Raw genomic sequence first — 57,671 nt, forward strand, 5'->3', positions numbered from 1 at the left:
TTGTGGCCGTGTCAATTATTCTCTGCGAAAAAAATCTTGGTGCTTTACTGCTCGCTCACCCGCTCTTTCGGCGTTGGCGGGCTCTCGTCGTATGTGGTCGTTTTCTCTACTAAAAATATGCCTTTTTCATCCACGACTATTGTTGAGCAATCAGCGAAGTATTTTGTTTTGAACCCCGGGGAGTCGTCACTCTCCCGAGGAGCGTCGCCAGTGCTGTTGACCGTCGGCTTCATTTAGTCCCTTTGCTTCTTGATGAGTTTTAAATCCGGCTCAGCCCGGCCAGTGGTGGGGTGGTCGGCGGTGGTGGTTGAAAGGGTCCTTCTGCGCTAACCATCCCACTAACCTAATAACGCTAACTCTTGTGGCGAGTGGAAATCGGCTACGAGAAGCACGGCTGGCCGACTAAGAGCTATCGCTTCGGAACAATTGGGAATCACCCAAGAGGTACGTGGACAGGTCCTTTTACTATCCGCATTACGCTTGCTCGGGAAATTTCATACGCCTTGGCCAGTGCGCTGATTGATTCCCCGTTCTGGTGCCGTTTCACCATCGCGGCGCGCTGTTCAGCGGTGGTACTGCTGGGGCGGCCGAGGGTTTTGCCTTCCGCCTTGGCTCGGGCCAAGCCTGATTGAGTCCGCTCTACCAGCAAGTCGCGCTCCATTTCGGCCACGGCGGCGAGCATGGTCAACATCAGTTTGCCGGCGGCGCTGGTGAGATCGAGTTTCCCAAGCTGAAGAACCGTGACCTCGATGCGGCGGGCGGCCAGCATTCTGATAGTTGCACCAACGTCTTGGGCATCCCGGCCAAGGCGGTCGAGCTTCGTCACCACGAGCACCTCCCCGTCGCGGATCTGGCTCAACATCTTGGCGAACTGCGGACGCTGCATGGCTGAGACCTTGCCGGAAACACCTTCATCCACGTACCAGTAGTCGACCGTGAACCCGGCGGCCTCGATCTCCCGGCGCTGATTTTCCGTCGTCTGCTCTTTAGTACTGACCCGACCGTATCCAAACGTTGCCATTTTTCCTCTTTTTATGATCAAGAAATGTTCAATAACGACAATTCTACTTTTGAACATGTTCAAAAGTCAAAATGGTATTTTGTGAACACTCAGTCGAGTGGGGGTGGAGGCCTGTTCATAAACGGTCGTTTTCGGTCACTTAGTAACAACCATGTCAGTCAAAAGGCACTAGTCGATTCCGGGGATGCACGGGTCGTCGTGCCAGCAAGCCAGGAGCTGTCCCAAGGTTAGCGTTTGAGGTGGTGGGCCAAGCCGAACGACATTTGATTCGCCGGCTTACTGGCTCAAGGTCACTGGTTGTCGAAGACGTGCGCGCCAGACGGGCAGGCGGGGCATTTAGGCTTGCAGAGGCATTAGCAGGATATAAGGCTGCACTCCCAATGCCCGAGCAATTTTTTCCAGATTGTCAATCGAGATGTTGCGCGCTCTACGTTCGACGTGTGCGATAAAAGTCCGATGCAGCCCAGATTCAAACGCCAACATCTCTTGTGACCAGCGCTTCTCTGTCCGCAAGCGCACGACATTCTGTGCGAGCACACTCCTTGCGGAATCGGCCTGTTGTTCGGAGCGTTGCGTTGGAGCGGGGGACATCAGTGCAGTTTTGCAAGATGTCGCTTTTACGTCAGCCGCGTTTACGTCACAATTGCGATTTTTGCGGCGGGCTGCAGCAAAGCAGAGCCGCCACACGGACAGTGTTCATTTTTTTTAGGAGATGTGGTGTGAATAAGCAGTACCTTGTGGTGTGGGAAGATCAACCGGCGACCGAAGTTCCCCCGGCGGTTGTCTCGGCAGTCGACGCGAACCAAGCGACTGATAAGTACCTGAGGCTCGTCTATTCAAAGGATGAGGTGTTCCGCGAGTCGGTATTGGATCGGTCGATCAATATGTCATTTGCCGAACGGTTCTTCATTGTCACGGACGAGGAAAGGCAGAAGTTCGATAGGACGGGCGCAGTCGACTATGACTTAGACGTAGTCGAGGCGCGAGTGAGGGTATACTTCGGGGCACGTCCAGATATCGCCGAGAAGTATGTGCAATACATCCGAACGGGCAAGCAAGACCTAATCGACGATGAGGCCTTTGAAGTGATTGCATCGTCGGATCCCGAAGGAGTAGCCGCGTTAGCGCTTGATGAGCTGCAACACCTCTGAATGCCTAAGTCGAGGTCGGGTCGCCAGCATCCTGAATTTGGCTGTTCATGCTGTGCTTCGGCCCATTCAACTTCTTGTTCTTCGTCTCGGAGAGTCGAGATCCCGCCACGCTGGCGCGGCTCGACGCATTGCTCGGCAACCCGCTCGCGCTGGCCATGCTCAGCGTCGGGCTGTTGCTGGCGCGCTGGGTTTGGCGCGATCCACCGGTCGTGCGCTGCTGCATGCAGTCCTAATTTTTTCCGCATCGAATGCGGAACGTTTGCGGAAGCTTGGCGGAGCTAAAGGTTTGACAACAACTTCTCTTTCGGTTGACCAGCCAAGTGCGACAAAATGTGGCCATGCCGGTCGCGATCGCTGCTAGCGCCAATGGTACGGTCGGCACCGTTAGGGGGCTCGTTAACCTGCAGTACTCCGCTGGGCCGTCGTGCCAAAGTTCCGCATCGAATGCGGAATTCTTGCGGAATTCTTGCGGAATGATTGCGGAAACCTAGCGGAGCTAGAGAGAGAGGTAGAAGTAGAGAAGAGATAGAAAAACGTACTTCACCTAACCCTGACGGGTTAGGTGTCTGCACACCGCTGCAAAGCTCACGGCAAAATCATATCAAACAAGACATTCGTTCTCCGGGGGGACGCGTGGTGTCAGCCCAATTTATCGCTGCGTTACTGGCTGATAGTGTGCCGCTGAATTTGTAGCCGCCAGGCCGGCAGTGACGGTTTGCGCGAGAAGGAGGTTGCCATGGTCCTTGGTCAAGCAGATGCTGTAGTCCTCCTTACAGCGGCTGACTGAGATGCACGTCGAAGTGCTGGCACTCCGCCTACGGCAAGCGCAGCTACGGGAGTGGCCGCACGTTCAAGGCTTGGATCCGCACGATCGAGCTGAAGGTGCCCGAGCTGCATGGGGGCAGGCACCTTGCAGGCTATTTGAAACCGGGGCACTGCGGAGAACGCGACGGCCGCCGTCATCCAGGACCCCCACATCCAAAGAGCTTCGATGCGTGTGCTCTGCCGACGCGCGCTGGTTAAAGGCAGTGGGCATGAGCGGCGTGCCCAAGAGTCAGGTCTCGCGCCTGTGCAAGCAGATTGACGAGCGCGCGCAAACCATCCTGAATCGGCCGATCGAGAGCGAACCTGGCAGCGCTTCCGTGAGCACTTCGTGCCAAGCGCTGGCGCAGGCGCAGGCGTCGATTGTGCGGTGTTGCCGTGCAGTATCCGTGCCGCGACATCCGAACAATGTGTTGTAAAATAACAACAAAGGACTAAAAACTAAGTTCTTCCGAATGTGGCCTTAGAGTTCGCGTTATGTCGCTACATGTACACCTCCGTGTATGTGTCGAAGCGGCTATAGATCTACACGGATCATGAAAAACGACGTGAATTTTAAGGCAGTGCCTTCCCAAGTTGGTGTTTCCAAGATGAACAGTTTTGGTGTTGGCACCTACGTACCTCAGTATCAGTATGCACTGGGGGCAGGTGCCTTCAGCCCCTGCTCGGGCGAAGCCTTTCAGCAAGCTGTACAGAAGCTTCAGGAGGAAGCATCCGTCAGCGCACAGACTCAAAGCGGCCAGGCGCCCCTTCCGGATGGTCCTGCAGCTTGCAAAATTGACCATGCTCAGCAAGGAAAGCGGCGGCCGGGATCTGGCGAGCGACACCGCTTCTTACGAATGAGCGAAGTCTGCCGGAAGGTGGGTCTTGCCCGAAGCACTATCTACAAGCTGCTGTCCGTGGGCGCGTTCCCTACACAAATCGCAATCGGCCCCAGGGCTGTCGCGTTCTTGGAGCAGGAGATCGACAATTGGATGGCTGCCCGGGTGGAGGCTGCAGCATGAAGCACGTCTTAGAATTCTTGCCCGCTTTCATTAAGGACATCTCAAACGAACTTACACAGGACGAACGGGGCGTACGTGCTGCATTGTTGGCAACTGAGAGTCTATCCGGCGGTGATGCCCCGCGAGTAAACGGCCTGCATGTCTCTGTGGTCGCGAGCGAGGTGCAGTGATGGGGGCTACGTGGATCAAGATGCGCACGAACTTGTGGGATGACCCCAGAATATCGCGGATATGCGATCAAACGGGGACGTCCGAAGCGACGGTTATCGGCGGCCTCTACTGGCTATGGTCGGTGGCAGACGAACACACTGAGTCTGGCTTCATGCGTGGCCTCAGCCGTTCGGCAATCGATCGAAAGACGAAAATTCCCAACTTTTCCTCCGCGCTCTCGGCAGTAGGGTGGATCAGTGAGGAGCCCGACGGAATCATGATCACGCGCTTCGACGAACACAATGGAACGTCAGCGAAGCGGCGTTCGTGCGACGCGCGCCGCAAAGCCGCCAGTAACGTGAAGGTTCCGCCATTGGGGGCGGAACGTTTTCGGCACGAATCCGGAAGCCCGTCGGATCTGGAGTTCGAGGAACATGCCGAAGTCGAAGAGGTGGTCTCCGCTGCTCCCGACGGGGCATGTGCTGCGGAGATCCGTCCACCATGTCCGCATCAAAAGATCATTGACCTTTACCACCGGATCTTACCTATGTGTCCGAAGGTACGTGCTTGGACGCCCGCAAGGCAAGCGCATCTGCGAGCCCGTTGGAACGAGGACAGGGACCGACAAAACTTGGAGTATTGGGAAAATTTCTTCAATTATGTTAAGTCATGTTCTTTCCTCGTCGGGAAGCAGTCTGATCCGAAAAAGCGGCCGTTTTTCGCGGATTTGGAGTGGCTAACCAAGTTAGCGAATTTTACAAAGATCAGGGAGCAGAAGTATGAGTAATGCTCTCGCTGTTTTACCGCACAGCATTGAGGCGGAACAGTCTGTGTTGGGCGCTCTCCTCACCGACTCGCAAGGTGTGGACAACATGGTGCCTCTGAAGCCAGAGCATTTCTATCTGGCTGACCATGCCATAATTTTCGAAGAGATACTTCGCCAAATTGACAGTGGCCCGTCGTGCGACGTCATTTCCATGATGGCTGCCTTGGACGGGAGAATCAAAGACTGCGGGAGCTACTTGATCTCGCTGGTGAACTCGACACCGTCGGCAGCGAACATCCGACGCTATAGCGAGATTGTGCGCGAGAAGGCCATCAAACGCGCCTTAGTTTTCTTCGGTCGCCAAATCGCGGAATCTGCTGGCGCATCGCGAGAAACCGCAGATGCAATGCTCGATCAGGCGTCATCTGAAATTGAACGGCTCAGCAGTGGACAGACCAAGTTCGTGCCAGTCCATGCCGGAGCCGACATGAGTGACTACTTCCGTGAGCTAGATCGGCGCTTGGAGGGGCTCGGAACAAGGATACCCACTGGTTTCGTCGAGATCGATGCGAAATTGAATGGGGGCGTTGCCCCTGGCGAGCTCATTGTTGTAGCAGCGCGGCCCAAAATGGGGAAAACAGGCTTCGCTCTCAACGTCGCCTGCAACGTCGCACGGCATTCGAGCGTACTGTTTTTGTCGATGGAGATGCCAAGACAACAACTACACGATCGCAATGTCGCATATTTAGGCCGCATTCCTCTGCCACACCTACTTCAGCCGTCGCGTTTAGACCAGCAAGAGTGGGAAAGGGTTACTGAAACCATTCAAGCTTTAAATTCGATGCGACTCTACCTGGATGATCAAGGTGGCTTGCGCCTGTTCGACATCAAGATGAAAGCGAAAGCAATGAAGCGTCGTCATGGCCTCGACCTATTGATCATCGATTATTTGCAACTCATGGATGGTGAGGGCGACACACGTAACGCGCAGATTGAGGGTATAACTCGCGGACTAAAATCGCTTGCAAAGGAGCTTGAGATCGGAATTATTCTGCTTTCGCAGCTTAATCGCGATCTCGAAAAACGTCCGAACAGGAGGCCCCAACCCTCGGACCTGCGGGATTCAGGGGCGATTGAGCAAGACGCAGACGCCGTAATCTTCTTGTACCGGGATGAGGTTTATGACCCGAACAGTATCGACCAAGGTATCTGCGAAGTCGATATTGCACTGTGCCGCCAGGGAGCCCCGGGCCGTGTCGGATTACGATACGTCGGTGAACAGACGCGTTTCGAGTCATTGCCACGTCCTTGGCGCCCACAGGAGCAAGCACAGATCAAAAAGGGGCTCGCTGCTCGACTTTAAGCTGAGTTGACACACATCCAACTACCGAGCAATATGCACCGCCCGGCTTCCCTGGAGGTCGGTCGGTGTGTCAGGCCTGGATGGCCATCTGCTTGCCGCCATTGCGCCATGCAGTCCGATCTTGAGCATCAGTCGCGGGCCACGACGGTGCCTTCGCGGCGCATTTGTCGCCATATCTTTTTGTCCACGCCCTAGACCTGCAGGCCCCTCGTCAGGTTCATCCCCGCAGTAGATGCGCTGAAGCTCATCGATTTGAGCTTGGCTTCGCTGCCATTAGCGTGGAGAATAGAGGTCATTGTTGAGCTCCTTTGATGAATGGCCAGGTTGGCCTGAGCCCAGTTAAGCGCTGTTCTTTATATGCGCACAATTTAGTTTCAATAATGACAACGAAACCCAAGAAGCCCGCCGCCGTCCCGCCAACCCCGTTTCCAGCAGACCCCGATACGTTGCACCAAATTGGCAACTGGCTATGGATTCCGCTGCGCAAAGAATGGCGCGACGTAAGTGCACAGCCTGAAGAGGTCGTACGGCAGAAGTTCATCCGCGTATTAGTCGAGCACTATGGCTACGACCTTGCGCAGATGGACCAGGAACGTCGCACGCAACATGGCCACAGGAGCCCCCGGGTGGACATCGGCGTGTGGAAGTCGGCCGCTGATAAGAACGCAAAGCCGGGCAGGTCGCCTGTTCTAGTAGTCGAGTGCAAGTCGGACAGCATCGAGATTCAAGAAAAGGACTACTACCAAGGCGAGTCTTACACTCGTGCATCGGGTTGCGAGTTCTTCGTCGCCACCAACAACCGCCACACCTCAGTATTCCGGGTGTTGCATGGCCTGCCGGGAGAGTTCGTCGCTATTAATGAGATACCCAAGGCTACCGATTGGGGCGATGCCAAGCGACTGAAGGAAATCAAGGAGTCTTTACGCACTTTCAACCGAAAGGAGTTCCAAGACCTCCTGTTTGTGTGTCACGGCATCTTACGCGACGTGCACAAGATGGACCCTGGGCGAGCCTTCGATACCATCTCGAAGATTCTCTTTATCAAAATGTATGTCGAGCGTTCTGGGTTACATGGGACGTTCACGACAGATTATCTGGACAAGCGCGCAGCATCGCGTATGCCCAATGACCCGCAAGTTCACGACGGTCTGTTCGAACTGACAAAGGACTTCTACAAGGCTGACGAGCTGTTCACCGCCAACGACAGACTTGACATCTCAGAAAGCACCTTCCGCCGCATCGTCAAAGAGTTGGAGCGTTTCGACCTTGCGAAGACTGGCGACGACATCAAGGGATTAGCTTTCGAGCGCTTCCTTGGCACCACATTTCGGGGTGAGCTCGGCCAGTACTTCACGCCGCGTCCCGTGGTCGAGTTCATGGTTGACCTCCTGAACCCGGTGGAAGGCGAACTTGTTTGCGACCCAGCATCCGGATCGGGAGGCTTCCTTATCCGCGCCTTCGAGCATGTCCGCGCGCTGATCATGCAAGACGTTCAAGCGAAGAAGGACGCGGAGCGTGACCGCATAGAAGGCCTCGACCTGCCTGAGGAAGAGAAAGAGCTGCAGATTGAGAAGGCTTTCGCCAAGCTCAATGTAGAACTGCTGCCCAGCGGGCCGGACAACAAACCAATCGATACCCGTGTGGGTCGGCTGGCTTGGAAGTGCATTTATGGCACGGACGCAGAACCTCGCGCGGCGCGTACGGCCAAAATGAATATGGTTATGCACGGCGACGGGCACGGCGGCATCCACTACCACGACGGCCTAGTGGACATCAATGGCATCTTCGATGGCCGATTCGACGTGGTACTCACAAACCCTCCCTTTGGTTCTAATGTTGGCAAAGACCAAAAGCTGGGAGGCAGCGAAGAGACGCGTATCCCGACCGACCCTGTCTACATTGCCGCTTGCAAAGAGCGCTACGGCGAGGCATGGGAAAAGAATCACAATCGTCTGTTGCAACTGGAAATCGAAGACACGCCCATCCTCGACCTATTCGACATAGGCTTCGGTAAAGCGAACCGTCCTACCGAGCTGATATTCGTTGAACGCTGCCTGAATCTGCTTAGGCCGGGTGGACGCATGGGCATTGTGTTGCCAGATGGTAACCTGAACAACCCTTCGCTGGCTTGGTTGCGCCGTTATGCAGAGGGCCGGGCGAAACTATTGGCCGTGGTCAGCCTGCCTGAAGAAGCCTTCCGCTCTAGTGATGCGACGGTCAAGACCTCGCTAGTGTTCATGACTAAGTTCACTGAGGCGGAAACGGCGGCTTGGGAATCCGCATGGGAGCAAGCTGAGGAGGAGCTTAACCCGACATTCGACACGCAGCGCGACACGCTCCATGCTACTTACGCGACTCGTATCACAACCTGTGACGACAAGCCTGCCGAGGAGATACTAGACAAACTGACCAGCTTGGGTATTACCCGAGTGCTGCCTGCCTGGACACGGGGCGAGGCTCCTGCCTACCCTCGTAGCATAGGATCTACCTTGCAGGCCAAGCCACTCTGGGAGGGAACAGTCGCTGCCGAACACAAGGACACCGCCGCGCAACTCAAGCGTGACGCTCAAGCTGCTTTGGCCGTTGCCGCTAAGGCCGGTGACACACTGCTGTCCCAGCTAAAGGCCAAGTATCGAGAGGTCGATTCCGCCCACACTGCGGCGCTGTGGGCCCGCGTGCGTGAGCTATTCGACTATCCAGTGTTCGTTGCGGCCCCGAAGTCAGTCGGCATTAAGTCCACCGGCGAGACCGGCGATGGGGTGACAAACGACCTACCGCAAGTCTTAATGCAGTTCCGAGCCTTCCAAGCATGGATCACGCAAGGGGCTGATGAAGGAGCCCAGCCAAATTTTCCGGAGCCCTCCGCTGCGTAATCCGGCGGTGGAGGGACATCGAACGTTGGATTGAGGACGGTGAAGGCTCCCACAAGAGCACTTTTGACGAACACCCACTAAGCGACTTCATCAGCCGTAAGATTGCTCCGGTTGACCGAGGAGCCAAACCACTGGATGAGTTAAATGTTATCTCTAAGATAACGTTTGGCGGTGTTTTGCACGTCCGCTCAGCGGAAGAGAAGATGGGCTACAAAGGCCCACTGTTCTACGCGCATCCCGGCGACCTAGTCATTTCGAAAATCCGGGTCGCTCAAGGGTCGCTATGCGTCGTGCCTGACGATCTCGACCACTTAGCTGTCAGTGCAGAATATCCGGTGTACACCGTCGATCCAGCCAAGGTTTCAGCTGAATTTATCCGGATGGTCATTCGGACTTCGGCCTTTAAGCATCGCGTTGGACGACTACGGTCAGGCAATACGACAAAGGCTCGTGTTCGACCAGTCGAATTCGAGGCACTTACCATCCCGTTGCCGGACTTGGCCGAGCAAAAGGTCCTACTCGACGCATACCATACCGCTCTGGGCGACGCGGAGAAACTGGAGGCCGAAGCCGTGCAGATCGCGCAAGCGAGCCAGCGCGTCTTCGAGGACGCGCTTGGAGTCGCGTCGCCACCGCCACTGCCGAACCGCCCAGCCTTTATCGCCCGGTTCAAGGACGTTGAGCGATGGAGTCATGAAGGGGTATTGAGAGCAATGACGCAGTCGGAGCAGCCGATTGCAAAATGGCCGCTTATGGCACTAGGGGATTTCGCCGACCTGGAAAACGGATGGAGCCCGAAATGTCTCGACCATCCGGCTTCGCCGAGCCACTGGGGAGTGTTAAAGGTTGGCGCAGTATCTTTCGGCCAGTACGACGAAACGGAGAATAAAGAGCTCCCGGCCAAATTGAAGCCGCTGCCTCATTTCGAGGTCAAGTCAGGGGATGTAATCATCAGTCGTGCCAACGTGACGAGGTATGTCGGTGCATGTGCATATGTCGAGAAAACACGTCCCCAGCTGATGCTGTGCGATAAGCTCTTTCGGGTGATATTCAAGGACGATGGCAAATTGGACGGCAGATTCCTCGCCGCGGTCATGAAGCTGCCCACTGTGCGGGAACAAATTGAAACGCAGCTGACCGGTACCTCGCCCACCATGAAGAACATATCCAAGCCAGCCTTACTTGGCCTACGATTCCCGGTTCCAGAAGATATTGACACACAGCGAGCCCTCATTAAAAAGCTCAACGAAGGCGCACAAGCAGCTAAGGCGAAGAATCTAGAAGCGGTTGAGTTGCGCCGCGTAGCTTGGGCCAAGTTTGAGGCGGCCCTCTTCGTAGCAGCAGCCTGAGTCCGCATCTAGGACGTGCTTACGGTTTGGCGTACTCAGGAAGGCCTGGGCGAGCTCGTCGATCTGCTCGCACAGGCGCTAGACGCCTCCAACAACCGCCGTAGCCCTTCCTGGGAGCTGCACTGCTAGGAGCCCAAGATCCGGCTGCGAGCGGTTGGGGAAAAGGGCGCCAGCTACCCGAAGGCCTAAGCATTAGCCCAAATGCGGTTAGGCAAGATGGCGCTGGGTCCTAGTTGGATTGGCGGTCGGCTTGTTAGCGCTGCCAGGTACTGCCCCAACTGACGCCATGCGTCCCTTTTCTCATCAGCATAGTCATGATGGAGATAATGTCTGCGAACTTTGCTTCCGGGAAGCACGTGGTTCTGGCAGCGGTCGATGATCTCCAGAGGGATCCCCAACTTTTGCATGATCGTCGCGCCGGTCCTACGCAGGTCATGCGGTGTCCACGCACCGTTTTTCCCGCCGGCCAATACTAAAGAGTTATCGCTTCGGCGGTTCTTCAGAGGCGAACTTTGATCGTTGGCCTTCCTCCTATAGATCGCCTGTCGATCAGCAATTTGCTTGCTGATAGCCTTTGTGTTGAGGTGGGTGACCTTATCCCGCGACGGAAAGCACCATTCGGTGTGCCCTGATATCTTGTGGAGTTGCCGGAACAGCTCTAGCGAAAATTCGGACAGGTAGACTCTGTGATCAGCGAGGTTTCCCTTCACATTCTGTCGCGGAATGAACCACTCCCCAAGTGCCCAATCGACATGTTCCCACCTCGCCATTGATAGTTCTCCAACACGGCACATGGTGGACAGCATGATGCCGACGGCTAGTTCGCTGTGTCGCTCGATCGGTTGCACTGCTACACGCTTGTTGGGGGATGCTTCGTAGCAGGCGCGTGACTCGTGGAAGATGGAGTACAGCTCGCGGATTTCGTCGGTCTGGAGCACGCGGTTGCGCTGGTTTTGCAGGTCGTACTCAGGGCTGACAATCTTCTCGATCTCGATGAGGCACATCGGATCGCCCTCCACCAAAAGCTTGCGCCAAGGCTGGCGCTTGCCTGCCCAGGCAAACATTTGAGTCAAGTTGTTCTTCGCCATCACGGCTGTCCGGTTCACTCCACGTTCAACCATGGAGCGCAGGATCGTGCGTACGTCGTGCTCGGTGACATTCCTTACTGGGATCTGCCCAATCGCGGGCAAGATGTCGAGGTTAAACGTCCTGCGAAGTTCTGCATTGCCATCCTTGCGCCGCACACCATCCTTAAGCCACGCCTCGAACAAGTCGCTAACATTCAGCAGCTCAGCTTGCGCCAAGGATTTCGCTCGTTCCGCCTCAGCGATTTCCATCACCGCTTGTGTGGCAATCCGATCTAACTCTGCCTGAATATGTTCCTTGGGATCTAGGCCTCGCTTCCTCCAGTCAGTGGCCTCGGTTGCCATCCTGCGGGCGATCTCAAGGGTCAGACGCGCCCCGGCTGGGAGACGGTACAGTATGAGGTCGAAGTCCGACAAGCTCGCCTGATGCTCTCCGAATCTGAGGTAGACCGATTTCGTACCGACCTTGTAGGTGTACATCCAGGTTTTTGAGATCGTTCCCGAGGTCCCGCGCCTGAAGCGCAGGTATAGCCCATTGCCATCTGCCAGTGTCTCGTCATCGCGAGTCAGCTTGTGTTTCTCAATCTTAGTTGCTGTGAGTCGTTGTGCTGCCATCGTTGCCGCGTCGCCCTATAGAGTCGGTTTCTCGGTAAGAAAATGGTGAGAAAAAAACCTCGGCTTTTAGTGTATAGGAATATACGTTAGCGGACAATAAATGGTATCTAAGTCTTTGAATTTTAGTGAGAAAATCTGACGACGTGGACAATTTTGGACGTCTGTGGACAATGTAAGAATATAGATGGGGTGCAGGTGGTCGGAGGTTCGAATCCTCTCGCCCCGACCAATCGAATCAAGGGGTTAGCGAGAGCTAGCCCTTTTTCGTTTCTGGCCTCTGCGCTCAATGGGTACACCCATGGGTACACCCGCAGTGGACTTGCCCGGTTCCCACCAGCACGCCTAAGACTCAAATTCTTCGAGTCGAATTATTTTTGGCCTACTAATCTGGACACCTCTTAAGTCAACAAGGAGTGTATCCAAAGTATGGCCACCATTTTGCGCATCAAAGCTGTCAAAGAGCTGACTGGCCTTGGCCGCAGCAGCATCTACGACAAGATCAAACGCAACGAATTCCCGCCGCCGATCTCCCTCGGCCCCCGCGCTGTTGGCTGGCTCGTCAGCGACTTGGATTCCTGGATCAAGGCTCAGGCTGCCTCGTCGCCTCGCCACGTCGCATGGCATGCAGATCAGTCGGGCGACTTTGAAACCAAGGGCTCGAAAACCGGCCGCAAGGGCCCGGCATGCAGGTGATACCGGGCTCTGTTCATATCCCTAACGCTTCGCAAGTGTTGGCACATCTGACTTCGAAACAAATTGACCTCGGAAGTATCTGGGGGCAGGGGATGTCGAAGAAGTCGGATGCATCCGACGTGCTGGGCAATAGCCCATCGCACGGTGTGATTGCGCGTGAACAGGCCCCAAGGTACCAGTTCCTTGCCCCCCAATTTGATAACCTGCCGGAGGAACTTAAGAAGCAGCCTCGCTGGGTTGTATGGCGTGCCGAAGGTGGGGCTGGTTTGAAGCCAACTAAGGTGCCCTACGATCCGACTCTGTCGACCTACCGCCGCGCAAGTTCGATCGACCCGCAGACCTGGGGCACGTACGAGCAGGCCGTTGCAGCGTACATGGAAGGGGGCTACACGGGCGTTGCCATTGTCCTGGACGGCGACGGCATCGTCGGCATCGATATCGATCACTGCATGATCGATGACGAACCGTCCCTGCCCGCGATGAGCCTTATGCATAAGCTCGGCGTTGAATACATCGAAGTCTCGCCGTCAGGGACCGGCCTCCGCGGATTCGGCTACGCGGAACAATTGCAGAAAGGAGTAAGCGGAAATCTCGACGGGCTGAAGGTTGAGCTGTATTCCAATAAGCGCTACCTCACCATTACTGGCCGTGTGCTGAAATCCGGTCCGTTCGCTCGCCTTAACGGATTCACCGACCTGGCGAATACGATCAACGCCAACAAAGTCAGCAAGCCGGCAGGCGTGACGGCGACCGGAACGCAGGAGGAACGCCTCGCCGACTGGATGGGGCAGGTGTTCAGTGGCGATTTCTACCACGACAGCCTGCGTAACTTGGCCGGCTCGTTTATTGCGTCCGGCATGCAACCTGGTGCGGTCGTGTCATCCCTGCGTGGCCTCATGCATTCTTCTCGGGGACGGCACGATGATCGCTGGAAAGCGCGCATGAGTGAGATCCCGAAACTGGTGGACAGCGCCGTGAAGAAGTTCTCGCCGGAGGTAGTGGACCACAGCCGGCTGCTGCGACCCACGGCAAATGCCGCTAATGACAGCGAACCGACAACTCGCTTCAAGGTTCTGACTGCGGAACAGATGGCGCAAGCTGAATTCATCAAGTGGACTATTCGCGGCCTGCTGCCTCAGATCGGACTCGCGGCGCTGTTCGGCCCTAGCGGCTCTGGCAAGTCGTTCCTGACGCTGGACCTGAGCGTATCGATAGCGTCCGGCGTGCCCGAGTGGTATGGCATGCGAGTCACGCAATGCCCCGTCACCTACTGCGTGTTGGAGGGCGAAGGCGGTATGGGCAAGCGTGTTGTCGCCTGGGAGAAGTACAGGGGGCAGAAGATGCCGGACACGTTGCGATTCATTGCGCAGCAGTTTGACCTCACTGTGGCCACCGACGTCGAAGAACTAGCAATCGCAATCCGCAGCGCGGGCGGTGCGAATGGCCTGATCGTGCTCGACACCTTGAACCGCGCGACCCCAGGCTCCGACGAAAACTCATCGAAGGACATGGGCGTAATCATCGCAAATACCAAAGCGCTGCAGCAGTTGACGGGCGGAATGGTGCTGCTGGTGCATCACACCGGCAAGGACGAAAGCAAGGGCATGCGCGGCCACTCCAGCCTGTTCGCAGCGATGGATTGCGTTATCGGTGTTGTCACCGGAAAGGGTCTGAGCTGGACGGTCGCCAAGTCCAAAGATGATGTCACTGGGACGCTGCACGGCTTCCGGCTCGAACAAGTCGTGGTAGGCGAAGATGAGGACGGCAGCGATATCACGTCGTGCGTGGCGGTCTCCACCGCCCCAGCATTTGCCCAGTGTGGTTCCAAAAAACTGGGGCAAAACCAGCAAATTGCCCGTGACGTGTTGTGTGACCTGTTCAACTGCAATCCGGACGGTCTGCTGATCACCTACGGTGCCGCATACGATGCGGTAGCCGATGCAATGGATGTCGAGCCGAAGCGCAAGCGTGAACGTGCCAAGAAAACCATTGCGACGCTCGCACGGTACGGCATGATCGAGATGACCGACACGCATATCAAGCGCCTGCCGGCGCTCGGAGACTAATCCGAAGACGGACTGCATCAGCACCTATCGAACCACCGAACCACCGAACCACTGACCTACTGATCGCATCTAGCCAGCCCTTCCCGTTTTCCCCTCCCCCTATAGGGGGAGTGGGAAAGGGCGGGAACAGTATGGGCCACCCGAAAAATCCCGATTGGGACAAAACGGGAAAGAGCGGGAAACTGCAGTAGTTGGCCAAAGGCGAACGCAAAGTCGAATCACCTGCGGCAATAAATTCAATAAAGCTAAGGGGAAATCTTGACCAGCATTACCACCTACATTGATACCAACGGCGTCATGGCGCATCCCGAAGGTGCCAAAACGATCACGCGCGCCGCACTCGTCGCAGTCCTGTGGACGTTCATTGACATCTTCGGGCGCGAGCCGATGCTCAAGCGCCGAGATTTTGGTCATCGTGAGTTTTATTCCCCGAGCGATCTCGATACTTGGGACCTCGCGCTCGCGTTGCAAATTATGCTCGATACCTTGGCTGTATGTCGCGATGAAGATAAACGCATCAGCTGGCTGAGGCAGTGCCTGTACGATCTGCTGGGCGACATGGACTCACCGCAGACTGTGTATTTTCAGGGCTATCCGTTCTACATCTAATTTACGGTAGTTGCGTACGTAGTTATCCTATCCATCCCCTACAGCGAACCTCGCATATATCTGCCCGGTTCGCTTTTCTTTTAGGTACCGTAAATGAAAAAAGCCAAGGCGGCCCGGGTGCCGGTCCTCGAAAATGCGTTTGAAGTGAACCTGCCGAAGTTGCTGCGGATCGCGAAGGCCACAGGCTCGTCTCGGTTGCTGCTTGATGACGGCGACGTGCGGACTGTCGTGATGCTCACTGTGACGCACCTGGCGGTCTTCTTGGGCGGTCGGCCGTGGGTCGTGGACATTGTGCCCGTTCAGTGCTTAAAAGCTCGTGTACGGCCCCTCCTAAAGTGCCCGCGCGCGCACGAGGGGAATTTTCAGTCGCTGTACTATCGCGGCGGTGAGCTGGCGTGCCGACGATGCCAAGGCTTGCGATACGCTAGCACACTGGCGCCATCAATGGTCGGCCGTGAGCGGCTGGCTCGGCACAAGCTCATAAAAAAAATGGGCGGCGAGCCGGGGGAGGGCGTGCCGATGCGGAATGCTGGCGCTTGGCGAAAAAAGCACGCGCGCCAAATTATCAAGCTCGGCGTACTCATGCAGGCCCACTACGAGCAGCTGCGGGCCTTTTTGGGACAGTCGAGCCAGGTTGGGGCCTGACGCCTTGGCCCGTCAGTACAACATTAGCCGAGCCTCAGTCCTGAATATCGTCTCCTAGCGGCCTAGCAAGGGCATCGCTGTATATGTCTCTAAACCCGCCCTAGCGATATTTTCGTCAGTGCTTGGGGGATATTCCTTGCCCATCCCACGCGCGTTAAGCCAACTGCTCGACCTCCAGTGATTGCTTATTTTTCAGATCGGGCAACAGGTTACTTGATTTGCCTCCTCGCACTTCCTGACCCCACCCAATGTTGCGCTGAGGCAGTCGAGCAAGAATAGCTGCTCACTGGCGCATTTATGAGTTGGGGCGAGCGGCCCAGCAGCGGCCCGCCGTTCCCCTCAGGTTGGCTGATGGGCGATGAGGAAGTAGCGCAGGAGGGCGTGGACCATTATTACGAGCTTGGCGAGCGGCCGGAGCCGAATTGGCTCATCTGCTTGTACGGCGCCCGTAAGCGAATCAAAGGCCGGTTCCACGACGGGCACGAATGGGGTCAGTACATGCGAGGGTACGGACAACAGTCGTGGTTCATGAAGCTGCCCCCCAAGGTGAAGGCGTGTACTGTGCGGGTTCGGGAAATCAAGTCACACGATCCGGCAAAGAGTACGTGGACGGCTACCGCCACCTGCAAGGGGAAGGAACTCGCGTCCCCGGTCATGCCGCCATGAAAAAGCAACGGACGGGAAAACTAGCCCGGTAGGTCCGGCTGGCAGACTGGGACCGCGATTAACGCGGACAACTGAACGTCGTGAGCGGGAATGCGTACTAAGCGCTGCGCGGTTCCCTTACTCACATTCCATATCCCTCCCATTTGCACGAAGGGTGCTGCTCGGGCATGTTGCCAATAAAACGGCGCGGCACCCAGGGGGCAGGGAAAAGGCGCCCCCAGTGCTGGCGATGTCCACCGTCCACGCCGTCAAAAAATTTTCGCTGCAGAAAAAACGAAATTTTTTTCAAAGCGGTTTTTTGCGCGAGCTATCATTGCGGTAGTTGCTTGGCACTCTGGTCAGTCCTATTTGACCTTCTCAGCAAGGGAAGGGAGGACCGGCCTTGCAAACTGGGGCAACTGAGGGAGAGGTTTCGCCGGCATGCGCGAGATCGGGGCCGCAACCGGCGGTTGAGTAGTAGCGAGCACTCGCGTAGCTGGTACATTCCATCTTTCTGCGAGTCTGGAGGGGACGACGAGGAGCTTTCGCGCTCGCGTTACAGCAACATAAAGGAGTCGGGCCTCCTCCTCATTTAATACCAGCTTGGGCGGGTTCTCCTTATTTAACCGAGGCTCGAAGTCGGAGAAGAGGGTGACAGAGTCCCACTCCTGCCCTTTCGCCTTGTGCCCGGTAGAGACGATCAAATCCGCCTTAGCTGCGTCAGGCGACACCGAACCCAGCATCTGAAGGAGAACTACCTCTCCATGTGTAGGAACAATCTTCACAAAGGACCGGAGATACTCGCCTTCTTCCGACTCAGAAAATTCAACGACCTCAGCCCAGTTCGCGAAGCCAAAAAACTCCGGTGACACGGCCGATGTTCGGCGTTTGAGCCTGCTGACATCTTGCAACATCCCGACTAAGTCATCGATGCCGCCAACGACGTGAGGTCTGCGACTACCCGCGAGAGCATCGACAACGACCTTAACGACACCAGCGTTGGTTCGGCAAATAGTCGTGCCCGTACTCCCCGCTGCAGCGATTTTCGTATCCCTATTCGGATCGCCAACGACTCTTTTGGTCTCCCCGAGAATCCTCAGAATGGACGTGGCCGCATCAGCTACGGAGTCTCCAAATCTAAACGATCGGGTAAGGGCTGTTTCTGCCTCCGTTTTCACGCTGGCCATTGCGTTAATAGCCCCTCTCCACTCGTAGATTTGCTGGTAGCGGTCTCCCACCAACGTTAGATGGCTATCTTGGATCCGAAGGACGCTGAGCACTGCCTCATTGGTATCTTGCGCTTCGTCTAACAGAAGAAAGTCGCAATTTAGCTTCGGCCTCGAGAGCGACCAGCGCTTAAGGTATCCGTCGTGACCAAGTGGAGCATCGCTGGCGGGATCTAACATTCGATCCCAGAGGTGTGCGGCAAGCTTGCTTACGTACTCTCTGAACTCATCTCGGTACTCGGGATCGAGCCACCGCAGCTTACCAAACAAAGGAACGTGATGAACAACAAGTTCATCGTCACCGCTCTGGCAAAATCGTTGAATGGTCTTCGCGGTTAAGAAACCAAGCGACCTGGGCTTTAAGGTGATATTGCCAACTGCAATCTCCTCAAGGTTGAGAAGTTGGGCGACATGGTTGCCACGTAACCGCTGGGTAAGCTTCTCTTCGTCCCCGCCATATATGTTAGCGACTGCCCGATAGGCGAGTGCGTGGGTCGTTTTGCAATCAACATTTTTGGGGAACTTGGTCACGGCTTCTGTAGCGACCTTCTTGTTGAATGCTAGGTAAAGGCCGTTTCTCCGGGTCGCCTTGCCAACCTCAACCAAAGTTGAAGTCTTTCCGGTACCAGCGAACGCACTGATTTTGAGCGATTGCGAAGTCTTGAAAAGATCAACAGCGTTTGCTTGTTCGTCAGTCAGTTTCATACGCGCCTCGCAACCTGCGGAAGTGTACGTCGTGCTGCTGGACCACGTTATTCGACGACACTCCGGTGATGGAATGTGAATCCTATCTACCTTGCGTTATCACACGCAAATGCAGTCGGAACGCTCGGCGATTCTGGTAAGGCTTAGGTGGGCGTGACCAAGCAACGCGTGTGGCGCAACTGTGCCCTTCGTCGGGGAAGCCAGGCTCTGGTGCCGAACACGAGGAAAGGAACAGCGTTCAGAAAATTTCTGGGCTGATCACTTGCCGAAAGTTGCTTGGTAGAGCTCGCCTTGCTCTATAGTAGGCCTCACGTGGCGCCACATGATGACCAGACACAAGTTCCTACTTGAGGCCGCGGAACGTTAAGCGCGGCGACGAAGAGGATTCCGATCAACGAAGGGTGTAGGGAGTACAAGCGACAGCAAAAGTCCTGAAGCTGACGTTCGTGGTGCCCGAGAAGGGAAGGAACGAATAACTGCCGTACGACTGCGCTCGCAGACGTGCTTGCTTCCCTGATACACTACGTTTTCAAAGGTCATAACTGCAGAAGTTCTCCCATGTCGAAAAAACAGACATATGAGGTCGTCCAAACTACGCCGCTCGCCGTTCCCCATAGCAGCCTGCAGATCGTCGCGGATCACTTGAGATCAGAGGCAGCCTCAAGATTTCGGACCCCCGACGGAGATTATTTTGGAAGGTCGGCATTTAATCGTTATTACTACGCCACTTTTCTGGAAATAAAGGTCGTCTTGGGAAGGCTTCGCAAAGAATGGGATGGAAATGTCGCCCATGCCGATATTCCTACGCTATTGCGGGTGCGTATCGTGGATGATTTGAAAAAAGGGAAGTCAAAAGCCGCTAAGGCTTCAGATGGTCACGCAATCTCTCTTTGTAGTCAAGGGATTGCCGCTGCTCGCCATTTGGCCGAAATGATGGAAACATGTCGAGCCATTCGGGTCGTCGCAGATTACAATCCAGAAATACCAGTTAAGTTTACTCAAGCCGATAATTTCACCCTTAGTTCGACTCCTGTTAATGAGGCTGGACGATGGCCAAATCGTGCGCGAGCGTGCTTGTCGTCGATAGAAGACGCATGGAGGCAAGTAAATGAATGAACAAGAAGAAATTAATTTGTTACTTTCTTCATTTGACGTCACTTCCATAGGCGATTACGTAAGGGGGGATCGAGGTGAGGGTCACTATTTTATACGAATTGCCATTAGTCGGGACTCAAGCAATCATCAAATTCCATCCAATCGAAAACTTCACGATTTATCCGTGGAATTAAAGAAAAATGGATATTTTGTTGAGTTCCTGCTAATTGATGACAAGAGTTTGGATATAGAGGCTGGGCTTAGGGCCACGCTTCTGCATATTTTTGGCGAGCATGTTCGGAATTCTTTTGTCTCCATTCAGGCAAAAACTGCTCACGTTTGGATTGAGCCTAAGAAGCTCTTGTCACAGGAAATTTTTGGTTTAATTAGAGAAAAGGTTATCGATTATTTTCTTTCTTTTGACATTGTTGATGTACAGATTGCGCTTACAACGGCCGCAAACCTTCCTGGAATTTTAGTTTGCCTGCGTGCGATACGATTCCTTGCTCCAGTGGGACAACCAGCGCTTTCGGCTTACCTTTCGAAAGAGCGCTTCACGGTGCCTTCCGAAGATTGGCTTAGCCGTCGATTAGATGCCATGCGAAGGGAGGGAAGAGTTGTACGAACTGCTGAGGGGAAATATGCGCTCACAATGCAAAGTATTTTGACTCTTGGCTCCTCAAAGGGAAGGACTAGCCCCGATGTGAGACGCCTTCTTGCGCTCGCGAAACAAAGCCTGTAATATTCGAGCGTGGGAGCCTCGACGAGAGTGTGTATCACACTCATTTGTCAAGACTTATCATAGAAGGGTGCCGGAAAACTCTCCGGCGCTCCTTCGAAGCACCGAAGATTTTTCCGGCCCCAAAACGAAAGTTAAAAACTTTGCTAAATGAGGCTCCCACTTCATCTTCAATCGTCGAGATACTTCACGTTCGGAACTCTGCAGGAGTTCATAAAGGCGAGTGGCACGTCCACTGATGCCGAAATTGCCGAGTATGAACGTCTTGAAGCACTTGGCCTACCGCCGATTTCCTCCCGTCACTCATTAGCATTAATGCTTGGAGTGAATCCTGCATTGATCTGGTCCTTCGAGGCGCGGCCACACCGCTTTTATCGTACATTTCATATTGCGAAGGGGCGGTCAACGCGTAGAATTGATGCGCCGCGTGTAGGACTCAAAATTGTACAGAAATGGCTAAGCGCGCAGCTTCAAGCGGCTTATTCTCCACCGGAGCACGTGTACGGATTTGTTCCCAATAGATCACATGTGCAGGCTGCCTCCATACATTGTGGAGCCGAATGGATATTGTCTGCGGATATCGCTGATTTCTTTCCCTCCACTCCCTTTGCCCTTGTTGAGGCGAATTTGAAGCGACTGGGCTTCAATGAGTATGCTGCGCGCACAATCGCGTCGCTTTCTTGCTTAGACGGGGCTTTAGCTCAAGGCGCGCCTACAAGTCCTGTTCTTTCAAATATTTGCTTTGACGAGATGGACAAGGCTCTTCTGGCACTTGCGACAAAACATCAGGCACGCTTATCGAGATATGCGGATGACATTGTTTTTTCTGGGTCAGGCGAAGTGTCCGAGACTCTAATTTCCGAGATAAGAGATCTCTTTGTTCAGTCCCCGTGGGAGCTTTCGGAGCGAAAATTTGTTCTTTCCCGGCGGCCGAATCGCTTAAAGGTGCACGGCTTACTAGTCGAAGATAAGCGGCCAAAATTAACAAAGGGTTATCGAAACAAACTTCGAGCGTTTCGGCATCTTCTTGCTAATGGGAGGGTGCGCTCGGCTAAAGATGTTGAAATCATGGCCGGCCACCTAGCGTATTCAGATTTTGTAGAGAAGTCCTTCGAGACTTAGTGCGTCCTTGGAAGGGGGCATCTCAGCCAAGTTCGGTCGGGGTCGGAGCCGAGCAAGGATCGCCCTGTTCATCCATAAGTGCAAGCGGTACGGCGGACAGATTCATGCTTGCTTTCCTGTGAATGGAATCACGTTTGAATCGTTAAGTAGTACCTCGATTCGCTCGCCCAGGCGCTCCCATGCCTCGCGCTTCTCTTTCGCGTAATCGTAATGGAGATACGCGCGGCGCACGCGGCTGCCGGCAAGCACATGGTTCTGGCAGTGGTCGATTACATCCGGCGAAACGCCAAGCTGCTGCATCATTGTCGCACCAGTGCGCCGCAGATCGTGCGGCGTCCATTCGCCGTTCTTTCCGTCGGAGAGCACAAGCGAGTCATCGTGTTTGCGGTTCTTGAGCGGCTTCCGCTGTTTGAAGCGCGCTTGCCGGTCGCCAATCTGCTTCGATACGCTCTTGACGTATACATGCTGCCCAGGCGCTTCGCCCATTGCTGTACTAGCGGGGAAGCAAAACGGCGTGTCTCCCGTCAGTGCATGCAATGCCTTGAATTGGCGCAGCGCGAACGGAGATAGGTACACTTTCCATTCGGCCTTGGTCTTGGTGTTCTCGCGGGGTACGAGCCACTCGCCCGTGGCTAGGTCTACATGCTCCCAACGAGCCATAAGCAGTTCGCCAATCCTGCACATCGTGCCAAGGCAAATCCAGAGCGCCAGTTGTGTTTCCTTCTTGAGAGGTCGATCAACGCTGTATTTTGTGCCTGCTGGCGCTGCGACGTAGAGGTTTTCCATCTCGTCCAGCTTGACCCGCAGTTCGCGCAGTTCTTCACCCGACAGTACGCGCTCACGTTCGGCGTCTGGATTCACGCCTGGCGGAAGCAACTTGTTTAGTTCGATTAGTTCGGCGGGATTGCCCTCTGCCATGAGCGCGCGCCACGGCTTGCGCTTCTCGGCCCAAGCGAACATTTGAATGAGGTCGCTATGGAGGCGGGAGGCCATGCGATAGGCGCCGCGTTTAATCACGGCCCGGAGCACGACCCGCAAATCTCCTTCTGTCGTATGGCGAACGGCCTTTGTTCCGACTGCTGGCAGTACATCCTTTTCGAAGCAGCGGCGCAATTCGGCGTTCCCGTCTGAGCGCGACACGCCATCCAGTATCCAAGCCTCGTACAACGCGCGGATGGGGAGGTTATCGGCTTCGATACGGGCAGCCTCGGCAATCGTGGCCTCAACTTCGGCTTGCGCCTCGATCTTGGCTGCGCGCTTGGCGTCCGCCGGTTTTACGCCGTCCTTGACCAATGCTCGCGCCCGATCACGTTCGGCCCGAATGGCCTCCAAACTAACAGTCGGCCACGCCCCGCAGTAATGCCACGCCTTCTTCCCTTCCCACTTGAAGCCATAACGAAAAGGCAATGAAACAATGCCGTCGCGCGTTACACGCACCTCGCCAACCAGGCCATCCCCATCACTCAGTGTGTCGCCCTTCCATGCGGTCGGGATAGCTTCAAACTCTTTGATCGTCCAGCGACGGCCTTTGCCTTGGCGGGGGTAGCGGGTCATGTATTCTCTAATGGGTACACCAATGGGTACACCATAACATGGCTGTTGCTGAGCGTCAACGGATCATCTCGGTCGAGTAAGACAATGTAACTATTTGATTTTAAGCATATTTATCTGTCCGTTGTAGTTCGGTGGCTTCCGGGGAAGTTCGACGTTTAATTTCATGGGGTGCAGGTGGTCGGAGGTTCGAATCCTCTCGCCCCGACCAATGATTCAAAGACAAGGGCCCATCTTCGGATGGGCCCTTGTTGTTTCTATTCGCTCGTCAGATCGAAGAGATCAGTTTGGCGCCGCATGCCGTTAGGTCCTGGTCGAAGGCAACTTGCTTGCCATGGTGCTTGCGGGTGCTTCCGCTGGGCTGGATCGGAAATTTCCCCTTACATTGCGGACAATAGGTTGAATCCCCTTCCAGCGCGACTGCTTTGCCCAGCACGGTGAAGTCTTCGGCAGCCGACATCACTTCGCCACCGTGGTTGGTCTTGTCACCGAGCCTGATGACGCCGCGGCCTTGATCGTCTTTCATGTTGGATTCTCCATTACTAAGCGATCTCGCGAGTTGTCTCGATTTCCTGATTGGACGCGATAACAGGACCATCGTTTCCCTGGAATACTTTTCGGTAGCGCCAGTATCCGGGGAGCTCGCAAAGTGCTTTGTTAAATCCTGCGAGCGAATCATGGACGAATTCATCGAACAATATGGAATACTCCGGTGGGGTGGGCTTGGCGCTCTGAGCCAGCCTGAGAACATCGCGCGCTTCCGGATCTAAAAAGAATGTTCTGCGAAGATCATTGCGCGCACCGACCCCTGTAAAGTCCATCGCAACGGCTAGTGTCCGCTTGCCCCAACCCATCGAAGACCGAATTAAGGCGTTGGCATCTTTGATCAGACTGTCATTAAAATCCATGAGAATCCGCTTGTCATCATTGCTTGCCAACCTCACTTGACTGCATTGTGAAAAGGTTTCGTGGACCTGCCAGCGCCAGTTCAGGTAATGCTGAAGCCAATCGCATATCGGGCGTGGAGACGTTGTCGCCGCCGACAGAAATTCCGCATATGCCTTGGCTAAACGTGGATGGATTGCAAATGAGTCATACCGATTCCCAGTGACGACAGGGCTGCCCCGGAAGCAATAGCGCAGTCCAGCATGTGATTGAGGGGTATTTGCGACAGCTTGAGTGAGTCACCCTCATCCATAGTCTTCCCAACAGAGATGCCAAGCTCGCCTGGTTTATAGCCGCCTCCAACGTCGCTATGAGAGCCGGGATAAGCGTATTGTTGCCACCCAGCTGGCATGACTCCATTTTCGCCTATCTCGTCGAGCGGAAAGTTACGGCGCAATTCGTGCATTGCGACCATGTGGATGCAGTTTTCGACGTTGGATGGCAATCGCAAGAATTTTGCCTGTGCCCAGCAGCTGTGCCCACCGGTACCACTTGTAACGCCAGCAGCGGTGCCGGACCAAAAACCGGCTGAGGCTACCGTATCAAAGATGCCAACGAACCGGAATCGAATGCGAACACCCGCAAGCTTTCCGTTGGACATTAATTGATTTAGCCAATTGCAAAAAACTCGTGCTTCCGCCGCGCCCCGCGAGAAGCCAAACACGTCGAGGAAACATTCGACAATTTGTGGCTTGGATTTTTTTAGCTTGGCTTCGAGAAGGCTAGCGTGTTTTCGTAGAAAAATGGTTCGATTACCTTCGTCCTCGAAATATTGCCCCACGAGGCCCATGGGCACTTCCAGGCGCTGAAGAGTAAAACTGTCCTTACGTTCCATGTCAGAGACATTCATGCACAGTGCTTTGATCTCGTCATTTTCAAACAGGAGGAGGCCTGAAAAGGCCGCACGGTGGAGGAAGTTGTAGAATGTCAACAGCCCGAATAGGACTCGCGATTCGCAACCCTGGCCGAATCCCTCGCCCATCGTGCTCTGGGTTTTTTCGCCGATTTCTTCGAATTTTGTTCCGACGCCAGGAATGTACTGTGAAAAATAGCCAAGGCTGGTTTTTCTTGGGTAGGCATTGTATAGTCTCGCGATGTTGCTGTCTGCCCTATTTGCCAAGTCTTTTTCCATATTATTATTGGTGCCATCAAAAAATAAGCCAACGTTTATTCGAATTTGGCACTTATTGGCATCGCAGTGGAGCTTCGGATCGACCGGCTTGATTACGTTAGTCGGAGCTGTAAGGCACGCCGCGGCGTGAATACGAACGGCTTTCATCTCCAGTCTCCATAAATACGACGTTCCTCCTTCGTTTTCTTTTGATTTTTCTCCAGCTCATCTTTCGTGAAAAACTCAGCTATCAACGTTCCAGCGGACGCAGTTAATGCATCCCGGGGCTCGTTATGCTTTACAGGGTGGGCTGGATGCTCCGACCCCGAATTGCTTACAACAACACGTACACGACCATTGGGGAAGAAATGAACCCAAAGATCGCCTGGTTTGCTATATTTTTCTACAGGCACTTTAGCTGCACGATAAATTCCGGCGCTTTCTACGTCTTGGCTTGTCAGTGGCCTTTTTGCACCACCGTCAAGCCAATGGAACACTTCCCAACGGACGTCCACAAAAAGTCCCTCGCGCCATTTTTCGGGGATTCCAATGCAACAGACCATGCCGCCACCGCCACCGCCGCGGTCAATGTTGCCGCCGTAATTTCCATCGATAAAAAATTGATAAACGCTATAATCTTCGCCCATGTGGTGATCGCTTCCAATGTTGACGCCAATGTATTCGGCCTTATCCTTGTTGATTAGAGCGCCCACCGCGCATGCGCCGATTACGGCTAAAGCAAGTAAGGCAGAACGAGTTCGGAAAGAAAATATTGGCTTTGTATTCTGGCTGTTCACTTTTTTGTCCTTGTTCGGTGACTTCTGCTTAAAACGGGGAGCGAAATGTGGTCATTTATCACAGGGCCCTTCTTTAGTATTGTGCTGTTTCCGGGCTACTTGTTTTCATTTCTAGCAATCGAATCCGCCTCTCCTCGATTTCTTGGGCCAATTCACGAATCTTGGCTCGAAATGAGCTTAGTTCTTTTATGGCAAGCAAACTGGGAAGATTTCGTCGCCGAAGAATTTCGCCTCGGGTCAGCAGCGCTGCTTCTGTAAGGGACAGCAGGAAGAGATTATTTGTGTTACCAGCCGCACGCCAGGCTTCTCGGGCTTGGCTTGCCCATGCATGCTGTTCGCAGGCGTCGCCCGGAAAGGTGATTCCAGCGCGCAGCTGCTTAACCTGCGCCAGAAAGTGATCTGGCTCTAGGGCTTCGTTCAGAGTCGTGAACTGGTCGTCTGTAAAGTGAAGTGGTGTGGGCGCACCCGTTTGCTCCATGATCGGCGGCGGCATCTGGATCAGAGCGTTTGCGCGGTCATGAGCCGACCAGCGAAGCAATGGCTCCGTTAGCGTTGTCCACTGAGATGGCGACAGCACCGATGACAGCGGAACCAATACCGCGCAGTCGGCGTAGCGTAGCGTGTACTGTTTGCCGTTTTCAGCAACGATGAAGATGAAACGCCGTAGATGCTGAGCGAGTTCGGATAATGGAAGCGCGGACTCGATGATCGATAGATGCATCGCCGGTTTGAGCGCGTTGACCAACTCCATCATGCGATCGAGCGATCCCCCCTCGTATGCCGCCTCGATGTCGATCAGAAGGGGACTAACTTCCAATGCCTTGGCCTCATAAATCGGCTCCAGCCATGTCGGCCGACTGTCCGCTGATGGTTCGGTGTATTTTGCGGACGACTCTTGGAGCAAACCGTTGTCGACCAGGAGATACGCATAAACCTCAGATTTTTCGCTGCTCATTCGGCCTCCACCATAGGGCTACGCATGCGCGCCGCTGCGAGCATGCAGGGAATGCAGATGTTGTGATGCGGTAGTTCGTCGGCGAATTGCGTCGTGCGCGACTGTTGTTTGAATGTCTGGTGGTCGGCGGCGTAGATGTGGCTGTTTCCAGTTGTGTAGCCGAAGATGCCCTCGGCGCTGACTTGCAATTCGCTGCCCCCGCCGTAGATCCGTACGCCTTGCCTCGCCTTGATGTTGATCCAGTCCGTGGTGCTGATGATCTCGAGAACCTTCTTGGCAAGCAGTTCTATTGCACCGTCCTGGGCGTCGATCTGAACGGGACCTTTCGCTGCGATGTTCTTGATCCCACCGTCGTTCGCGAATACACTCACGCCCTTGGCCGAACGTAGAACGATGTCGTTCCACCCGCCGTGAAAGTGGTATCGGCAGCCGTAATAAGGTCCGCGTTCTTCTCAGCGCCCAGTGCCAGATTTTCCTGGCTCGCAATGACAATCCCTGCGGGGCCACTGACGGCGACAATGGGTGCGCCACCTCCCCCAGCGGTATCGCGTGAGACCACATTGGTGCCTTGATGCAGATTCCTGAGCTTGTCCACCAGCCCAGCCAATTCAGGACCAGCGGCGCGATCTTTTGAGTGCGTCTCAGCCAGTTTCGATAATTGGTCGGCGATATTGCGCAGGCCATCTGTCAGACCGATCAATTCGTCGCGGTCGAGCTGGTTTCCTTCGGCTTCGTTGCTGGCTTTCGCAGTGATCAGTACTCCCTTGCCGCCGCGCACCGCCACGGCCTTGTCGCTACGCAGTTCGGCGCCTTCGCCGCGTGGCCGGTGTCGATTGTCCCGCGGCTGGGTGAGCCAACCTAGGTTCAGCTGGGATGCCCCGTCGTCGCTTGCGAGTTGGGCGCTGATCTCGCGCGGCGTGTCGTCAAAGCACAGCTGGTTGGCGCGTCCGCCCCGGATTTCCTGGCTGCGCATTCCTGACAGGACGCGGGTCAGCGGGAGATTGGCGCGCGAACTTAGCGGTGGGGGCAGCGCCCGCCCATTGAACAGCTGGCCGATGATGATCGGCTTATCCGGATCCCCGCCGAGAAAGGCAACCAGCACTTCGGTCCCTACACGTGGCAGCGCAAGCGTTCCACAGTGTGAGGTCGAACTGCCAGCCCAATTCGATGCGACGCGGACCCAGGCGGAATCGGACTGGGTGTTGGAGGCACCAGCGCCGTATGCATGCTTGTGGTCGGCGGGGCGCGTCGCTGGAAAGCGAATTTTTACCCGTCCAAGCGAATCGCAGTGTATCTCTTCATTTTCCAAGCCGACCACGATGGCGCTTTGCAGGCCGGGATCGGGCAGGTCTGTTCGGGGATCAAACGCCGGCACGATGGGGACGGAGCGGCGTACGGCCTCGAATCGCATATGGAACCGGACCGGGCTGCCCTGGGTTGCGAAATCAAATGATGAGCCGTCACGATATGGCGCGTCCAGCCAGGAGTTCCGATCGAACAGGCGTTGTATGCGTGCCTCGAGCCCTTGCGGCAGATTGTTTTGCGCTGCCAGTTCGACTGAGGTGATAACGAATTCACGATCCGCCGCATCATGGCGATCAATTTCAGGGTGATCGGCAAGAATGAAGTATTCACCGGCGCAGAAGTCGCGAACGCTGCCTTCGCCGTGAAAGCATTTGGTTTCCAGGTCCTTGCGCCTCATGTACAGCGTGCCCAGGCGGACCAGTTCGTCCACATTGTCGCCTACGTGTGGCGGATCGATGATGTATTCGTTTAATCCCGCGGCCAAAACGTTCCCGGACAGTCCCTGGTCGGCCCGGCTCTGGGTGTCGGTTGCCATGAATGTGGTGCCGTCCGGATTTTTATAATCCCAGCTGAATCGGGTCGCGCTTCCCGCCTGTAGCTTTCGAACCGCGCCCCAGCGCGTAATCGTGTCGCGTTTTTCTGTCGCGGCGTCGCGGTGGTAGTGCACGCTGCCGGCCGCGTTCTGGTCCAGTGCCCGCTGGTCGTGGAACAGCACGAGGGTGTGGGCCGGATATGAGTCGTCCTGATTGCGCTGTTGCCAGGAGCGGTTGCGCCCGACCCGAAAGAACCAGCCGATCCCTGCGCGCGCCAACACGCGCCGCAGGAAGGCCGAATCGGATTCATTGAATTGCAGCGTTTGTTCGCGTTCCCGAAATAAATCGTGGTTGAAGTTGGGTGCAAATTCGTAATCGAAGGCGCCGATCAAACCTGTGTTGATGTGCTGCCATTCGCCCAGGATTGTTTTAACGACCTGGGGCCAGCTCATGTGGCGGAAGACGCGCGTATTCACCCGGTTTCCCATGATTGCCAGTGCGTCGCGAATGACGATCTGGTAGCTGGCGATCGCGCCGTCGCTGTCGCCCGAACTGGCTTCGGCTACCAGGCCACTTATCTTGCGAAGCTGGCCTCGGTCGGTGACGAACTGGAGGGTTGCGGGAACGCCGATGAATTCCTTCAGGGCCAAGGTGTTCGAGGTGGCGACGCAGTTCACGCAATAGGTGAAGCCGTCACAAATTGCCTCCTTGCCTGTGACGAACTGGGGCAATAGAACGTCGTCGGCAAGTTGCTGGCGAGGGGCGAGCGTCAACCGGATCGCCCTGGTATTCACCTTGAGCTGCTTCTGCTTGAGCATGAAATTGACGAAATCGTTGTCGCTTCCCACAGCCGCCTCCAAGATTGTCTCGGAACAAGCTTGAATGGTGGCACGTCACAACTTTCTGTTTTTGATAGGCAACAACGGGAGCGACCCGACGGGATTTCTTGTGCTACTTGTTCTTCTGGAATTGTTGTATTCTCAGCTGTTCGGCCAGCCGAGCCGTTTGCCTTCACGACAACAAAAAGCAGCGTTGGGGAGAGGAGATGAGCAGACTCATGTCGCGGTTTTTCGCATTTTTCAAGCGGATGTCGGTCGTGCGGCCCGGGATTGCAAATGGCGTTGCGTCGCGCCGGATTTTTCTGGCCGTAGTTTTGGCCCTCGCGGGCTTAGGGGGACAGGTTGCGCCCGTCGGAGCCCAGTCGCGCCCCCCGGAAATCCAGCACTGGGTGGGGACCTGGGGCACCGCGCCGGCGGGCCCGGCGGTGGCGGCTCAGATGATGACGCTGAACGACGCCACGCTGCGCCTGATCGTCCGCACCAGCATCGGCGGCAACCAGGCGCGGATTCGCGTTTCGAACGAACTGGGCGCGACGCCTCTGCGTATTGGCTCGGCACATATCGCGCTGCGCGACACTGCCGCGAATATTGTCGCGGGATCTGATCGAGTGCTCACCTTCAGCGGTATGCAGGCAATGATTGTTCCGCCAGGCGCGGCGGTGCTGTCCGACCCGGTTGACCTGAACGTGCCCGCAATGTCGGAGCTGGCCGTGAGCCTGTACTTGCCCGGCTCGGTGCAGGCATCCACGTCCCACGGCTCGGCCTTCCAGACCAATTACGTTTCGCAGCCAGGTAACTTCACCGGTTCGGTTACGTTGCCGGTCGAGCGTACGATCATGTCGTGGCCGTTCCTGACGGAAGTGGACGTCAATTCTCCGGGTAGTGCGGCGCTTGTGGCATTCGGGGATTCGATCACCGATGGCGCCAATACCACGCTCGACACCAACCGCCGCTGGCCCGACCTGCTGGCGCTGCGCCTGCATGGCGCGAGTGCGACGGCCGATGCCAAGATCGCCAATGACAGGCGGGGCGCAGGCGCGAACGGCCGGCTCGGCATGGTCAATCGCGGTATCGGCGGCAACCGCCTGCTGCGCGATCCGGGCGAGCAGCCGATGTTCGGCAAGTCGACTCTGGCGCGCTTTGATCGCGATGTGTTGGCCACGGCCGGCGTGCGCCACATGATTGTGCTGATCGGTATTAACGACATCGGTCACCCGGGCACGGGCACAATTCCCGTTTCGGACATGCCGACGCTAGGCGAGATGATCGCGGGCTACCGCCAGTTGATCGCCCGGGCTCATGCAAAGGGCATCACTGTGCATGGCGCGACGTTAACGCCGTTTGAGGGCACGCGCTTCGCAGGCTACTACACGCCGGAGAAGGAGGCGCTGCGCGTGGCCGTGAACAATTGGATCCGCACCAGCGGCGAGTTCGATTCAGTGATCGATTTCGACGCCGCGGTGCGCGACCCCGATCATCCGGCACGGATGCTGGCGGCTTACGACAGCGGCGACCACCTGCACCCGAGCGATCAGGGCATGCAGGCGATGGCCAATGCGATTCCCTTGGCCTTGTTGGCGGGCAGCGGCCAGCCTTGGGCCGGCACGCGTTCCAGGTAATCGCTGCGCCAGCTGTTTCAATGCTCAGGCAGCGTGCGGCGCGGCGGAGCGGCGGCGCAGGGGATGCGCCGCTGCGCCTTGCATTTCGGGTTCGAGCAGACTGCAAACCGCTTCGACCACGCGGGCCGGGGGAATCTTGGCCAGGCAGTCGTTATGGCCTTCTGGACACACGCTTTTCAAGCAGAAGCGGCATGGCACGTCGTGGTACAGCACGCGATGCCGCACTTGCCACGGCGTATGCTGCGGGTTGGTCAGCGCGTACAGGTCGACCAGCGGCGTGCCGACCGCGGCGGCGATGTGTGCCGGCCCGGTATTGTTCGAGACCGCGATCGTGGCCAGCTTGAGCGCGGCGCCCATTTCGCCCAGCCCGAGCATGCCCGTCAGCGAGTGCACGGGTACGCCGCTGGCATCGCGGATTTCGTCGGCCAGCGGCGTCTCATGCGCGGCGCCGGTGACCACCATCGGCCAGCCGAGCCGATCGGACAGCTGGCGGATCAGTTCGGCCCAGTGCCGCGGCGGATAGCGGCGCGAGGGGGCGCTGGCGCCAGGGTGCAGCAGGATCCACGGCTGGCCCTGTTTGATGCCGAGTTCCGCCAGCCGCTGGGCCACCCGGTCAAGATCCGGCTCGCGCAGGGCGAACGAGAGCCGGGTGATCTCGGTGCGGCAGCCAATGCTGGCGACCAGGTCGAGTTGGCGCCGTACCTCGTGCCGCACCAGGCGTTCCGGCTCGGTTTCGGGCGCCCAGTCGGTCAGCATCCGGTACGGGTTTTCGCGGCAGTGGGCCAGGCGCAGCGGGATGCCGGCCAGGTGGCACAGGAAGGCCGCTGGCAATGCGCTTTGGCTGTACGAGGTGAAAATGACGGCGGCGTCGAACCGGTGCGCGCGCAGGCGCGCTGCAAAGGCGATGTCGGCCTTTGGCGGGTGCGTGGTGCTGCTCTTGATCCATGGCGCCTCGTATTCCAGGACCCGCTCGACCTCGGGCAGGTAGGGCGCGACGGCGCCGCCGCCGGGGGAGGCGAGCAGGGTCAGCGCGCGGCCAGGAAGCGAGTCGCGCAGCGCGCGCATCGCTGGCGTGCACATCAGCACGTCGCCGAGGGAGTCGAGCCGCACGCACAATACCCGGCGTGCCTTGTTCCAGGACGGCTTCATCGCGTGTCTGTGTGTTCCGTATGGCTGGCGATCAGCACCGCTGCCGAATAGAGGTCGGGCGCGATGCGGGTGGGGATGCGGCGTGGACCGAGGTGCCATTCGGTCTCGTTGCCGTTGTCGATCAATACCGTGCGGCAGCCTGCCCGGTTGCCCGCTTCAATGTCGTGCAGGATGTCGCCAATCATCCACGACGCGCTAAGGTCGATTTCATAATCCTGCGCCGCCTTGAGCAGCATTCCGGGCCGCGGCTTGCGGCAATGGCATTGGACCGCGTAGCGGGCGACGGTGCCGTCGGGGTGATGCGGGCAGTAGTAGAAGTGCTCGAAGAACAGGCCTTCACGGAACAGCAGGTCGCCCAGGCGGTAGCTGACGGGCGGCATGGCGTCCTCGCCAAAATAGCCGTAGGCGATGCCGGACTGGTTGGTGACCACGAAGAAACGAAAGTCGAGCTTCGCCAGCAGGCGCAGCGCCGCGCCGGCGCCGGTGGTCAGCATGATGCGGCGCGGTTCGACGTTGTGGGGAATGTTTTCGACCAGCGTGCCGTCCTTGTCGAGAAAGATTGCTTTCATGTCAGGGCCACGAGGTTTCCTGCGCGGGCAGCACGGTCAGTTCGGCCACCACGCTCGATGGCGGCAGCAGCAGCACCGAGCGAATCGCCTCGGCGACGTTGACTGGATCTTGCAGCCGGTCCGGGTCCAGGTCGGGAAAGCGGTCGAGCAGGAACGGCGTGCGCATGCCGCCGGCGATCACGGCGGTGACGCGGATGTTGTGCGGACGCAGTTCGGCGTGCAGCGCGTGCGACAGCCCGAGCAGGCCCCATTTGCTGGCATGGTAGGCCGCTGCGTTCGGCCAGGCGCGCTTGGCAGCGGTCGAGGCGACATTGACAATCTGGCCGCCGCCGAGCTGGCGCATGTGCGCGGCCACGTGCTTGGCCAGCATGAACGGGCCGTTCAGGTTGGTGCCGATCACGCGCAGCCAATTCTGATCGGAAATTTCCTCGATCGGCAGGGTGACGTCGGTCCCGGCGTTGTTGATCAGCACGTCGAGCCGGCCCATCTTCTCGACCGCTTCCGCGATCGCGCGCGCCGCCGCCAGCGGCTCGGCGACGTCGAACGCAATGGTGTGCACCCGCCCGCCGAGTTCGCGCAAGCGTGTTGCACAGGCTGCCAGCGCATGCGCGCGCAGGTCGGTGGCGACGATATCGGCGCCGCTTTCCGCCAGCAGCGTGGCCAGCGCCGCCCCCAGGCCGCTGGCGGCGCCGGTGATGAAGATGCATTTGCCGGCAAGATCGGGTGCTGCGCGTGCTGCGGTCGATGCCATGGGTTTCTCCTAAATGGATGACAGGTCGGCCCGGGCGTGCCGGGTTTCCTCGAGTACGGAGGCGTAGATCGCGGCGGCTTGCTGGGCCACCGCACGCCAGGTGTAGTGTTCGTAGGCGCGGCGCAGGCCGGCATTGCCCATGCTGCGCGCGAGCAGGGGATCGTGGTGCAGGACGGCGAGCCGCTCGGCCACTGCCTGCGGATCGCGCGAGGGGATCAAGAAGCCGGTCAACCCGTCCACCACGGTGCTCTTGATGCCGCCCACTTCCGAGCCGATCACCGGGCGCGCGCAGGCCATCGCTTCCACCGGGGTAATGCCGAACGGCTCGTACCAGGGCGTGGTGACGAAGGCGTCGGCGGCGCCGTAGAAGTAGCGCAGCTCGCTGCGCGGCTGTTGTCCCGTGAAGCGCACGTGTTCGCCGATGCCGAGCTGGCAGGCGAGGGTGCGCAGGCGGATCATTTCGGGACTGTCGCGGCCGTGGCGCTGGTCGAAGTCGCCGCCGACCACCAGCAGTTCGGCGTCGATCCCATGGCGGCTGCGCAGCATCGCCACGCCCTGGATGACGGTGTCCACGCCCTTGCGCGGCACCATGCGTCCCAACTGCAGCACGATGAACTTTTCTTGCGCCAGGCCGAGCCGGGTGCGTGCCTCGGGCGCATCGACCGGCCACAGTTCTTCCGGATCGAAACCGCACGGCGCGACCGCGATGCGCTCGGGCGCGGCGCCATACAACTGCTCCATGTCCAGCCGGTCCTGGGCGCATTCGGCGATGATGCGGTCGGCCTGGCGCATCAGCATGCTTTCGATGCGCAGGCGCGCCGGCGGAAAGGCGTCGGCCGCGCCTTGCGCCAGGCGGCGCACGTGGCCCAGGGCGTGGAAGGTGATCACGAACGGGATGCCAAGCAGTTGCTTGAGGTGTTGGGCCACCATGCCGGACATGAAGAAGTTGGCATGCACGATGTCGTACCGGGCTTGCTGGCGGCGCGCGAAGCGGGTCACGAAGCGGGCGAAGGCCTGGATGTAGGGCAGCATCTGCTCCTTCGGTACGTAGTGCGCCGGCCCGGCCGGCACGTTGATCACCCGGATGTTTTCGCGCCAGTGCACCAGCTGCTTCTGGGCCAGCGCGTCGCGCCGGGTGAAGATGTCGACCACGTAACCGGCCAGCGCCAGTTCGCGCGCCAGGTGGGCGACGTAGACGTTCTGGCCGCCGCAGTCGATGCTGCCCGGCGCCGCCAGCGGCGAGGCGTGGTCGCTGACGATGGCGATGTGGCGTAGCGCCGGGCCGCCCCCGCCGCCCGTGACGGGTTTTTCCAGTTTCATGCCCCCTCCTGGCCCGTAACCTGGCGCAGCGCCGCGTCCCAGTCCGCGCTGAAGCGTTCGATGGAAAAGCGTTCGAGCGCGCGTTTGCGCGCACCTTGCCCCAGTTCGCGCGCGAGAAGCGGATCGCGCAGCAGCTCGCGCATGTGCTCAACCAGCGTGGCCACGTTGGTGTCGATGTAGCCCGACACGCCGTTCTCGATCACCGTCGCCATCTCGGCGGTGGCCAGCGCAACGATCGGCAGGCCGGCCATCATGGACTCGATCACGGCCAGTCCCAGGCTCGAGTAGCGGATCGGGCTGAACAGGAAGCGGTAGCGCGCCGCGAACTCCGGCAGCATGCCGTGCTCGATTTCGCCGAGCCCGCCCAGCGCCTCGGCCGCCATGCCGACCAGTTCCAGCGGCAGCTGCGCGCGCACGTGCAGGAACAGGTCCGGTCCCATCCGGCGCCCACGCCGGTCGAGGTGGTTGGTAATCACCAGCCCCCGTTCCAGCTCGCCGCTGTAGCGCACGCCGTCCGGGATGCGCACGCCGTGCTCGATCACGCGGGTCGGCGTGCGGCCGTTGTCCCACATCAGTTCGTTGAAGCGGGTGACGTGCACCAGCAGCACGTTGGGGTCGTCGACCGGGTGCAGGGTGTCGGTCGGATGCGCGCGCGGCGGGTCGTGCTCGAGGTAGATGCGCGGCAGAGCGCGCTGCGCCGGGCTCAGGAATTCGTACTGGTCCTGTTCCCACTGGTGGTCGTCCTGGAACAGGATGCAGTCGACCTGCCGGTCGCGCGCCGCTTCGACCGGCAGGTCGTGCACGTTGTCGCCCCAGGGAAAGGGGCCGCAGCGGCCACCGTAGCCGGGCGGGCGGCCGGGCTTGGACAAGACATGGAACTCGTGTGGCGCCTGCGACAGGTAATACAGGTAGCTTCCGTGGGTATGCCAGGTCAGCACGTTCAGGCGGCGCATGGGATCCTCTCAGGCAAAGCGGACGCGGTAGCGGATCGCGCCGGCAAGCCGCCAGAACACGGCCAGGGGCGGGATCAGGACCGAGGTGATCACCATCTCGGTCACATGGGCGGGCGTTTTGACGGTGCCGGCCAGGCGCCGCACGCAAAAGCGGCCGGTGAGCGCCAGCCAGAGCAGGGCGGCCACGGCTGCCACCCGGGTGCTGCCGGCCAGCAGGGCGCCGCACGCGGCCAGCAGCGCGCCCACGATCAGGTGGTAGTCCCAGCGTGCGCGGCGGGCGATCCGTTCGCGGTACAGGCGTGGATGTTTCTTGTAGAGCAGAGCATCGAACGCGATCTTCCTGATCTGCAGCAGGCTCACGCCCCACGGCGCCGGCCGTACCGGGTGCACCACCAGCGCCTGCGGTGCATGCACGACCCTGGCGTGCATTTCGAGCAGGCGGAAGTGCAAATCGCTGTCTTCGCGCCAGGGCGCGGTGAAGCGTTCGTCGAAGCCGTCCAGCGCCTCCAGCACGCTCTTGCGGCAGAAACAGTTGGCGGTGACGAATTGCGCATCCTCCAGCTCGCGCGCGTTGCGCTCGTAGTCGGTGGGCTGGTCCGGCAACGGCATTTCGATCCGCCCGCACAGCGCGTCCACGCCATCAAGGAACGCACCCAGGCCGGCCGCCAGCCAATCGGGGGAGGGCACAGTGTCGTCGTCGGTGAAGGCGACCAGCGGCGCTTGCGCCGCGCGCCAGCCGCGGTTGCGCGCGGCGGCCGGGCCGTGCGGGCCGGCATTGGCAATGTAGAACAGGCGCGGCCCGCCGCGCAGGGCGGTGCGCAGGCGCCAATTGGCCACCAGCCGCAGCGTGTCGTGGCTCGGCCCGTCGTCGACCACGATGACTTCGAAGCGCGACGGCGCCAACGTCTGCCGCGTCAACGCGTCCAGGCAGCGGTCGAGCAGGTCTTGCCTGCCGCAGGTCGGCACCACCACCGACACGCCGATAGCGGCCGCCGCCGTCGCCGGCGAAGTTGCTTGCATGTGTTCTCCTTGGAGGTCGTTTCAAAATGAGCATGGCTGCGTTGCGGCTCCTCGCCGTGCAAACGCACGGTCTTCGTCGCCGCGCCTTGCCCTGCTCATTTTGAAACGACCTCTTCTACGATGACGATGCCCCGTGCCGTGCCAGGTCCTGGTCCTGCCGCTGCTGGAGCAGCCACAGGCGGGCGTACAGGCCCTTGCGCCGCAGCAGTTCCGCATGCGTGCCGCGCTCGACGATGCGGCCGCGCTCCATGACGATGATGGCGTGTGCATTGACGATCGTGGACAGCCGATGGGCGATGATGAGAGTGGTTCGATTGCGCGATAAACGGTCCAGTTCCTGCGCAATCGCGTGTTCTGAATCCAGGTCAAGCGCGGACGTCGCTTCGTCGAAGATCAGGATCGGCGGGTTCTTCAGGATCGCCCGCGCGATCGCGATCCGCTGCTTTTCGCCGCCGGAAATCTTGACCCCGCGCTCGCCAACCGCCGTGTCGTACTGTTCCGGCAGTAATTCGATCAGGTCGTGCAGATGGGCCGACTTGCTGGCAGCGATGATTTCCTGGGTTGTGGCGCCAATGCGGCCATAGGCGATGTTGTTGCTGATCGTGTCGTTGAACAGCGCGGCGTCCTGCGGCACCACGCCGATCGCCCGGCGCACGCTGTCCGGGCTGAGCTGGCGCGTATCCTGGCCGTCGATCAGGATGCGGCCACGGTCCGGGTCGTAAATGCGCAGCAGCAGGCGCGCCAGGGTCGACTTGCCGGAACCGCTGCGCCCGACCACGGCCAGCGTCGTGCCGTGGGGAATGTGAAAGCTCACATCCGACAACACCGGCCGCCCCGGTTCGTACTGGAAATCGATGTGTTCGAACACCACCTCGCCGGGACCCGCCCGCAGCCGCGGCAGGCCGGGCGTCTCGGGAATGTCGGGGCGTTCGCGCAGCAGCGCGAACAGGCGCTCGGCGTTGACCCAGGCATCGCGCGCCTCGCGGTACACGAAGCCGAGCGCGTTGAGCGGCAGGCACACCTGCAGCGCGTAGGCATTGACCAGCACCAGGTCGCCCACGCTCATCTGGTGAGCGATCACTTGCGCGCCAGCCAGCAACATGATCGCCGCGACCCCGAACGCGACCACCGCGCTCTGGCCCACGTGCAAGGCAAACAGCGCGCGCTGGTTGCCGATGCCCGCTTCCAGCCACCGGTCCATGATGTCCGCAAAGCGTTTCGCCTCGACTGCTTCGTTGGTGAAATACTTGACGGTGTCGTAATTGATCATGCTGTCGCCAAGCTGGCCCTTGGCGCGCGAATCGAGCTTGTTCACGCGCCGCTGGTACAGCACGCGCTGGGCGGTGAACGCCAGCGTGAAGCCGGCGTAAAGAATGAACGTCACGACGATGATCACCGAAAAGCTGGGCGCATAGCGGTCCAGCATGACCGCCAGCACCAGTCCGATTTCGACCAAGGTCGGCACCGCCGTGAACAGCCCGACCCCGAGCAGGAAGGCGATGCCGTTGGTGCCGCGGTCGATGTCCGGCAGCAGGCTGCCGATCCGGCGCTGGGCGTGAAAGCGCGGGCCGAGTGCGTGCAGGTGGGCAAACGCCTGCTGCGCGTAGGCGGACACGGTGGAAAGGGTCACGCGCGCAAACAGCAGGTCGCGCCACTCGTTGAACAGGGTCGCAGCAAAGCGCATCAGCGCGTAGCCCATCAGCAGGTAGCCCGGCAGCGTGGCGGGCAGGGGGGCATGCGAGAACGCATCGATGATGCGCTTGAGCACAAGCGGCACCGCCACGGTCGCGACCTTGGCAATGATCAGCAGTGCGACGGAAAGTGCGATGCGCCAGCGGAATTGATGCATCACGCTCCACAGTTCGGCGCCCATGCGGCGCCAATCGGCGTGTTGGTCAGCGTTCTCAGCCATGTATCGCGGTCCGGGGGCAATGCTCGTTGGACAGACGGCGGCCCCTTCGCTCCGCAGTGGATTCCTGTGGTGGCTCAAACAGTGTTCAATTTTTTAGGGGAACCCGCGTGTGCGGCTTGCAAAGCGGATGAGGCGCGCTATGGTGAGCAGCAGTTCGCCCGACGGGAGCTGCCATGTACACGCTCGGTATCAACGCCGCTTTCCATGACTGTTCGGCCTGTCTGGTCAGGGATGGCGTGGTGCTGGCGGCGGCCGAGGAGGAACGGTTCACGCGCATCAAGCACGGCAAGCGGCCGGTGCCATTCACGGTGTGGCAACTGCCGTTTCACGCGATCGGCTACTGCCTGCAGGAAGCAGGCATCGGCTTGCGCGATGTCGACCACGTGGCGTATGCGTACGATCCGTCCCTGCAACTGGGCGCGCGCGGCACGATTGGAAGCATCGCGTTGCCGCTGGAGCCGTCGCGCGAGCGCGCAAGCGCGCCGTGGGAAGAGCTCGGGCTGTGCTATGTCGTCAACGCGCCGCGCCAGCTCGCCGGCGGCGCGCCGCACCACCTGGGGCACCTGTTCGCCGGCGCCAGCCCGGATGGGCCGTTCCGCTGGCATTTTGTCGAGCATCACCGCGCGCACGAGGCGAGCGCCTGCCTGGCGTCGCCGTTTGATGAATGCGCGGTGCTGGTCATGGACGGGCGTGGCGAGCGCGCCTGCACCAGCTATGGCCTGTACCGCGACGGGCGCTATACGCGGATCGGCCAGGTCGACTTCCCGCATTCGCTGGGCCTGTTGTACGAGGACGTCACCAGCCACCTGGGCTTCTTGCATTCGAGCGACGAATGCAAGGTGATGGCGCTGGCGTCCGGTGGCAGGCCGTCCTGGCTGCCTGCGTTGCGCCGGCTGGTGCGCTACCGCGGTGGCGGCCGCTATGAAGTCGCGCCGGCCGACCTGCACGAGTTGCTGGGCCCGGCCCGCCGGCGCGGAGGGCCGATCGACCAGCGCCACCTGGACATCGCCAGCTCCCTGCAGGCGGTGCTGGAGGAAACGGTGTTGCAGCTGGCCGAATGGCTACACAAGGAAACCGGCGCCAGCCGCCTGGCGATGGCGGGCGGGGTAGCGCTCAATTGCGTACTCAACTCCTGCCTGCGCGAGCGCGGCCTGTTTTCCGAAATATGGGTGCAGCCGGCCGCGGGCGATGCCGGCACCGCGCTGGGCGCCGCGTTGTGGGTCGATCGCGCCGAACGAGGCTGTGCCGAGCGTGGCTGGACGATGGAGCATGCCTTTCTCGGCCCGCAATATGCGATTGATGCGATCGAAGAGGTGCTGCGCGAAACGCGATTGCCTTACCGCCGCCCGCCGGATCTTGCTGCCACCTGCGCCGATCTGCTGGCAACCGGCAAGGTGCTCGGATGGTTTCAGGGACGCATGGAGTTCGGCCCGCGGGCGCTGGGAGCGCGCTCGATCCTGGCATCGCCGCTGGACGCGGGCATGCAGGAGCGCCTCAACCAGATCAAGGAGCGCGAGGACTTCCGCCCGGTGGCGCCAGCCGTGACGGAAGAAGCGGCGGACGACTGGTTTGTCGGCGGCGCGCGCTCACCATTCATGTTGTTCGTCGAACGCGTGCGTCCGGAGCGGGCCGCGCGCATCCCGGCCGCGCGGCACGTGGACGGGACGGCGCGGGTGCAGGCCGTGAACCGCGAGCGGCAACCGCTGTTTCACGCGCTGCTCACGGCGTTCGGCAGCCGTACCGGGGTGCCGATGCTGGTCAACACCTCGTTCAACGTCCGCGGCGAGCCGATCGTCTGTACCCCGCGCGACGCGCTCGCGTCGTTTTGCACCAGCCCACTCGATGCGCTCGCGATCGGGCCGTTCCTGCTCGAAAAGCAGGCGATGATGGGGACGGCCGCATGACGGTTGCCCCCCACAAACGCATCCTCGTCACCGGCGGCGCGGGGTTTCTCGGCTCGCACCTTTGCCGGGCACTGGTCGAGCGCGGGCACGACGTGCTGTGCGTGGACAACCTGTCCACCGGCAGCGAGCGCAACATCGCCCCGCTGCGCGCGCTGCCGAACTTCCGGCTGCTGCGCCATGACGTGGCCATGCCGTTCCTGGTCGAGGCCGACGAAATCTACAACCTCGCCTGTCCCGCGTCGCCGCGGCAATACCAGACCGATCCGGTGCAGACCACCCGCACCAGCGTGGTCGGCGCCCTCAACCTGCTCGGGCTCGCGCGGCGCCAGGGCGCGCGCATCCTGCAGGCATCGACCAGCGAAGTGTATGGCAACCCGGACGTGCACCCGCAGCCGGAAGACTACTGCGGGCGGGTCGACCCGATCGGGCCGCGCGCCTGCTATGACGAAGGCAAGCGCTGCGCCGAGACGCTGTGCATGGATCACCGGCGCCAATACGGATTGACGGTGCGTATCGCGCGCATCTTCAACACCTACGGCCCGCACATGCGGCCCGATGACGGGCGGGTGGTCTCGAACTTCATCGTGCAGGCGCTGGCGGGCTCGCCCATCTCGATCTATGGCGACGGCAGCCAGACGCGCTCGTTCTGCTACGTGGACGATACGGTGGCCGCCTTGCTGCGCCTGATGGAGGCGCCCGGACACGTCTGCGGGCCGGTGAACGTCGGCAACCCGGAAGAGGTGAGCATGCGCGCGCTGGCAGAGACGGTACGCGCGCTGACCGGATCGCGCTCCGAGATCATCCACTTGGCTGCCGTGTGCGACGATCCGCAACGGCGCCGGCCGGACATCGGCATGGCGCAGCGCGAACTGGACTGGTCCCCGCAGGTGGGCCTGCGCGAAGGGCTGGAACGCACGATCGAATACTTTCGCGGCGTGCTGGCGGAGGAGGGCACCGGTTAGCGTGACTCGGGTCGCAAGGCGAGTGCGGTCGTGCGGCGTATCGGAGGCGTAGGGTGGGCGGCTCGTTCGTCGGGCATTTCGCCCGACTCACCCCACGCGTTCAAGCAGAGCGTGAATCAACCGAACGCATAGCGGCGTTGACGCGCCGGCTGGACGCTTGCGCACGCGGCTCGCGAACGTCGCGTAAAGAAGCGGCCGCCGCAAGCCTGCATGTGTTGACCGCGTGCGCACAGGTGCGCACCCTACGCCGCAGCGCTATGGCGCCTTCCTGCCCGCCTCTCACCCCTTATTCGAAAATCCCGTATCGTCATCCATCTTCTCGTCCGCTGCGAGCTTATTGGCGCCACCCGGACTTTTCGGGTAGCCGCCGGCCACATCGTTCGACTGATGGACGCCGCCTTGCGCCTGTTGCTGGTTGGCGTGGATTTGCGCGCCGGTCAGGTGCGTGTCACGCGGTTGCGGCCACGGGCCACTGTTGCCCGGGCTGCGCGGCAGGCCGCCCGCCGCATCATTCGACAGGTGCGCCTCCGGTTCGCCCTGCGCCGATGCCCCCGGCTTGCGCTTTTCCTTGTCCTTGTTGCCGGCCTTGTTGTTCTTTTTGCTAAGTTGATTCGAGTTCATGTCGCCTCCTTTCGCACCCATCATGCGCGCCAGCTCCTAAGGCCAGTATAGGAAGACGTAGCGGGGCCGTGTAGGACTGAAACGGACGAGACGTTGATGACCGGAAGTGAGGTTTCGGAATTGCATTTTCTGTCGCGCGAAATCCTACAAAGTCATCTGAATACGTCCTATACCCTCATCCATCCCGTGTGCCTAAGATGAATTTGACCGATCGGTTAGCGGTGAGTGCCGCTGGCGATCGCAGTCCTTAGCCTGCCGCAGGACGCGGCGGTTTGTACAAGTGAAGGGAGAAGACCATGGCTTCAAATCAAGGCAACAAGCAAAGTGGTAACCAAGGTAACAGCCAAAGCAGCGGCACCCGCAACCGCGGTTTCGCGTCGATGGACCCGCAGCGCCAGCGCGAAATCGCCAGCCAGGGCGGCAAGGCAGCACACGCCAAAGGCACCGCCCACGAGTTCACCTCGGAAGAGGCACGCCGCGCAGGTAGCATGAGCCATGGCAACCGGCAGTCCGCCTCCGCGAGCACCGGCAGCACATCGCGGACCTCGACCCGCACCACGGGCGGCGGCCACCAGGGCGGCAGTGGCGGCAGCCACCAGGGCGGCAGCGGTGGTAGCCGCGGTGGCTCGCACGAGTAGGGGCCATCGGCGCGGCGGCGCCGTGACGGTAGTACCACACGGGGAGTAGCAGCTCCCCGTTTTTGTTTCTGATACCACACAAAACGGCGATGGGATGCGGTAGAATCGCTGCGCCTTTGTCAACCAACTTCCGAGGAAAATCGTCGTGAAAACGGTCATTCGCCAAGTCAAGAGCCTGTCCATGTCCTGCGATCGGGTCGGCAACCTCTTGCTGGCCAAGTTCTCCACCGTCGGCGCCAGTGACGTCTGCATCCAGATTCCGGCCAACATCATTTTTTGGCTGCTCAAGCACCTGCCAGTCAACCAGAATCCCTACCTGCAGGCCCCGCCGCCGCCCCCGACGATTGACCAGCGCGATTGGGAGAATCCCTACACGCCGCGCGCGTTCACCGTCAACTGCAAGGAAATGCCAGGCGCGCTGCGCATGACCTTTAACCTCGACCGCAAGCCGGACCTGACCATCGTGCTCGATCCCAGCAACGTCGAACTGATGCGCCAAGTGATGGTCCTGTACACCAAGGACCTGATCGATCTCGACGCCGCGTAAGGAGACACCATGCCGATCAAGATCAGCCAGCATTTCGACTCCGGTGCCATCGAAGTCGTGGACGCGACCAATCCGCGCCAGATCGACTTGAAGCTGCGCAGCGACAACAACGCCGACATCCACCAGTGGTTCCACTTCCGCCTGCAGGGCGCACGTGGCCAGGCCTGCACGATGCGCTTCCTGAATGCCGGCCAGGCGACCTACGCCAAGGGCTTCGAGGGTTACCAGGTGTGCGCCAGCTACGACACCGAAAACTGGTTCCGCGTGCCGACCACCTTCGACGGCCAGGTCATGACCGTCAACCACACGCCTGAACTGGATAGCGTCTACTACGCCTACTTCGAGCCCTACACTTGGGAGCGCCACCTGCGCTTGCTGGGCGAAGTGGCCGAAAACCCGATTGCGCGTGTGCACGACATCGGCACCACGGTCGACGGCCGCGACATGAACCTGGTGGTGATCGGCAACCCGGCGGCGGAAAAGAAGATCTGGGTGATCGCCCGCCAGCATCCGGGCGAAACGATGGCCGAATGGTTCGTCGAAGGCATGATGGACGCGCTGCTCGACAGCGCCAACCCGGTCGCGCGCAAGCTCCTGCAGCGCGCCGTGTTCTACATCGTGCCGAACATGAACCCGGACGGTTCGGTGCGCGGCAACCTGCGCACCAACGCCGCCGGCGCCAACCTGAACCGCGAGTGGATGACCCCGTCGGCCGAACGCAGCCCTGAAGTGCTGTGCGTGAAGAACAAGATCCACGACATTGGCGTCGACATGTTCTTCGACATCCATGGCGACGAGGCACTGCCGTATAACTTCGTGGCTGGCAACGAAATGCTGCAGGATTTCACGCCGGAGCGCATGGCGCGCCAGAACGCGTTCGTCGAGCAATACATGGCCGCCAGCCCGGATTTCCAGAACGTCTACGGTTACGCCGCCAGCAAGTACAACGAAGAGCTGCTCACGCTCGCATCGAAGTATATCGGCCACACCTTCAAGTGCCTGTCGCTGACCCTGGAAATGCCGTTCAAGGACAACGCCAACCTGCCCGACCCGCACACGGGCTGGAACGGTGCGCGCAGCGCCGCGCTGGGCGCCGCGATCCTGCAGCCGATCCTGGGCTCGCTGGACTGATTGCCGCCGTGGGCGTCGAGATCGAGCGCAAGTTCCTGCTCAAGGGTGACGCCTGGCGTGCGCTGGGCACCCCGGTGCTGCTGCGGCAAGGTTACTTGTGCTCCGATCCGGCGCGCACCGTGCGCGTGCGCATCGAAGGCGACCAGGGCACCCTCACCATCAAAGGCAAAAGCACCGGCGCCACGCGCGGGGAGTGGGAATATGCGATTCCCGTATCCGAGGCGGCCGAACTGCTTGATACGCTGTGTGAACGCCCGCTGATCGAAAAATACCGGCGCCGCATCGAACACGCCGGCCATGTCTGGGAAGTCGACGACTTCCTTGGCGACAACGCCGGCCTGGTGCTTGCCGAAATCGAACTGGCCTCTGAAGGCGAGGCGTTCGACAAGCCCGACTGGATCGGCGCAGAGGTCACGGGCGACCCGCGCTACTTCAATTCCAGCCTGATCCGTTTTCCCTTTTCCCTCTGGAGCAAGCAGGTATGATTGATGCGCGCCGCCGTCTGGCCCTCGGACTTTGCCTTGCGCTGTACGCGTACACCGGCCATGCGGCGCAGCCTGCGCAGTCATATTTTCCGCCCGCATCTAGCTGGGCCAGTCGGACTCCGGCCTCGCTCGGCATGGACCCGGACAAGCTGCTTGAGGCGGTCAAGTACGCGCAATCGCACGAGACCGAACGCGCGCGCGATTTTTCGGACCAGGAAGCGACCTTCGGCCCGCCCCTCGGTTCGCTGCCGACCACGCGCGCCGCGACCAACGGTCTCGTGATCTACAAGGGTTACGTGGTCGCGCAATTCGGCGACACCGGTTTTGTCGATCCGACCTATTCGGTCGCCAAGACCATGCTGTCGACGGTGGCCGGCATTGCCCTGCGCGACGGGCGCATCGCGAGCCTGACCGATCCGGTCGGCAAGTCGGTGAGCGACGGCGGCTATGCGTCGCCGCACAACGCCGCCATCACCTGGAAGCAGCACCTACAGCAAGAGTCCGAGTGGGAAGGCAGCATGTGGGGCAAGAATGCCGATTTCATCGGGCGCGAGGGGTTCGGCGCGGGCGCGCGCAAGCCGCGCACGTTCCAGGCACCGGGCACGTATTACGAATACAACGACGTGCGCATCAACCGCTTTGCGCTGTCGCTGCTGCGCGTGCTGGACAAGCCGGTGCCGGACGTGTTCCAGCAAGAGGTAATGGACGTGATCGGCGCCTCGAACACGTGGAAATGGGTGCCGTACCACAACAGCTATGTCGACCTGAACGGCAAGCGGGCGGCATCGGTCAGCGGCGGTACGCGCTGGGGCGGCGGCATGTGGATCAATTCCTGGGACCTGGCGCGTTTCGGCTACCTGTGGCTGCGCGGGGGCGCGTGGAACGGCAAGCAGATCCTGCCGCCGTCGTACGTAAAGGAAGCCCTCACGCCAAGCGAGCACGGGCCGGACTATGGCTACCTGTGGTGGCTCAACACCAAGGGCAAGAACCTGCCCGGACTGCCATCGACCGCCTTCGCGGCAATGGGCGCGGGCAATAACGACATTGTGATTTCGCCGGAACACGATCTGGTGATCGTCTGGCGCTGGCATGCCGGGAATCCGGCCGAGTTCGCGAAACGGGTGATTGCGGCGATCCGCTGAGTGCAGGGCGAAGGGGGGCGGGGCCGCCGAGGACCTGTGCGCACGCGGTCACGGCTTGCAGGCTCGCGGCGGCGCTCCCATGACGCACCGTCCGCACCGCGTGCGCACAGGTCCTCGGCGGCCCCGCGCCCCTACGGCGTCGCCGGCCGCATGCGGTAGCTGACCAGAAACCTGGCTTTCCGGGTTCTTTGCATGAAGTTGTTCCGTCAACATAACGTGAGAGGGAATACATGCGTTTGCGAACATTGCATGGTCTGTCGGCGCTGCCCAAATACAAGGCCACCTTCGCCAGCCAGTCCTGAATTCTGGCGCAACGCGTTAACTGGGGGGCGTAACGTGGGCAGGGTGAGGCTGGCCAGTGGCCGGCCGAACGCCCACGCGTTCAGCGATGGCGGCCATATTCCTGCCAGGTTCCGTGTTCGTTGAACGCGTGGGCGTTCGTAAAGTTGGCCACTGGCCAACTTTACCCCGCCCACCCCACGAAACCCCCACTTACCGCAGTGGCAAATCCCACACACCGCGCCCGTAAGTCGATGCGCGCAGGAAGCTGCCATCGGCTGGCATGTACAGATCGCTTACCTCGACGGTCGGCAGGCCGGCGCCGAACTGGTGCCAGGTGGCGCCGCCATCAAGAGTGCGGTACACGCCGAGCCAGGTGGCCGCAAACACCATATTGCCGCTCGGGTCGTTCGGCGCGGCAAGGAGCTTTTGGATCGGCACGTTCGGTAAGCCATGGCTGGCAGCCGCCCAATTCAAGCCACCGTCGGTCGATTTCACCACCCATACGCTTTGACCGAACGGGTTTTCCGACGCCACGTACAGCACCGAATTGTTGGCCCATGCGATGCTGCTGTTGTAGCCTGAGTGGCCCGTCACCAGCGTGCTGCGCAGGGTCCAGTGCGCGCCACCGTCGGACGTGATCAGGATATTGCCGCCGGTGGAGACCGCCGCAATGTGATTCAGGTCAAACGGGCTGACAGCCACGCTGTGCGAGGCGCCGCGGATGTAGGTCAGCGCCGGGTTGCCGCTGAAGATAGGCCGCCACGACGCGCCGGCATTGTCAGTCCGATAGATCAGGCTGGCCGTGTTGGTGAAATAGGTTTTGCCGCTCGGGTCAGCCATGGCGCTAGGCGTCGCAATCGGCGTCACAAAGTACGCGTTGCAGGCGTTGATGCCGTTGTAGGTGCAGGTGTCCGGGTCGAAGTTCGGGTCGGTCCACTTCTTCTGGATGTTGGGGTCTTTTTGCGCGTAGTAGATGTAGCCGTACACGTAGCTGCCAAGCGCGGTGACATTGTTCGACTGGCTCCAGCCGACGCCAAAGCCGTCGCCGCCGTAACTCTGGTTGAACACCCCCGTGTTGCCAGAGCGGATACGGGTGCCATTGTCCTGCAGGCCGATCAGCACGCTTTTCGGATCGGCGCCTGAGGTCGCCATCGCATAGATCAAATGATCGACCAGGCCGACGTTCTTCTGGTCGTTCCAGCTCGCGCCCTCGTCGTTGCTGACGAAGATGCCACCGTCGGTGCCGATCATCACTCGCTTCTTGCCGCCTGCCATGGACACGACGGCGGTATGGTGATCGGCGTGCGCGTAGGGCAGGCCGAACTGGGCGAGCCAGTTGGTCAGCAAGCGCCAGGTCCTGCCGCCGTCGGTGGTCTTGCCGGTGTTGAGCTGGCCGCCGAGGTAGACTGTGTTACGCGCCGGATCGCTCGGATCGACCACGATCATCTGGTTGTAGAAGCCCTGGCCGCCCATCAGCTCCATCGTCGGGTTTTCTTCGTTCGGATTGACCGGCGCCTTGCTGTTCAGGCCGAGCGCGATCCACGAAAAGCCGCCGTCGGCGGACCGGTACAGGTCTTTCTGGTCGCAGCCGACGTCGCACGATTTTGCCGCGTACGCGTACACCACAGCGTCACCGGGCACACCGACTGCCAGCGTGATGCGGCCAGCGCCTGCGGTCAGGTTCGGCGCCGGCAGCGAAGTCCAGCTGATCCCGTCATTGGACAGGTACAGCACCGCCGGGCTGTAATAACCGCTGGTCGCGACCGTGGCCAGCCAGCCGATGCTGGTTCGCGCCAGACTCCAGACCCGCCCTCGATCGAGCACGTTGGTGTAGGTATTGCCGCCGTCCGCCGAGCGATAGATGCCGGTATCGGTCGCCACCAGCACGACGTCAATGGGGCCGCGCGTGTCCACCTTCAGGTCCGTCACCATGCTCGACGCGCCGAGGAACACGAACGGTGACCACGTGTTGCCGCCGTCGGTGGTCTTGAGCATCGCGCCGCCGACCAGCGGGATGCCGTCGAACGGGTCGCCGGTACCGTAGTACAGCGTTTGTGGATTGCGGCCGAGCGCCGCTGCGCCGCCGCTGGTGGTGATGACCTTGTCCGTGATCGGGGCCCAGGTCGGGTAGGGCGCCTCGAAGTTGGTGGTCTTCCAGATGCCGCCCGACGAAGAGAGCAGGTAGACCGTGTTCGGGTCGCTCGGGTGCGGCAGGATGTTGCGCAGGCGTCCGCTGTCAGTCACGGAAAGCTTGATCTCGTTCTCGGTCTTGTTGGCGCGGCTCGGACCGATCGACTGCCAGCGCGGCACGCCGTTTGGCGCTGTGGCGCCGGGCGCGAGTTGCGGATAGGTGTTGCGCTGGTCCTGAAACTCCTGGGCCATACGGCGCGAGAAGTCCGGGGGCAGGGTGGCGCCGTAGCGCGCCTTGAGCCACTCGAGGCGGCCCATCACGGTCGGCCGGTCTTCCTCGCCGCTCCCTGCTGCCTGGAACACACGAAAATCCTGCGCGCTGCGGTAACCGCTGTCGTCGGTTGCCGTTTGCGCTTGCGCTACTGAAATTGCACCGGCTAAGGCCAGTGTTGCGCCGAGCCAGCCCACTGCACGTATCAAAGCCATGGTTTCTCCGCTATTCAGTTGATTTGTGGCCATTCCCGCCAACAACCAGGAAGCTGATGTGGACTTGCCTGAAATACTACCTTTTTTGGCAACTATAGGCATGCGCTTTTACAAATGTTTGTGGGAATGAGTCGGGGGCTTTAATGCCCTGTGCGCACAGGTGTGAAAAGCCAGAGTCGACCCCGTCCCTAGACGTCTACTCAATAAAAAAGGCCGTCATCGACATGACGGCCTGAGCGTTACCAAAATCTGCGAGGATTGATTAGTGGAAGTGTTCCGTCCCCGCTGGCGGGAGATGTTGTGGCGATGCCAACCCGACGATGCCTCAACGCAGTGGCAGGTCCCAGACACCGCGACCATAGGTCGATGCGCGCAGGAAGCTGCCGTCGGCCGGCATGTACAGGTCGCTTACCTGGACGGTCGGCAGGCCGGCGCCGAACTGGCTCCAGGTGGCGCCGCCATCGACGGTGCGGTACACGCCGATCCAGGTGGCCGCATACACCGTATTGCCGCTCGGGTCGTTCGGCGCGGCGAGCAGCTTTTGGATCGGCACGTTCGGCAAGCCACGGCTGGCAGCCGCCCAAGTCAGGCCCCCGTCGGTCGATTTCACCACCCACACGCTTTGACCGAACGGGTGTTCCGAAGCCACATACAGCACCGAATTGTTGGCCCATGCGATGCTGCTGTTGAAGCTCGTGTAGCCCGGCACCGCCACATTGCGCGTGTCCCAGTGCGCACCGCCATCGGTCGTGATGAGGATTTTGGTGCCGGTGGATACCGCAGCGATGTGATTCAGGTCGACCGGGCTGACGGCCAAAGAGTGCGTGGTGCCGCGGATGTAGATAAGCCGCGGGTCGCCGCTGAAGATAGGCCGCCACGATGCGCCGGCATTGTCGGTCCGATAGATCAAGCTGGCAGTGTTGGTGAAGTAGGTTTTGCCGCCTGGGTCAGCTGTGGCGCTGGGTGTCGCGATCGGCGTTACAAAGTACGCGTTGCAGGCATTAATGCCGTTGTAGGTGCAGGTGGCCGGGTCGAAGGTCGGCTCGGTCCACTTCTTCTGGATGTTGGGGTCCTTCTGGGAGTAGACGATAAACCCGTACGTAGAACTGCCGAGCACGGTGACGTTGCCCGACTGGCTCCAGCCGACGCCAAAGCCGTCGCCGCCGTAACTCTCGTTGAACACCCCGGTGTTGCCCGAGCGGATACGGGTGCCGTTGTCCTGCATGCCAACCAGCACGCTTTTCGGATCGGCGCCGGAGGTCGCCATCGCATAGATCAAATGGTCGACCAGACCGGTGTTCTTCTGGTTGTTCCAGTTCACGCCTTCGTCGTAGCTGACGAAGAGGCCACCGTCGGAGCCGAACATCACGCGCTTCTTGCCGCCCGCCATGGAAACGACGGCGGTATGGTGGTCGGCGTGCACGTAGGGCAGGCCGAACTGGCCCATCCAGTTGCTCTGCAAGCGCCAGGTCTTGCCGCCGTCGGTGGTCTTGCCGGTGTTGAGCCGGCCCCCGAGGTAGACCGTGTTACGCGTCGGATCGCTCGGATCGACCACCACCATCTGGTTGTAGTTGGCCTGATTGCGCATCAGATCCATGGTTGGGTTTTCTTCGTTCGGGTTGCTCGGCGCCTTGCTTTTCAGGCCCAGCGCGGTCCACGAATAGCCGCCGTCCACGGACCGGTACAGGTCTTTCTGGAGGCAAGCGGCGTCGCACGAGCCTGCCGCGTACGCGTACACCACCGGGTCGCCCGGCGCCCCCACTGCCAGCGTGATGCGCCCGGCGCTGTTGGTCAGGTTCGGCACCGCCAGTGGCGCCCAGTTGATCCCGTCATTGGACTGGTACAGCGTTGCCGGGCTGAAGAAGCCGTTTGCCGCGGTCGTGGCCAGCCAGCCGATGCTGGTGCGCGCAATGCTCCAGACCATCCCTACTCGACCAAGCACCTGGTCGTAGGTATTGCCGCCGTCGGCCGAGCGATATAGGCCGGTATTGGTGCCCACCAGCACCACGTCCACGGGGCCGCGGGTGTCCACCTTCAGGTCCCCCACCACGCCTGATGGGCCGAGGAACACGAACGGTGACCAGGTGTTGCCGCCGTCGGTGGTCTTGAGCATTGCGGCGCCGACCATCGGGGCGCCGTCGAATGGGTCGCCGGTACCGTAGTACAAGGTCTGCGGGTCGCGGCCGAACGCCGCCGCGCCGCCGCTGGTGGTGATCACCTTGTCCGTGATCGGGGTCCAGGTCGGGTAGGGCGCTTCGAAGTTGGTGGTCTTCCAGATGCCACCCCCCGAAGAGAGCAAGTACACCGTGTTCGGGTCGGTCGGATGCGGCAGGATGTTGCGCAGGCGGCCGCTGTCGGTCACGCCCAGCTTGAGTTCGTTCTCCTTTCTGGTGGCGCGGGTCGGGCCAATAGACTGCCAGCGCGGCACCCCGTTTGGCGCCACGGCCCCGGGCGCGAGCTGCGGATAGGTGTTGCGCTGGTTCTGCAACTCCTGGACCATGCGGCGCGACAAGTCCGGGGGCAGGGTGGCGCCATAGCGCGCCTTCATCCACTCGAGCCTGCCTATCACAGACGGTCGGTCTTCCTCGTCTTCGCCTGCTGCCTGGAACGTTCGAAAATCCTGCGCGCTGCGGTAACCGCTGTCGTCGGTTTCCGTTTGCGCTTGCGCTACTGAAATTGCACCAGCTAAGGCAAGTGTCGCGCCGAGCCAGCCCACTGCACGTTTCAAAGCCATAGGTTCTCCGCTATTCAGTTGATGTGTGGCGTTTCCCGCAGCAACTTGTAACCGCATGCGTAACTAAAAGTCTACATTTTTTTACAATCATGGTCATTTATTTTTTACAAATGATTGCGGGAATGAGATCCAGTGCGATTGAGTCGTACTGCTTATCGGAGGCGTAGGGTGCGCCTACGCAAATAAAAAAGGCCGTCATCGAGATGACGGCCTTAGCGTTACCGCAGGGTGTGCGGACTGATCAGTGGAAGTGCTCCGTCCCCGCCGGCGTATCTTCCGGCATCTCGGCATGTACCAGCTCGCCGGTCGGATCGGCAAACAGGGGCGCGCCGCAATCGTCGCAGTACTCGGTGATGTAGCGCTCGCCGATGCGCTTGATGTGCGCGACACCGGCCTCGTTCAGGTGCGCGGTGATCTCGTTGATTGGGGTAATCGGCACTGCGGCAACCCCGCCTTCCATCGGCGTGCCGGCCTCGTCCTCCTGACCGTACAGCGGCCACACGATGCCGTACACCACTTCCGACGACTGGCGCATGGTAAAGCCGATGCGGTATTCGTCGATCTGGCCGTCGGTCGATTCCTCGCCAAAGCCGGCGATCACCGCGCGCAGGTCGGACGGTTCCACTTCGAGCGTATTGGTCAGGTAATGCACGGCGGCGCGGATCGAGACCGGGCGGATCAGCTTGTCCGCCTCGCGGCAGGCGACGTAGTAAGCTTCCGGCAGCAGCAGTTCGATGCCGCAGCCCGGCAGCAGGCGCGCCACGTTCGGCGTCGCCTGCGCGCGCCATTGCTCGAGCGCGTTGGCGCGTTCGGCCTGGAAGTTGATGTGGTGCTGAGGCTCTTGCCAGCGGAACATCGGTGCGCCCTGGGGCGCGACCACGGCCACCAGCAGGTAGCGCGTGTCGGCCAGGAACGGCGCCGTTTCCGGCGTGCGCACCGCGGGCTTGACGCTGCTGCCCTTGTGGGCCGCCCCGGCCAGCTTGTGGGTCATGGCATAGGTTTCGGCATGGGTGCGCGGCAACTGGTCGATCGCGTACAGCGTCGGCGCCATGGCCATGCGCGCGCCTTCGGCCAGCAGGTGCGCCGAGAAGTGGGCCGACAGGGTCGTCAGCAAATCGCCCGGGATATTGCCCGAGCCGATGGAAAAGCGCGTCCACGCGAGGATCGGCGCCGCCACCAGCAGTGCCTGCCAAGTCACCTCGCTGCCGTCCGCCTGCTGCTCCACCATGACCGACGATTCGCTGACCGCCTCGACGCAATCCATCAGCACGTCGTACGAAGCGAGATCGTCCTTGAACAAGGCATTGAGCGCGGTGTCGATGCTGTCTTGATGGTTGGTCTTGAGCAGTTTTTGCAGTTGCGTATCCAGCAGACGCTCCCAGGCGCGTTCTTCGACGCGGCTGGCGGCCTGCACAATGGCTTGGGAAATACTGGCGAGACGCTGGCTTTCTGTCGACAGTTTGTGGGATGAATCTTTGGAGGGACGACGCATGGCGCTAAAAAAGTCTCTTTGTCAGGTAAGTGAAGTTCAGGGTCATGATAACCCCTTATCCCCGGTATTGTAGTTGATTCGGCCACATGCCATGAACACAACGACCGGGCAGAGGCTGCGCCTGGCCGCGCTGGGCGGCATCGAAGTTATCCATTGTTCATGGAATTCGCCGCAGTGCGCCGGGCGCCCTGCTCAAAAAAAGCTAGGTCACCGTTAAGTGTGGGAGGCGCGCAATTAGTTAGCCCAAATATCGTCGTTCCCGCGCAGGCGGGAACCCATAGCGCCGTAGGGTGCGCACCTGTGCTCACGCGGTACGTGTGTGTACCGGAGCCAACGGCGTTCAACTGTACCGCGTGCGCACTGGTGCGCACCCTACGCCTTAGTAAGCACGGTTCCACACTTAATGGGGATATAGCCAAAAAAAACGCCGGACAAAAAATCCGGCGTTCCGTGAACTGCCCGCACGCGGGCGGGCAGACATTCGATTACGCTGCCAGCAGCTGGCGCAGCACGAACGGCAGGATGCCGCCATGCTTGTAGTAATCGACTTCGATCGGGGTGTCGATGCGCAGCAGCACCTGCACGTCCTGGCTCGTGCCGTCCGCGCGGTGGATCACCAGGGTGGCCTGTTGCTGCGGCTTGATCTCGCCCTCGAGGCCCTTCAGGTCGAAGGTTTCAATGCCGGTAATGCCCAGCGTCTCGGGGCTGTCGCTGCCGATGAACTGCAGCGGCAGCACGCCCATGCCCACCAGGTTCGAGCGGTGGATGCGCTCGAACGAACGGGCGATCACAGCCTTCACGCCCAAGAGCTGGGTGCCCTTGGCCGCCCAGTCGCGCGACGAGCCCGTGCCGTACTCTTCGCCGCCGAACACCATGGTCGGCACGCCGTCGGCGATGTACTTCATCGCGGCGTCGTAGATCGACATCTGTTCGCCCGTCGGCTGGTGGATCGTGAGGCCGCCTTCGACCACCGAACCGTCCGCTTTCGGCGGGATCATCTTGTTCTTGATGCGCACGTTGGCAAAGGTGCCGCGCATCATGACTTCGTGGTTGCCGCGGCGCGAGCCGTACGAGTTGAAGTCGGCCTTGAGCACGCCGTGCTCCTTCAGGTACTTGCCTGCCGGGCCGTCTTCCTTGATCGAACCTGCCGGCGAGATGTGGTCGGTGGTGATCGAGTCGCCGAACACGCCCAGTGCGCGCGCGCCGGTGATGCCGCTTTCGGCCGCTTTCGGGGTCATCTCGAAGTCGGCGAAGAACGGCGGCTCGGCGATGTAGGTCGATTCCGGCCAGTTGTAGACTTGGCCCGATACCGACGACACGTCTTCCCACAGCTTGCCCGGGTTGTTCTTCACGTCCGAGTAGTTCTTCTTGAACATGTCGGCATTCATCGCCAGACGCATCAGTTCGCCCACTTCCTGTGTGGTCGGCCAGATATCGCCCAGGTAGACGTCCACGCCGTTCTGGTCCTTGCCGACCGGCTCGCTCATCAGGTCGCGGGTCATGTTGCCGATGATCGCGTACGCGACCACCAGCGGCGGCGAAGCCAGGAAGTTCGAGCGGATGTTCGGGTGGATCCGCGCTTCGAAGTTACGGTTGCCGGACAGGACGGCCGCGGCGACGATGTCGTTCTGGGTGATGACCGCGTTCAGTTCCGGGGTCAGGTCGCCGGCGTTGCCGATGCAGGTGGTGCAGCCGTAGGCCGTCACGCCGAAGCCCAGTTTTTCCAGGTACGGCAACAGGCCGGCAGCCTGCAGGTATTCGGTGACCACGCGCGAGCCCGGGGCCAGCGAGGTCTTGATGTGCGGCGCCACGTGCAGGCCTTTTTCGACCGCCTTCTTGGCCAGCAGGCCAGCGGCCAGCAGCACGCTCGGGTTCGAGGTGTTGGTGCAGGAGGTGATGGCGGCGATCAGCACGTCGCCGTTCTTGACGCGCAGGCCGTTGGTGGTTTCATACACCTTGGACAGGTCGTCCGGGTTCTTGTTGAAGCCGTTCGCTGCCACCGGCTTGGAGAACAGCTCGGTGAAGGTGTTCTTCACCTGGCCCAGCTCGATGCGGTCCTGCGGACGCTTGGGGCCGGCCAGCGACGGGGTCACGGTCGACAGGTCCAGTTCCAGCACGCGGGTGTAGTCGATCTCGCCTTCCTGCGGCACGCCGAACAGCTGCTGCGCCTTGAAGTAGTTCTCAAAAGCGGCGATTTCTTCTTCGGTGCGGCCGGTGCCGCGGAAGTAGTCGAGGGTCGCTTCGTCCACCGGGAAGAAGCCCATGGTCGCGCCGTATTCGGGCGCCATGTTGCCGATGGTGGCGCGGTCGGTGGTCGACAGCGAGCGGGTGCCTTCGCCGAAGAACTCGACGAACTTGCCCACGACCTTTTCACGGCGCAGCATTTCGGTGATGGTCAGCACCAGGTCGGTCGCGGTGCAGCCTTCGCGCAGCTTGCCCTTGAGGTTCACGCCGATCACGTCCGGGGTCAGGAAGTACACCGGCTGGCCCAGCATGCCGGCTTCCGCCTCGATGCCGCCCACGCCCCAGCCGACCACGCCGATCCCGTTGATCATGGTGGTGTGCGAGTCGGTGCCGACCAGGGTGTCCGGGTAGAACACGCCATTGGCGTTATGCACGCCGCGTGCCAGGTATTCCAGGTTGACCTGGTGCACGATGCCGAAGCCCGGCGGCACGACGCCGAAGGTGTCGAAGGCTTGCATGCCCCACTTCATGAACTGGTAGCGCTCGTTGTTGCGCGAAAATTCCAGCTTCATGTTCAGGTCCAGCGCGCCCGGCTCGCGGAAGTGGTCGATGGTGACCGAGTGGTCGACCACCAGGTCAACCGGCACCAGCGGCTCGATCTTCTTCGGATCGGCGCCCATCTTGGCGGCCACGTTGCGCATCGCCGCCAGGTCGGCCAGCAGCGGCACGCCGGTGAAGTCCTGCAGCACGACGCGCGCCACGACGAACGGGATTTCGTCGGTACGGTCCGCGGTCGGGCCCCAGTTGGCCAACTGCTTGACGTGTTCTTCGGTGACCTTCTTGCCGTCGCAGTTGCGCAGCACGGATTCAAGGACAACGCGGATCGACACCGGCAGGCGCGACAGGTTCACGCCGAGGGATTCCGCCAGTGCCGGCAGCGAGTAAAACTGGCCGTTCTGGCCCGCGCCAAGCGGGAATTCCTTCAGCGTGTTCAGAGTGTTGCGAGACATAAGCTCTCCTTCAGTGGGGTACTTGTTATTGCTTCAATCGTCGATTTTGCAACAGCGAGGCGATGGGGGGCGGCTCGTGGCCGCCCTCGGCATCAGCTTTTCTTTTCGAGCGACGAGCCGCCGGCCGAAGCCGACTGCGTGGCGCTCTTGCATTCATTGGCAAGCTGCCGGTTGTGCTTCGAATCGAGCAGGATGCCCTTGGCCGGAATGCCGATCCAGATCAGGCCGGTCTTGCTGTTCTCGAAGCGCTGGGCGCCGGTCGTGGTGCCGACGCGATCCAGTTGGTGCAAATGCTTTTTCCAGCGCAGGGCGATATGCGCGTCGTCCTTGTCGCTGGTGTAGATAGTGATCTTGTTACCCTGCTCGCAGTCGTACTCGGTGCTGACGCTGCCCGTGACGTCCGGTTCCGGATCGTCGGCAACGGTCGGTTCGGCCGGCTCGGTCTTCTTGGCCTTGGCTTTTGCCTTCGGCTTGGTGTTTGCCTTATGGGCAGCAGTCTTGCTTGGGGTGTCGCTGGAGTTAGCCGAAGCGGGGGTCGCAAAGGCGCCAGCCGCGAGCAGCAGGGTGCAGGCGGCGAGGAGTTGTTTCAGAGTGGTGGCCATCAGAGAGTTTCCGGTTGATTGACGAGTGCCGCCGCGGCATCCGGCAGCGCCAGGCCAGCCAGCTTCGCGCGCTGCAACACGGTCCAATAATATCGGTAGCTCGCGCGGTCGTGCAAGCGGCCGTGCTGGTTTATTGGCCCCCAATCGGCGGCCATCGCTTCCAGCAGGATATTGGTTGCTTCATTTACCTCGGACAGCCGCGGCGTGAACGCCTTGATGATCGGCTTGATCTGGTCCGGATGGATGCT

At 60.0% G+C, this 57,671-nt stretch carries 50 protein-coding genes (1 of these 50 only partly in view); 23 read left to right on the forward strand and 27 right to left on the reverse strand.

Annotated features, from left to right (window positions below; genetic code table 11):
• Window positions 1–44 precede the first annotated feature (44 nt).
• The 3 genes from E4O92_RS24735 to E4O92_RS06220 form a co-directional block, all read right to left on the reverse strand.
• The gene (locus E4O92_RS24735; RefSeq protein ID WP_167759709.1) at window positions 45–233 is read right to left on the reverse strand and encodes a hypothetical protein; all 189 of its coding nucleotides are present in this window, start codon (window positions 231–233) and stop codon (window positions 45–47) included.
• 200 nt (window positions 234–433) lie between these two features.
• Complete coding sequence (locus E4O92_RS06215) at window positions 434–1,021, reverse strand: recombinase family protein (protein WP_135188885.1); 588 nt, start codon at window positions 1,019–1,021, stop codon at window positions 434–436.
• A 336-nt stretch (window positions 1,022–1,357) separates the two neighbouring features.
• Entirely contained in the window at window positions 1,358–1,612 is a 255-nt protein-coding gene (locus E4O92_RS06220) for a helix-turn-helix domain-containing protein (RefSeq protein ID WP_135188886.1), read from the reverse strand.
• Window positions 1,613–1,740: 128 nt separating this feature from the next.
• Between E4O92_RS06220 and E4O92_RS06225 the strand changes: the two genes are divergently transcribed.
• The 8 genes from E4O92_RS06225 to E4O92_RS06255 all read left to right on the forward strand — a co-directional run bounded on the left by E4O92_RS06225 (window position 1,741) and on the right by E4O92_RS06255 (window position 10,499).
• A complete protein-coding gene (locus tag E4O92_RS06225; protein WP_135188887.1) occupies window positions 1,741–2,172 on the forward strand; it encodes a hypothetical protein in 432 nt (143 codons plus the stop codon).
• A 47-nt stretch (window positions 2,173–2,219) separates the two neighbouring features.
• Window positions 2,220–2,405, forward strand: coding sequence for a hypothetical protein (locus tag E4O92_RS06230; RefSeq protein ID WP_135188888.1), 186 nt, complete (start codon window positions 2,220–2,222; stop codon window positions 2,403–2,405).
• 801 nt (window positions 2,406–3,206) lie between these two features.
• The gene (locus E4O92_RS24740) at window positions 3,207–3,413 is read left to right on the forward strand and encodes a hypothetical protein (protein ID WP_167759710.1); all 207 of its coding nucleotides are present in this window, start codon (window positions 3,207–3,209) and stop codon (window positions 3,411–3,413) included.
• Window positions 3,414–3,530: 117 nt separating this feature from the next.
• Complete coding sequence (locus tag E4O92_RS24990; protein WP_206076824.1) at window positions 3,531–3,998, forward strand: helix-turn-helix transcriptional regulator; 468 nt, start codon at window positions 3,531–3,533, stop codon at window positions 3,996–3,998.
• A gap of 190 nt (window positions 3,999–4,188) precedes the next feature.
• On the forward strand, window positions 4,189–4,935 hold the full coding sequence (locus E4O92_RS06240; RefSeq protein WP_167759711.1) for a hypothetical protein: 747 nt from the start codon (window positions 4,189–4,191) through the stop codon (window positions 4,933–4,935).
• Window positions 4,928–6,277, forward strand: a complete 1,350-nt coding sequence (dnaB, locus tag E4O92_RS06245; RefSeq protein ID WP_135188890.1) for a replicative DNA helicase — start codon at window positions 4,928–4,930, stop codon at window positions 6,275–6,277. Before E4O92_RS06240 ends, dnaB begins: the two co-directional genes overlap by 8 nt.
• A 311-nt stretch (window positions 6,278–6,588) precedes the next feature.
• Complete coding sequence (locus E4O92_RS06250) at window positions 6,589–9,150, forward strand: N-6 DNA methylase (RefSeq protein WP_206076825.1); 2,562 nt, start codon at window positions 6,589–6,591, stop codon at window positions 9,148–9,150.
• A gap of 203 nt (window positions 9,151–9,353) precedes the next feature.
• Complete coding sequence (locus E4O92_RS06255) at window positions 9,354–10,499, forward strand: restriction endonuclease subunit S (RefSeq protein ID WP_135188891.1); 1,146 nt, start codon at window positions 9,354–9,356, stop codon at window positions 10,497–10,499.
• A gap of 185 nt (window positions 10,500–10,684) precedes the next feature.
• On the opposite strand, the gene E4O92_RS06260 is transcribed toward E4O92_RS06255, so the two are convergent.
• Complete coding sequence (locus E4O92_RS06260) at window positions 10,685–12,199, reverse strand: tyrosine-type recombinase/integrase (RefSeq protein WP_135188892.1); 1,515 nt, start codon at window positions 12,197–12,199, stop codon at window positions 10,685–10,687.
• 426 nt (window positions 12,200–12,625) lie between these two features.
• Between E4O92_RS06260 and E4O92_RS06265 the strand changes: the two genes are divergently transcribed.
• The 4 genes from E4O92_RS06265 to E4O92_RS06280 all read left to right on the forward strand — a co-directional run bounded on the left by E4O92_RS06265 (window position 12,626) and on the right by E4O92_RS06280 (window position 16,212).
• On the forward strand, window positions 12,626–12,892 hold the full coding sequence (locus E4O92_RS06265; protein WP_135188893.1) for a helix-turn-helix transcriptional regulator: 267 nt from the start codon (window positions 12,626–12,628) through the stop codon (window positions 12,890–12,892).
• A 92-nt stretch (window positions 12,893–12,984) separates the two neighbouring features.
• Window positions 12,985–14,958, forward strand: coding sequence for an AAA family ATPase (locus E4O92_RS06270; RefSeq protein ID WP_167759712.1), 1,974 nt, complete (start codon window positions 12,985–12,987; stop codon window positions 14,956–14,958).
• A 258-nt stretch (window positions 14,959–15,216) separates the two neighbouring features.
• Complete coding sequence (locus E4O92_RS06275) at window positions 15,217–15,567, forward strand: hypothetical protein (protein WP_135188895.1); 351 nt, start codon at window positions 15,217–15,219, stop codon at window positions 15,565–15,567.
• A 93-nt stretch (window positions 15,568–15,660) separates the two neighbouring features.
• The gene (locus E4O92_RS06280; RefSeq protein ID WP_135188896.1) at window positions 15,661–16,212 is read left to right on the forward strand and encodes a hypothetical protein; all 552 of its coding nucleotides are present in this window, start codon (window positions 15,661–15,663) and stop codon (window positions 16,210–16,212) included.
• Between the two features lie 1,010 nt (window positions 16,213–17,222).
• Here the strand turns inward: E4O92_RS06280 and E4O92_RS06285 are convergent.
• Entirely contained in the window at window positions 17,223–18,788 is a 1,566-nt protein-coding gene (locus tag E4O92_RS06285) for a UvrD-helicase domain-containing protein (RefSeq protein WP_135188897.1), read from the reverse strand.
• A 558-nt stretch (window positions 18,789–19,346) separates the two neighbouring features.
• On the opposite strand from E4O92_RS06285, the gene E4O92_RS06290 reads away from it, so the two are divergent.
• From E4O92_RS06290 to E4O92_RS06300, 3 genes are all read left to right on the forward strand, one after another.
• Window positions 19,347–19,904 (forward strand): hypothetical protein, encoded by a 558-nt coding sequence (locus E4O92_RS06290; protein WP_135188898.1) that lies wholly within the window; start codon window positions 19,347–19,349, stop codon window positions 19,902–19,904.
• Complete coding sequence (locus tag E4O92_RS06295; protein ID WP_135188899.1) at window positions 19,897–20,625, forward strand: hypothetical protein; 729 nt, start codon at window positions 19,897–19,899, stop codon at window positions 20,623–20,625. Before E4O92_RS06290 ends, E4O92_RS06295 begins: the two co-directional genes overlap by 8 nt.
• Window positions 20,626–20,772: 147 nt before the next feature.
• Window positions 20,773–21,744: a reverse transcriptase family protein gene (locus E4O92_RS06300; RefSeq protein ID WP_135188900.1), complete on the forward strand. Its 972-nt coding sequence runs from the start codon at window positions 20,773–20,775 to the stop codon at window positions 21,742–21,744.
• A gap of 102 nt (window positions 21,745–21,846) precedes the next feature.
• Here E4O92_RS06300 and E4O92_RS06305 read toward each other — a convergent pair whose 3' ends face one another.
• The 8 genes from E4O92_RS06305 to E4O92_RS06340 form a co-directional block, all read right to left on the reverse strand.
• Window positions 21,847–23,298: a tyrosine-type recombinase/integrase gene (locus tag E4O92_RS06305; protein ID WP_135188901.1), complete on the reverse strand. Its 1,452-nt coding sequence runs from the start codon at window positions 23,296–23,298 to the stop codon at window positions 21,847–21,849.
• 265 nt (window positions 23,299–23,563) lie between these two features.
• Window positions 23,564–23,821 (reverse strand): PAAR domain-containing protein, encoded by a 258-nt coding sequence (locus tag E4O92_RS06310; RefSeq protein WP_135188902.1) that lies wholly within the window; start codon window positions 23,819–23,821, stop codon window positions 23,564–23,566.
• 16 nt (window positions 23,822–23,837) lie between these two features.
• The gene (locus E4O92_RS06315) at window positions 23,838–24,203 is read right to left on the reverse strand and encodes a hypothetical protein (protein ID WP_135188903.1); all 366 of its coding nucleotides are present in this window, start codon (window positions 24,201–24,203) and stop codon (window positions 23,838–23,840) included.
• A 158-nt stretch (window positions 24,204–24,361) separates the two neighbouring features.
• Complete coding sequence (locus E4O92_RS06320) at window positions 24,362–25,519, reverse strand: T6SS phospholipase effector Tle1-like catalytic domain-containing protein (RefSeq protein ID WP_135188904.1); 1,158 nt, start codon at window positions 25,517–25,519, stop codon at window positions 24,362–24,364.
• Window positions 25,516–26,148, reverse strand: coding sequence for a DUF3304 domain-containing protein (locus E4O92_RS06325; RefSeq protein WP_135188905.1), 633 nt, complete (start codon window positions 26,146–26,148; stop codon window positions 25,516–25,518). Before E4O92_RS06325 ends, E4O92_RS06320 begins: the two co-directional genes overlap by 4 nt.
• A gap of 73 nt (window positions 26,149–26,221) precedes the next feature.
• Window positions 26,222–27,103, reverse strand: a complete 882-nt coding sequence (locus E4O92_RS06330) for a DUF4123 domain-containing protein (RefSeq protein ID WP_135188906.1) — start codon at window positions 27,101–27,103, stop codon at window positions 26,222–26,224.
• Window positions 27,100–27,474: a DUF2345 domain-containing protein gene (locus tag E4O92_RS06335; protein ID WP_167759713.1), complete on the reverse strand. Its 375-nt coding sequence runs from the start codon at window positions 27,472–27,474 to the stop codon at window positions 27,100–27,102. The genes E4O92_RS06330 and E4O92_RS06335 overlap by 4 nt, the downstream gene beginning before the upstream one ends.
• Window positions 27,471–29,789: a type VI secretion system Vgr family protein gene (locus E4O92_RS06340; RefSeq protein ID WP_135188908.1), complete on the reverse strand. Its 2,319-nt coding sequence runs from the start codon at window positions 29,787–29,789 to the stop codon at window positions 27,471–27,473. The genes E4O92_RS06335 and E4O92_RS06340 overlap by 4 nt, the downstream gene beginning before the upstream one ends.
• Before the next feature lie 197 nt (window positions 29,790–29,986).
• Here E4O92_RS06340 and E4O92_RS06345 point away from each other — a divergent pair, with 197 nt between their 5' ends.
• Window positions 29,987–31,399, forward strand: coding sequence for an SGNH/GDSL hydrolase family protein (locus E4O92_RS06345; RefSeq protein ID WP_135188909.1), 1,413 nt, complete (start codon window positions 29,987–29,989; stop codon window positions 31,397–31,399).
• 24 nt (window positions 31,400–31,423) lie between these two features.
• Here E4O92_RS06345 and waaF read toward each other — a convergent pair whose 3' ends face one another.
• From waaF to E4O92_RS06380, 7 genes are all read right to left on the reverse strand, one after another.
• Entirely contained in the window at window positions 31,424–32,548 is a 1,125-nt protein-coding gene (gene waaF, locus E4O92_RS06350) for a lipopolysaccharide heptosyltransferase II (protein WP_135188910.1), read from the reverse strand.
• Entirely contained in the window at window positions 32,545–33,117 is a 573-nt protein-coding gene (locus E4O92_RS06355) for a D-glycero-alpha-D-manno-heptose-1,7-bisphosphate 7-phosphatase (RefSeq protein WP_135188911.1), read from the reverse strand. The genes waaF and E4O92_RS06355 overlap by 4 nt, the downstream gene beginning before the upstream one ends.
• 1 nt (window position 33,118) lies before the next feature.
• Window positions 33,119–33,868 carry an SDR family oxidoreductase gene (locus E4O92_RS06360; protein WP_135188912.1) on the reverse strand — a complete coding sequence of 250 codons (750 nt, stop codon included), beginning with the start codon at window positions 33,866–33,868 and terminating at the stop codon, window positions 33,119–33,121.
• 9 nt (window positions 33,869–33,877) lie between these two features.
• Window positions 33,878–35,188 carry a glycosyltransferase gene (locus E4O92_RS06365; protein ID WP_135188913.1) on the reverse strand — a complete coding sequence of 437 codons (1,311 nt, stop codon included), beginning with the start codon at window positions 35,186–35,188 and terminating at the stop codon, window positions 33,878–33,880.
• Window positions 35,185–36,141: a glycosyltransferase family 4 protein gene (locus E4O92_RS06370; RefSeq protein WP_135188914.1), complete on the reverse strand. Its 957-nt coding sequence runs from the start codon at window positions 36,139–36,141 to the stop codon at window positions 35,185–35,187. The genes E4O92_RS06365 and E4O92_RS06370 overlap by 4 nt, the downstream gene beginning before the upstream one ends.
• Window positions 36,142–36,150: 9 nt before the next feature.
• Entirely contained in the window at window positions 36,151–37,161 is a 1,011-nt protein-coding gene (locus E4O92_RS06375) for a glycosyltransferase family 2 protein (RefSeq protein WP_135188915.1), read from the reverse strand.
• A 115-nt stretch (window positions 37,162–37,276) separates the two neighbouring features.
• On the reverse strand, window positions 37,277–39,073 hold the full coding sequence (locus E4O92_RS06380; protein WP_135188916.1) for an ABCB family ABC transporter ATP-binding protein/permease: 1,797 nt from the start codon (window positions 39,071–39,073) through the stop codon (window positions 37,277–37,279).
• Between the two features lie 173 nt (window positions 39,074–39,246).
• Between E4O92_RS06380 and E4O92_RS06385 the strand changes: the two genes are divergently transcribed.
• Together E4O92_RS06385 and E4O92_RS06390 are read left to right on the forward strand one after the other, a co-directional pair.
• Complete coding sequence (locus tag E4O92_RS06385) at window positions 39,247–40,977, forward strand: carbamoyltransferase family protein (protein ID WP_135188917.1); 1,731 nt, start codon at window positions 39,247–39,249, stop codon at window positions 40,975–40,977.
• Window positions 40,974–41,939, forward strand: coding sequence for a UDP-glucuronic acid decarboxylase family protein (locus E4O92_RS06390; protein WP_135188918.1), 966 nt, complete (start codon window positions 40,974–40,976; stop codon window positions 41,937–41,939). The genes E4O92_RS06385 and E4O92_RS06390 overlap by 4 nt, the downstream gene beginning before the upstream one ends.
• A gap of 279 nt (window positions 41,940–42,218) precedes the next feature.
• On the opposite strand, the gene E4O92_RS06395 is transcribed toward E4O92_RS06390, so the two are convergent.
• Window positions 42,219–42,560 carry a hypothetical protein gene (locus E4O92_RS06395; protein ID WP_135188919.1) on the reverse strand — a complete coding sequence of 114 codons (342 nt, stop codon included), beginning with the start codon at window positions 42,558–42,560 and terminating at the stop codon, window positions 42,219–42,221.
• Between the two features lie 296 nt (window positions 42,561–42,856).
• On the opposite strand from E4O92_RS06395, the gene E4O92_RS06400 reads away from it, so the two are divergent.
• From E4O92_RS06400 to E4O92_RS06420, 5 genes are all read left to right on the forward strand, one after another.
• Window positions 42,857–43,198, forward strand: coding sequence for a KGG domain-containing protein (locus E4O92_RS06400; protein ID WP_135188920.1), 342 nt, complete (start codon window positions 42,857–42,859; stop codon window positions 43,196–43,198).
• A gap of 145 nt (window positions 43,199–43,343) precedes the next feature.
• Window positions 43,344–43,745: a hypothetical protein gene (locus tag E4O92_RS06405; protein WP_229483094.1), complete on the forward strand. Its 402-nt coding sequence runs from the start codon at window positions 43,344–43,346 to the stop codon at window positions 43,743–43,745.
• Window positions 43,746–43,754: 9 nt separating this feature from the next.
• Window positions 43,755–44,876, forward strand: coding sequence for a M14 family metallopeptidase (locus E4O92_RS06410; protein ID WP_135188921.1), 1,122 nt, complete (start codon window positions 43,755–43,757; stop codon window positions 44,874–44,876).
• A gap of 8 nt (window positions 44,877–44,884) precedes the next feature.
• Entirely contained in the window at window positions 44,885–45,361 is a 477-nt protein-coding gene (locus E4O92_RS06415; RefSeq protein ID WP_135188922.1) for a CYTH domain-containing protein, read from the forward strand.
• A complete protein-coding gene (locus tag E4O92_RS06420) occupies window positions 45,358–46,503 on the forward strand; it encodes a serine hydrolase domain-containing protein (RefSeq protein ID WP_135188923.1) in 1,146 nt (381 codons plus the stop codon). Before E4O92_RS06415 ends, E4O92_RS06420 begins: the two co-directional genes overlap by 4 nt.
• 492 nt (window positions 46,504–46,995) lie before the next feature.
• Here the strand turns inward: E4O92_RS06420 and E4O92_RS06425 are convergent, their stop codons facing one another.
• The 6 genes from E4O92_RS06425 to E4O92_RS06450 form a co-directional block, all read right to left on the reverse strand.
• Window positions 46,996–49,401, reverse strand: coding sequence for a WD40/YVTN/BNR-like repeat-containing protein (locus tag E4O92_RS06425; RefSeq protein ID WP_135188924.1), 2,406 nt, complete (start codon window positions 49,399–49,401; stop codon window positions 46,996–46,998).
• 325 nt (window positions 49,402–49,726) lie between these two features.
• Window positions 49,727–52,135 (reverse strand): WD40/YVTN/BNR-like repeat-containing protein, encoded by a 2,409-nt coding sequence (locus E4O92_RS06430; protein ID WP_135188925.1) that lies wholly within the window; start codon window positions 52,133–52,135, stop codon window positions 49,727–49,729.
• A 241-nt stretch (window positions 52,136–52,376) separates the two neighbouring features.
• On the reverse strand, window positions 52,377–53,627 hold the full coding sequence (locus E4O92_RS06435; RefSeq protein WP_135188926.1) for a DUF2863 family protein: 1,251 nt from the start codon (window positions 53,625–53,627) through the stop codon (window positions 52,377–52,379).
• Window positions 53,628–54,112: 485 nt separating this feature from the next.
• Entirely contained in the window at window positions 54,113–56,821 is a 2,709-nt protein-coding gene (gene acnA / locus E4O92_RS06440) for an aconitate hydratase AcnA (RefSeq protein ID WP_135188927.1), read from the reverse strand.
• Between the two features lie 92 nt (window positions 56,822–56,913).
• Window positions 56,914–57,423, reverse strand: a complete 510-nt coding sequence (locus E4O92_RS06445; RefSeq protein WP_135188928.1) for a hypothetical protein — start codon at window positions 57,421–57,423, stop codon at window positions 56,914–56,916.
• Window positions 57,423–57,671, reverse strand: the 3' portion of a protein-coding gene (locus E4O92_RS06450; RefSeq protein WP_135188929.1) for an HpcH/HpaI aldolase/citrate lyase family protein. The gene runs 741 nt beyond the window's last position; 249 of the gene's 990 nt are visible here — the last part of the coding sequence; its start codon lies beyond the right edge, outside the window; the stop codon is at window positions 57,423–57,425. The genes E4O92_RS06445 and E4O92_RS06450 overlap by 1 nt, the downstream gene beginning before the upstream one ends.

It is taken from the genome of Massilia horti, assembly GCF_004614195.1.
In the GTDB taxonomy this organism is placed as follows: Bacteria; Pseudomonadota; Gammaproteobacteria; order Burkholderiales; family Burkholderiaceae_D; genus Telluria; species Telluria horti.

Coding starts and splice junctions, on each gene's coding strand:
- E4O92_RS06215 (WP_135188885.1), bottom strand. CDS start 1,021: ATGGCAACGTTTGGATACGGTCGGGTCAGTACTAAAGAGCAGACGACG.
- E4O92_RS06250 (WP_206076825.1), top strand. CDS start 6,589: ATGAATGGCCAGGTTGGCCTGAGCCCAGTTAAGCGCTGTTCTTTATAT.
- E4O92_RS06320 (WP_135188904.1), bottom strand. CDS start 25,519: ATGAAAGCCGTTCGTATTCACGCCGCGGCGTGCCTTACAGCTCCGACT.
- E4O92_RS24990 (WP_206076824.1), top strand. CDS start 3,531: ATGAAAAACGACGTGAATTTTAAGGCAGTGCCTTCCCAAGTTGGTGTT.
- E4O92_RS06375 (WP_135188915.1), bottom strand. CDS start 37,161: ATGCAAGCAACTTCGCCGGCGACGGCGGCGGCCGCTATCGGCGTGTCG.
- E4O92_RS06260 (WP_135188892.1), bottom strand. CDS start 12,199: ATGGCAGCACAACGACTCACAGCAACTAAGATTGAGAAACACAAGCTG.
- E4O92_RS06355 (WP_135188911.1), bottom strand. CDS start 33,117: ATGAAAGCAATCTTTCTCGACAAGGACGGCACGCTGGTCGAAAACATT.
- E4O92_RS06390 (WP_135188918.1), top strand. CDS start 40,974: ATGACGGTTGCCCCCCACAAACGCATCCTCGTCACCGGCGGCGCGGGG.
- E4O92_RS06360 (WP_135188912.1), bottom strand. CDS start 33,868: ATGGCATCGACCGCAGCACGCGCAGCACCCGATCTTGCCGGCAAATGC.
- E4O92_RS06445 (WP_135188928.1), bottom strand. CDS start 57,423: ATGGCCACCACTCTGAAACAACTCCTCGCCGCCTGCACCCTGCTGCTC.
- E4O92_RS06300 (WP_135188900.1), top strand. CDS start 20,773: ATGAGGCTCCCACTTCATCTTCAATCGTCGAGATACTTCACGTTCGGA.
- E4O92_RS06265 (WP_135188893.1), top strand. CDS start 12,626: ATGGCCACCATTTTGCGCATCAAAGCTGTCAAAGAGCTGACTGGCCTT.
- E4O92_RS06310 (WP_135188902.1), bottom strand. CDS start 23,821: ATGAAAGACGATCAAGGCCGCGGCGTCATCAGGCTCGGTGACAAGACC.
- acnA (WP_135188927.1), bottom strand. CDS start 56,821: ATGTCTCGCAACACTCTGAACACGCTGAAGGAATTCCCGCTTGGCGCG.
- E4O92_RS06385 (WP_135188917.1), top strand. CDS start 39,247: ATGTACACGCTCGGTATCAACGCCGCTTTCCATGACTGTTCGGCCTGT.
- waaF (WP_135188910.1), bottom strand. CDS start 32,548: ATGAAGCCGTCCTGGAACAAGGCACGCCGGGTATTGTGCGTGCGGCTC.
- E4O92_RS06395 (WP_135188919.1), bottom strand. CDS start 42,560: ATGAACTCGAATCAACTTAGCAAAAAGAACAACAAGGCCGGCAACAAG.
- E4O92_RS24735 (WP_167759709.1), bottom strand. CDS start 233: ATGAAGCCGACGGTCAACAGCACTGGCGACGCTCCTCGGGAGAGTGAC.
- E4O92_RS06370 (WP_135188914.1), bottom strand. CDS start 36,141: ATGCGCCGCCTGAACGTGCTGACCTGGCATACCCACGGAAGCTACCTG.
- E4O92_RS24740 (WP_167759710.1), top strand. CDS start 3,207: ATGAGCGGCGTGCCCAAGAGTCAGGTCTCGCGCCTGTGCAAGCAGATT.
- E4O92_RS06430 (WP_135188925.1), bottom strand. CDS start 52,135: ATGGCTTTGAAACGTGCAGTGGGCTGGCTCGGCGCGACACTTGCCTTA.
- E4O92_RS06230 (WP_135188888.1), top strand. CDS start 2,220: ATGCTGTGCTTCGGCCCATTCAACTTCTTGTTCTTCGTCTCGGAGAGT.
- E4O92_RS06410 (WP_135188921.1), top strand. CDS start 43,755: ATGCCGATCAAGATCAGCCAGCATTTCGACTCCGGTGCCATCGAAGTC.
- E4O92_RS06365 (WP_135188913.1), bottom strand. CDS start 35,188: ATGAAACTGGAAAAACCCGTCACGGGCGGCGGGGGCGGCCCGGCGCTA.
- E4O92_RS06295 (WP_135188899.1), top strand. CDS start 19,897: ATGAATGAACAAGAAGAAATTAATTTGTTACTTTCTTCATTTGACGTC.
- E4O92_RS06380 (WP_135188916.1), bottom strand. CDS start 39,073: ATGGCTGAGAACGCTGACCAACACGCCGATTGGCGCCGCATGGGCGCC.
- E4O92_RS06330 (WP_135188906.1), bottom strand. CDS start 27,103: ATGAGCAGCGAAAAATCTGAGGTTTATGCGTATCTCCTGGTCGACAAC.
- E4O92_RS06280 (WP_135188896.1), top strand. CDS start 15,661: ATGAAAAAAGCCAAGGCGGCCCGGGTGCCGGTCCTCGAAAATGCGTTT.
- E4O92_RS06425 (WP_135188924.1), bottom strand. CDS start 49,401: ATGGCTTTGATACGTGCAGTGGGCTGGCTCGGCGCAACACTGGCCTTA.
- E4O92_RS06400 (WP_135188920.1), top strand. CDS start 42,857: ATGGCTTCAAATCAAGGCAACAAGCAAAGTGGTAACCAAGGTAACAGC.
- E4O92_RS06220 (WP_135188886.1), bottom strand. CDS start 1,612: ATGTCCCCCGCTCCAACGCAACGCTCCGAACAACAGGCCGATTCCGCA.
- E4O92_RS06345 (WP_135188909.1), top strand. CDS start 29,987: ATGAGCAGACTCATGTCGCGGTTTTTCGCATTTTTCAAGCGGATGTCG.
- E4O92_RS06255 (WP_135188891.1), top strand. CDS start 9,354: ATGGGCTACAAAGGCCCACTGTTCTACGCGCATCCCGGCGACCTAGTC.
- E4O92_RS06270 (WP_167759712.1), top strand. CDS start 12,985: ATGTCGAAGAAGTCGGATGCATCCGACGTGCTGGGCAATAGCCCATCG.
- E4O92_RS06290 (WP_135188898.1), top strand. CDS start 19,347: ATGTCGAAAAAACAGACATATGAGGTCGTCCAAACTACGCCGCTCGCC.
- E4O92_RS06420 (WP_135188923.1), top strand. CDS start 45,358: ATGATTGATGCGCGCCGCCGTCTGGCCCTCGGACTTTGCCTTGCGCTG.
- E4O92_RS06240 (WP_167759711.1), top strand. CDS start 4,189: ATGCGCACGAACTTGTGGGATGACCCCAGAATATCGCGGATATGCGAT.
- E4O92_RS06315 (WP_135188903.1), bottom strand. CDS start 24,203: ATGGATTTTAATGACAGTCTGATCAAAGATGCCAACGCCTTAATTCGG.
- E4O92_RS06285 (WP_135188897.1), bottom strand. CDS start 18,788: ATGAAACTGACTGACGAACAAGCAAACGCTGTTGATCTTTTCAAGACT.
- E4O92_RS06435 (WP_135188926.1), bottom strand. CDS start 53,627: ATGCGTCGTCCCTCCAAAGATTCATCCCACAAACTGTCGACAGAAAGC.
- E4O92_RS06305 (WP_135188901.1), bottom strand. CDS start 23,298: ATGACCCGCTACCCCCGCCAAGGCAAAGGCCGTCGCTGGACGATCAAA.
- dnaB (WP_135188890.1), top strand. CDS start 4,928: ATGAGTAATGCTCTCGCTGTTTTACCGCACAGCATTGAGGCGGAACAG.